Raw genomic sequence first — 55,885 nt, forward strand, 5'->3', positions numbered from 1 at the left:
GCTTCGATCACGCGTGCGTCCTTCTCGCAGTTCGCCGCGAAGCGCGAAAAGTCGTGGTCGAATGCGAGATGGATGACGGCGTCCGCGTTCGTGACGCCGCCGCGCACGCTGTCGACGTCTTCAAGCGTACCGCGATGAACGTCGGCGCCCGCGGCGCGCAGCGCCTGCGCGCCCGCATCGGAGCGCGTCATGCCGATCACCTGATGACCGGCCTCGATAAGTTCGGGCACCAACGCCGAGCCGATGAAGCCCGTTGCGCCCGTCACAAAGATTCGCATGGCAATGCCTCCTTAGGTAGTCATCCCTGTACTATGCGTTCATCCGCTATCCTGTTTAAGTAGTGACGTTATCCCGGTAAAAGGACTAACAGGCTCAGCATGTCAGTGAACGACGCTCAAACCCTCGGTGACTTTTTGCGCAGCCGCCGCACGCGTCTGGACCCGGCGAGCTTCGGCTTTTCGGGCCGTAGGCGCACGCCTGGACTGCGCCGTGAGGAAGTCGCCCAGCTTGCCCACATCAGTTCCACCTGGTACACCTGGCTCGAACAGGGCCGCGGCGGCGCGCCGTCCGCGCATGTGCTCGAGCGCATCTGCGCGGCGCTGATGCTCACCGATACCGAGCGCGAACACGTTTTCATGCTGGGTCTCGGGAGGCCGCCCGAGGTGCGCTATCGCGGCGTCGACGGTGTGAACCCGCGGTTGCAGCGCGTGCTCGATTCGCTCGACGCGAGCCCCTCGATCATCAAGACGGCGACATGGGACGTGGTCGCGTGGAATGCGGCCGCCGCGGTCGTGCTGACCGACTACGGCAGGCTGCCGGCCGGCCAGCGCAACATCCTGCGTTTCCTGTTCGGCGACCCGGCCGTTCGCGCGAAACAGCACGACTGGGAAAGCGTCGCGCGCTTCGTGGTCGGAACATTCCGCGCCGACGTGGCGCGCGCAGGGCTCGCTTCCGAAGTGGGCGAACTCGTCGACGATCTGCGCCGCGCCAACGCGGACTTCGACCGCATGTGGCGCGAAAACCAGGTGCTGGGTCACGGTGACGGCGAGAACGTAAAGCGCCTGCTGCATCCCACGCTCGGGCAGGTCGAAATGGAATATTCGCTATTCGCCGTCGATGGCCGGCCGGATCTCGGCATGGTCGTGTACACGCCATTGGATGCGCTCATGGCCGAGCGCATCCGCGCTGCCGCTCTTCAACATCGATCGATCGCCGCCAGCCGCCGACATGAAACTGCATCGTCGCCGAACGGCTCGCCTTTAGAGTGCGAACAGGACATCACGCGCGTCGGTGCCGGTGCAAACTGAACGCATCAAGGAGGATTCGTTATGGTTCGTCTGGTCATGATTCTGCTCGGCGTCGATTACCTGCGCACGCGTTGGCGCTCGCTCAGGATGATGGGCGCGGCTAGCCTGCTGCTCGGCATCGTCGTGTTCATCGACGCGCTCGACGGCGCGCTCTATTTTCCGATCACGCCGTTTGCGGTTTTGTTGCTGCTCGAAGGGCTCGCCACACTCGCGGTCGCGTGGACCGGCATGGGCGGCCAGCGCACGCTGCGCTATGCGAAGGGCATCGCGTTCTCGCTGGCGGCCGCGCTGATTCTCGCGGGTCATCATCATGGACACTTCGCGCTGTCGATGATTTTCGGCACGCTGTTTCTCGCCGATGGCCTGTTGCAGATCGTCTCGGCACATGTCGTGCGCTACCGTACGTGGCGGCTCGCAACGATTGGCGGCGGCGTGGAAATCGCGTTGGCCCTCTTCTTCTATCAGCCGTACCCCACGCATTATGTCGGCACCGTACCGTATTGCCTCGGCCTCGGTTTGATATTCGGCGGCTGGAATCTTTTGTTGCTAAGTACGCGCGTGCGGCGCCTCGTGTCGAATCCCGCAGTCGATTCGGATGCCGAACGACCGGACAACAGCGATGCAGCGACTCGGGCCGCGATGACGAACATCGAATGGGACGGCCCGCCCGCCGCCGACGAAGCCGCGCTCACCGTGCATGTGTGGACCCCCGTCGGATCGGCCAAAGGCGAGGCGCGGCGACAGCCGATTGTCGATCGATATATCGCGGCGGTGGATCGCAACGGCGTGATCTCGACCGGACACGCGGCGCTGGAAGCACCTGACGGCATTTACGTGAGCCTCTATCCCGCGGTGGAATTCGATCGTTCGCCGGATGACTTCGCGCGGCTTTTGCGTGCCACGCGCGAGAACGATGTGCCCGGCGTGTTCCAGCCTGACTATGCGACGGAATCGAAGGCGTGGTGTCCGTCGACGGTTCAGGTGCGCATACGCAATTACGATCCGGCCCGCTTGCGCCGCTTCTGGGACGCGTATCGGCAGGACACCACGTATAACCTGACGTCCCGCAACTGTTCGAGCAGTGTCTCGCGCGCGCTCGAGGCGGCGATCGAAGGGGCTTCGACACGCGTATGGGGCGGCCTCGGTGGCGTCGGCGGCCTCGGCGGGTGGCGGCCTTTTCTTCGCGTGATCACGACGCCGGAGCTATGGGTTGCGGCGCAAATACGCAAACGCGCGGCGACGATGGCGTGGACGCCCGGCCTCACGCTCGACTATGCGCGCGCGCTCAGCATGCTTGCCGATCCGCGTCCTTCCGGCTGGGTCAGGATGGCGCGTCTGGCCATGCGCAAGATGGTTCGATCGCGGCGTCTGGATCGTGAACCTGCCGATGATCCGTCGATGCTGCGGACGCTCGTATCCGATCATCGAGCAACCGCAGCAAAGACGAACGAAGAACAACGCTAACGCTAACTGCTGTACTTCAGGCTCCAGCCGAACGTGCGGGTACTGCCGGCGTTGATCGTGAACGGCTGCGTCATGCACGCGAAGTTCGAGTGCAGCTGGCCGATCGGCGTCGTCGACAAGGGGTTCGTGGCGCCGCCCGCCGTCGTATCGAAGTTCGACAACGCGCAACTGTCGAAACCCGTGGTGCCGTAGCCGGTCGCATTGCTATTGGCGTTATTGGCGTAATTGACCGAGAAGCCGTCGCCGTTGGCGGTCGTGCTCAGGTAATCGGCGAATGAAGTGAAGTCGGTTTCCACCGTCACATTGCCGGTCAGCGTCGCCGAACTCAGCGTATCGGTGCGCGTCAGCGTGCCCCGGCCGAATGTGAGCACCGTATGCGCCTGCAAATCGAGGTCGGTCGAGAACGCCGCGTTCTTCGCGGCTTGTCTGAACTTCGCCGTGTCGAACGACACGATCACCTGACCATTACTCTCCGTGACGTTGAGATTTTTATAGTAGGTGACGGGTATGTAGGTCTTGCCGTTATACGACACCTGCGGAATCAGCAATGCATAGCCGAGATCGGTCGTACCATAGATAAGTTTGTCGGAGAAAGGAACCGGGTAATACGGCGTGAATGAATTGTAGTCGGGCGCCTGGCTCAGATTCAGATTGATAACCCGATTGCCGTCACGCACGGTCAGAAGCGCCGCACTGTACGGGTGCGCGGTATCGGTGGGCTGGTTGTACCAGGTCAGCGTATAGCGCGGTCTTGCATCGAGCCACGCCTGATAGTCGGAATCGGCCATCGGCGCCTTGCCGCCGAAACCCAGTTTGCTCCACCACGCATCGACATACATGTACTGATGCAGCAGGCTGAAGTTCTCACCCATCACGCGCGGCTTGCCGCGGTAAGTATCGGTGCCGCGGCCTTTCACCCACATATTCACCGACGGAGTCGGCAACGTCGGGTCATACCAGAACGTTTCATAGCGGCGAGCCGCCTTATAGATGAACGTATAGGCGATCTGCATTTCCTGCGGCGTCAATACGCCGGCATTGGCTGCGGCAGTGAGAACTTCCATGAATGCCGAATCGCCATAAGGACCAATGGACCGTCCATAGTTGAAGCCCTCGCCGTCCGCGTTCAATTGAGGAAGAATAAGATCGACCGATTTCCTCAAATAGCCCTTCAATTCCGGCGTGAGATTGGCTTCGTTGCCCATTTCGAGTGTGCGCTCGACTACTTCGCCGATCAGCAACGTGCTGTATCTGTCGAAGCGCGCCTGGTCGTAATAGGTCGTGTGCGTGTTCGATGCTTCGTCGGAGAAGCCGCCCGACGAATCGTTGCGGATATGGTTCGTCAGCGTGTATAGCAACGCGTCGCGCGCGTTCATCGTGGCAACGGCCGGGTCGGTGGCGGACGAAAACGTCGGATTGCTCCAGCCGAGCTTCTGCCGTAGTCCAGCAATGCCGTACGACACAGCATAGTAATTCTGCGCGGTATTCAGCGATGCAACGTCGATCGGCACGCCGGCCGCAGGACATGTATTCGTCTTTCCGCTCGAATCCGCGCCGAACATGTCGCAGAAGGTTAGACGGTTTTGCAGCGTCGCCAGCATTGTGTCGCTGAATACTTCATTGAGCATGCCGTGCGCCTTGAAGTTGTTCAGCGCCACCAGGTAATAGTATTCGCCCCACGAGGTATTGGCGTAGGTGTAATTGCCGCCGCTCGGCTGCGCCATCATCGCGGTGGTGATCTTCTGGTAGGTCGCCAGATAGTCCGCGTATTTCGGATCGCCCTTCGCCTTCATATCGATCAGGATGTACGAAAGGCCGAGCGCGAGTTTGCCGGGCAGGAATTTGTCGCCCGTGTTGGTGTCGAGCACGTGTACCGGAGTGCCGTCGCCGAGATCCATCACGACCTGCGTGAAGTCCGGCGATTTCCTGATCAGATCGAAGAGCGCCCGCATCTGGCCCATCATCGTAATGGGCACATCGGTTCCTCGCGGAACACTGGTATCGCTCGCGCCATAAACGATTGCATGCAGCGACGGCGCGGCTGTCGGCGTGGGCGTAGGCGCGGGCGGCTGGTTCGCATCGTCGGTGCCGCTGCCGCAGGCCGACATGAGAAGAAGCGTCAACGTACTCACAGCACACCTGCCGATGGACTTTCGTGGGGAACGCATGTCTGTCTCCTGATTAGTGTTGGATAGAGCTCGGCGGCTCCTGGCAACCTTCGAGAAAACGATTAACCTATTGCACGGCGCTATCGTCGCACCATTTCGCCGTCGCGCACAACCCTAGGTAAACTCAGCACTAGCATTGCGGCCGCAAAGCTTCTATTCTAGAAAAACGTTTTCCTAATTGGGTCCAAATCGCTGACCGCGCGCGACTGCGCCGGGTGCTGCGCCGCGGGCCCGGGCGCTCGTCGCCCGGCACAGAAAAGCGCGGCGCGACGAGCGAAGCCGTGCGACGGAGACATCCATGCAAACTGCCGTACTCGGTCTTGCCCGTACAGCCAGCCGCTACCGCTGGACGGTCTGCGCACTGCTGTTCTTCGCGACCGTCATCAACTACATGGACCGCCAGATTCTCGGGCTGCTCGCGCCGCTGCTGCAGCACGACATCGGCTGGACACAGGTGCAGTACGGCCGCATCGTGATCGCGTTTTCCGCGTTCTATGCAGTGGGGCTTTTGTGCTTCGGCCGTATCGTCGACTGGCTCGGCACGCGCATTTCGTATGCGCTCGCCATGCTGGTGTGGAGCGTGGCCGCAATGCTGCATGCGGCGGTGGGTTCGGTCACCGGCTTCGCGATGGTCCGCGCGCTGCTCGGCATAGGCGAAGGCGGCAATTTCCCGGCCGCCATCAAGACCACCGCCGAATGGTTTCCGCGACGCGAGCGCGCGCTTGCAACCGGCATCTTCAACTCCGGCGCGAATATCGGCGCCGTGTTCGCGCCCGCGATCATTCCGCCGCTTGCGCTCGCGTTCGGCTGGCGCGCGGCGTTCGTGATCATCGGCGCGCTGGGCTTGCTGTGGCTCGTCGTATGGTTCGCGTTCTACCGCTCGGCCGAACCGCGCTCACACGACGACGATCTCGACGAGGCACGCGACGAAGTCGAAGCACTCGACGCCGCCAACGTGAACGCGCGTGCGCCTGGTTGGGGCGTATTGATCCGCAAGCGCCAGACATGGGCGTTCCTGATCGGCAAGTTCCTGACCGACCCGGTATGGTGGTTCTATCTGTTCTGGCTGCCGAAGTGGCTCAACGAATCGCGCGGCATGGACATGCAGCATATCGGCCTGCCCCTCGTGTGCATCTACGCGATGACGACCGTGGGCAGCATCGGCGGCGGCTGGCTTTCGTCGGCACTATTGCGCGCAGGGTGGACGGTGAACGCCGCGCGCAAGACCGCGATGTTGATCTGCGCGTGCTGCGTGCTGCCGATTGCGTTCGTCTCGCAGGTCGACAATCTGTGGGGCGCGGTTGCGATCGTCGGCCTAGCGGCGGCAGCGCATCAGGGCTGGTCCGCGAATCTGTTCACCACGGCGTCGGACCTGTTTCCGAAGCGCGCGCTCGGCGCGGTGGTGGGCATCGGCGGAATGGCCGGTTCGATTGGCGGCGTGCTGTTCTCCGAAGTGATCGGCCAGGTACTGCAACGCACGGGGCACTACTGGGTACTGTTCGCTATCGGCGCGCTCGCCTATCTCGTCGCGTTTGGCGTGATGCACTTGCTGACGCCGCGTATGGCGCCGGCGAAACTCGAAGCGTAACAACAACGCGAGAAGCGCGAGAAGTACGGGTTGAAAGCGCGATATGTGTCAGCCGCAGGCCGCCGTGGATTCACGCACGATGAGCCTCGGCTCGCACATCGAATGCCCTGTTTGCGCGTGGCCCGCGAGTTGATCGATCAGCTTTTGCATCGCGAGTTCGCCCATCTTCTCGCTTTGAATATCGACGGTGGTCAACGCGGGGGCCGCATATTCGCCGTACGGAACGTTGTCGACGCCGGTCACCGACAACTCTTGCGGCAATTTGATGCCGAGCGACGCCGCCTCTTTCATGAAGCCGAGCGCGATAAGGTCGTTGTAGCAGATCACCGCTTGCGGCCTGTGCGGTCCAAGCATCACGCGCGAGCACGCGTGTTCGCCGGCATGCGCAGTGGGCGCATGCGCGTCGTACACGTCGAGCGTGAGACCCGCTTCCTCGAGACAATCGCGCGCGCCGCGAATGCGCTCGTCGTTGATGCGTGCCTGCCCAAAGCCGAGATAAGCGATCTGACGATGCCCGAGATTGAGCAGGTGCCGCGCGAGCATGTAGGTTGCGAGCCGGTTGTCGATGCCCACGCTCGGGATTGGCAGGGTCTCGCTGTGCCGCAACAGCACGAGCGGCTTGTCGAGATCGAGCAGCCATTGCGACTCGCTGTCGGACATGCGCGAGCTGATGATCAACCCGTCGACGCGCTGCGCGAGTGCTTCGATCAACGGCTTTTCGCGCGCCTGGTTTTCGTCGGTATCCACGAGCAGCAGCGTGTAATCGTGGCGCAGCGCAATGCGGTTCGCGCCCTTCACGACGTTAGTGAAGTGCGGATTGCTGATGTCGAGAATCGTCAATCCGATCGCGCGTGTGCGGCCCGTAATCATGGATCGCGCAAGCGGATTCGAACGGTAGCCGAGATCTTCGATCGCCGCTTTGAGGCGCGCCTCCACGGGTGGCGAGAAGCGCTGCGCGCCGTTCATGAACTTGGACACGGTTGCGACCGATACGCCCGCGGCAGCCGCGACGTCGCGAATAGTTGGAGGAAGTTTTTTCATCGCGCAGTTAACGGGTTCTCCTGTTAACGGATTGTCGCAGAAATGGGCTGGCGCGCGTTTGTTTTGATTCGGTTGCAGGCTTCGGCGTGCCGCCGGTCGCGCGCCGCATAAAAACATTTTTGCAATTTAACCACGCAATATGCAGGAGTTTTATCGATGAGCCAAACCATCAGCGAATCGTCCACAGTAGATCGAAAGCCGTTCCGGCGCCTGCTGCTGACCGGCGGCGCCGGCAACCTGGGCCGGCAGTTGCGCGGCGCACTCGCGGAATGGGCCGAGGTCGTGCGCGTGACCGACATTGCGAGTCTCGGCGAGCCCGCGGCGCATGAAGAAACGAGTGTGGTCGATCTCGCCGACCGCGCAGCGGTGATGCAACTCGTCGAAGGTGTCGACGCAATCGTGCACCTCGGCGGCATTTCCATCGACGCGCCATTCAACGATCTGCTCGGCGCGAACATCGCCGGCACTTACAACCTGTATGAAGCCGCGCGCAAACACGGTGTCAAACGGATCGTGTTCGCGAGTTCGAATCATGTGATCGGCTTTCATCCGGTGACCGAGGTAATCGACGCCGATTCGCCGCAGCGTCCCGATAGTCTGTATGGCGTGAGCAAGTGCTTCGGCGAAGCGCTTTCGCGCTACTACTACGATCGCTTCGGAATAGAAACGGTGTGCATGCGCATTGGTTCGTCGTTTGAAGAACCTAAAAATCCGCGGATGCTCGTCACCTATCTGAGCTATCGCGACTTCATCGAACTCGTGCGCTGCTCGCTGTTCACCAATCGCGTGGGGCATGTTGTCGTGTACGGCGCGTCGGACAATCCGGTCAAGTGGTGGGATAACACCAAGGCCGCGTTCCTCGGCTTCAATCCGCGCGACAGTTCCGCGCCGTTCGCGTCGCGCTTTCCGGCAACGGCGCCTGACGACTCGCGCGACGATCCCGCGCAGCGCTTTCAAGGTGGGCCGTTCGTGTTAGGCGAGCCGATGGAGAGTGAGAAGCCGCGCTAACTTCGCGAGGTGGGCTAATTCGTCATAGCAGCGAGCCCGCCATTCGGCTCGCCGCCTTGCGCGGTTTCGAGCGACGGGCAAGAGATCGCGGAAAAGGTTTGTCCGCAACCGGCATCAGCATCTGAGCCGAAGGCGCATATATCGCTCAGATGCTATGCGCAAAACCTTAAGGAAACCTGAAGAACAGTTGCGCTTTAGCCAGTGTGACAGTTTTTTTAACGACGCCGCGACAAGTGTGTTCTGACGCACAGTGCAGAGCAAATCGAGCACTATTCTTGAAGAGGAAAGTGTATGCAATGCGCGTTGCCTGACGAATCAGGCATGCAGCCCAGACTCACACGAGGTGATGATGTCCCAGGCGAGCGTACCCCTTTGCGTCGATCTCGATGGCACGCTGACCAGCACCGACCTTCTGGTCGAATCTTTCCTCGTGCTGATAAAGCGAAATCCACTGTATGCGTTTTTTTGTATTGGCTGGCTGTTTCGCGGCAAAGCGCATCTGAAAGCGCAGATTGCCCAGCGGGCGGCAATCGATGTGACATTGCTTCCCTATAACGCGCGCCTCGTGGCGTTCCTGCGTGCAGAGCGATCCAGTGGCAGGGATCTGTATTTATGCACGGCTGCGAACCGCAAGTTCGCGGAACAGATAGCCTCATACTTCGGTTTCTTCGCGGGTATTCTCGCGAGCAACGACGCTCTGAATCTGTCCGGCGTCCAGAAGGCGTGCGCTTTGTCCGAGGAATTCGGTCCGCATGGCTTCGACTATTGCGGCAACGCGCTGTGCGACGTACCCGTTTGGAAACAGTGCAGACGGGCAATCGTTGTGGGAACGCGCCCGATCGCCGAGGCGGCCGAGATGGTGAATCAGAAGGTTCTCTTCTTCGAGGAGCGGCGATCGCTCATCGGCCTGACCGTCAGGGAAATGCGTGTTTATCAGTGGGTCAAGAATCTCCTGATTTTTGTACCGCTGCTCGCATCGCACCGTTTTACCGAAGGGGACACGCTTCGAGCCGAAGCCATCGCATTTTTTTCCTTCTGCTTCTGTGCTTCATCGGTATATCTGCTCAATGACATGCTGGACCTCGATGCGGACCGGCGCCACATAAGCAAGCGCAATCGGCCATTTGCTTCGGGACAGTTATCGCTCGCTTTCGGCATGCTTATCGGGTGTGCGCTGCTCGTCGCCTCTGCGGGTCTTGCCCTGCTTTTGCCTTCCACATTTCAGCTCGTATTGGCCGGCTACTTCGCAACTACGCTTGCTTATTCGCTCAGGCTCAAACGGTTCGTGCTTATCGATGTCTTTGTGCTCGCGGCTCTTTACACCGCCCGGGTCGCGGCGGGCGGCGCCGCGGGGGACATTCCCCTGTCGGACTGGTTGATCATGTTTTCTATTCTGATCTTTCTCAGTCTCGCGATGGTGAAGCGCTACGCAGAGCTCGACGCGCTATTGCGTGAAGCAAAAGTTTGCGCAGTCGGGCGCGGTTATGTTACGCAGGATCTCGGCATTCTGCGTTCATTCGGCACGGCTTCTGGCTACGTCGCGGTACTGGTGCTCGCGCTCTACATGAATTCATCCGATGTACGGATGCTCTATCGGCACCCGCACGCACTCTGGTTGTTATTCGGGCTGCTGCTCTTCTGGATTAGCCGTGTGTGGATGTTGGCCTTTCGCGGCGAGATGCAAGACGATCCGATTGTGTTCACCTTCAAGAACCGCCTTAGCCTGCTGGTAGTCTGCCTCTGCGTAGCGACGGTGATAGCGGCAAGCTGACCCTCGACCATTCAATCGATGCAATTCTTTTTTCTGTTTCTGAGCGGCACGTGCAGTGCCTCGGCGAGCATTCTTTTGCGCATTGCGGCGCGGGTTGATAACGACCCCTCGTTGTTCGCGACCGGTGGCCGGCCGTTACTTTATCGACTCGCCGCGATAGCGGCTTATGGTGCCGGGTTCGGCCTTTATGCGCTGGCACTCAAGCGCGTCGAGCTGAGCGTGGCTTATCCGCTGATGGTTGCAGTCACGATCCTCGAGATTCTTGTGTTTGGCGTCGTGTCAGGCGAAGCGGTTTCGCCGCGGATCGTCGCAGGCGCAGGCTTCCTTCTCATAAGCGTGCTGTTGCTATACCTGCCGTCGAGCGCACGGCCGTAAGCGTGATCCTGACCTGAACTTCGCTGCTCATACCAGTACTTCGCGAGGCTGCTTGCGCGTGACCCGATGTTCCGTGACGGCGATGTTCCGTGACGGCGATCTGAAAGCATTCTTCATTTCAGGCCACAACGGGAAATTTTTTGGAACGTAGCGTGCGCAAGCGCGCATTCGGGAGCCGATGTCGATCCTCCGACGGTGGCAAATATCATAATCTGGGTGTACCGCAGGTAGGAAAGCGACTCGTTGGGCGAACCCCTCCGCAAGACGGAGGGTTGCCGTCCGGTCCCAGTACGAACCTTACTGTCTACGCGAAAAATGAACAGCTTCGATACGAGCATCGAGACGTTCCTTAGCGGATTCAATTCGTGTGCGCTCTGCAATCATGCGGTGCAAGCCATTGCCAACATGTACACCTTCAAAGGTCTGGTTCTGATCCCGGCTTTGTGGTGGATATGGTTTCAATCGGCGGAGCGTCGGCAATGGAGGCGTGAAGTCGTCATTGCAACGGCCGTGAGTGGCCTGTTGGCCCTTCTTGCAGGAAGGCTTCTCGCGCATTTTTTACCCTTCCGTATGCGCCCCGCCTTTTCACCCGAGCTAAACCTTCATTTCCCGTTTGTCCCGCAAAGCGAAAGCATGTTGTCAACGTGGAGTTCCTTTCCTAGCGATCACGCAATGCTGTGGATGTCGGTCGCAGTAGGGCTCTTTGTCGTCTCGCGCCGCATCGGCATTCTCGCGCTTCTCTACGTCGCCATTTTCATTTGCATTCCCCGCGCCTACCTCGGCTTCCACTATCCGACGGACCTGTTGGCGGGCGCTGCGATCGGCATCGTCATTACCTATGTCATGACGCGCGATTCCGTGAGACCGCTTTACGCAACTCCTATATTGCGTTGGATCGAGCGCTACCCCGGACTATCGGCGATGCTTGGATTCGTGTTGTGCCTGGAACTTGTTACCCAGTTCGATGAGATTAGAACTTTCGCGACTTCGATCCTCAAGGTTGTTTGATTCGTTCGTTACCCGCACGACGCAAAGCGCTTTAACAACCTGAAAGGGGATTTGATGACTGCACAAAGAGGACCCGTGCAGGGCGGCAGGCCGTTGACTCTGTGGGCCGTCTGGCTAATCGCCACTCTCGTGGCCTCATTGCCGCTCTTCGTTTCGTCGATACCTCCGTTGGGGCAGCACTTTTATAATATCGTCAGGATAGACATTCTTGCGCATCCGGTTTCCTACGCCGGCGACTTTGTAGTTCGGTGGGACCCTTTACCCGATCTTGCGATGGACCTGACGGTCCCGTGGATCGCGAAGCTCATGCCGGTGGAATGGGCTGCGTGGCTCTTTATCGTTGTGGAACTCGCGTTGATCAGCTCGGGATGCCTGATCCTCAGCCGTGCGCTGAACGGCCGCTGGTCATGGTTCCCATTGACCAGTTTCCTGCTGCTCTACAACTGGATTCTGATTCGCGGCTACGACAACTTTCTGTTCGGAATCGGCCTTTGTTTATGGGCCATAGCGTTGCATGTCACGCTACGCCGGTCCACGGTCGCTCGAATCGCAGTCTCGTCTTGCAGCGCGCTTCTCATCTATTTTTGCCATCTGTTTCCTTTGGCCGTCTTTGCACTGGTCACGGGAACATGGGAGCTTGGCTGTCTGCTACAGGAAGACAAATTCCGCATCCGGTCGATGTTCAGGCATGCGAGCGCAACCCTGGTTCCGTTGATACTTCCCGTGGTATTGCTGGCGCACAGCAGTACCGGCGGGCTTCGCGGTTCCGTCGACTTCGGTTTCATTCATCTATTCGCCAAAGTGAGCCGCTGGCTCGATGTGTTCGCAATCGGTAATCCTCCCGCCGACATTGCAATTCTGGCAAGCCTGGGCCTGACGTTAGCCGTGGGCTTTCTGCTGAGGTGGTGGACGTGTCAGCCTGAGTGCCGGATAACCGTCATCGCGCTTCCGCTGGTCGCCCTATTCGCGCCATTCTCCGCATTTGCTTCTTATGGCGTTGTCGAGCGATGTGCGCTGAGCTTCGCGTTCCTGCTGACTGCACTGGTGGATGTGCGGGCTTCGAGACCGCGTCTGCAACGTGCCGGCGCGGTGGCGCTCACTATCGTCTTCCTGTTCCGCATTGCGACGGTAACTGCCGACTGGCGTGCGGCGAAGCCTGCCATTCAGGCATACAGGGCTACGTTTGCGTCCTTGAAATCAGGCTCTGTTCTGTTCCAGTACAAACAGGATACGACGTACCCGTCGCCAAGAACGGCGCCCGACCGGTGGAATCCGTATCTGGATAAAGTCGTCGCGCTCGCCACGCTTGATCGTGTTCTCGTACCGGATCTCTATTTGAAGGCGGGTCAACAGCCGGTGCTTTACCGCACCAAAAACGCCGCGTTGAGGAAGTTCCAGGACGACATTGAAAACGGCGATAAGGCATTCCGCGCAAACGACGATATGCTGCGCGCGTGGGCAGCAAACTTGCAAAAAACATTTCCGGACTTGCCAACCCGATTCACTGAGGTGTACCTGGCAGTGTTCGATCCGCAACGGCGCCTGTCTGAAACACTCGCTGGCTGGCAACTCGTTGCGACTTTACCGGAACATCGGCTTTACCGGATGCTTCCTCGATAACCCCCGTTTTGATGAATGCCCCGCCCCTTCCTTACACGCGACGCACGATCGAGTAAGCTACTGCCTGACGCAACGTAGGGCTGTCAGCGCTCGAATCGACACCGGGGCGCCGCGAGGCAAACCAGAACAACGAGGAACCGCATATGGCAACGCGCACGAAACCGCGAATCCGGGTGGGCATTGGTGGCTGGACCTATGCCCCATGGCGCGGGGTGTTTTATCCCGAAGATCTAACGCAAAAGCGCGAGCTTGAATACGCGAGCCGCCAGTTGTCGACCATCGAAATCAATGGGACGTTCTACGGCTTGCAAAAGCCGGAGAGCTATGAAAAGTGGTATCAGGAAACGCCGGATGATTTCGTCTTTTCGCTGAAGGCGCCGCGCTACGCGACGAATCGAAAAGTACTCGCGGATGCCGGCGAGACCATCGAGCGTTTTTTCGCGAGCGGCGTGCTGCTGCTCAAACAGAAGCTCGGGCCCGTCAACTGGCAGTTTGCGCCGACCAAGAAATTCGACGGCGAAGATTTCGAGGCTTTCCTCAAGCTGCTGCCCGCGAGCATCGAAGGAATCAAGCTCAGGCATGCAATCGAAGTGCGCAACGAGAGCTTCAGGACACCCGAATTCATCGCGCTGGCACGCAAATACAAGGTCGCGGTGGTGCTGGCCGGCGACAGTGAATATCCGCAGATCGCCGACATCACCGCGCCGTTCGTGTACGCGCGCATCATGGGCACAACCGACAAAGAGGCCAACGGTTATCCGGCGAAAGCGCTCGACGCATGGGCCGAACGCGCGCGCCAACTGGCGGCGGGCACCACGCCCGGCGATCTGGAAACCTGTGGCGCGCCGCTCGCGAAAGCAGCCGCACACGATGTGTATCTTTACGTGATCAGCGGTTTCAAGGAACGCAATCCGGCCGCTGCAAAGGCGCTGATCGAGCGGCTTTAAGCAACGCTTTCGAGCGGCTTTTGCTCAGTTCTCACTCAGTTCTCGCTCACTTCGCGCGCACCCTCGAGCCGCGCGGTGTGCGCGGTGGCGCGCGAATGTCATAATCCCGGCAGCGAATTGCGCGCGACCCACCGCGCAACGACACCCACATTCAAGGCCGCAAGGCCAGCTCACATCGACAAGTCCGGGAGAATACCTTGAGCGCCATCGACAATCCTCTGCACGACCAGGAAGTCGGCTCGGCCGACGCCACCCAGGACACTACCCGCATCGACGACGTTCGCATCGGCGCGGTACGTCCGCTCATTTCGCCCGCGCTGCTGCAGGACGAACTTCCCGTGCCGCCCACGGTGCAATCGCTGGTGGAAAAAACCCGCGTGGAAATCGCCGACATTTTGCACGGGCGCGACGACCGCCTCGTGATGATCGTCGGGCCCTGCTCGATTCACGACCACGACCAGGCAATCGACTACGCGCAGAAGCTAAAAGCCGCTGCGGATGCGTACAAAGACGACCTGCTGATCATCATGCGCGTGTACTTCGAGAAGCCGCGCACTACCGTCGGCTGGAAAGGCTATATCAACGATCCGCGTTTGGACGGCAGTTTCCGCATCAATGAGGGCCTGCGTCTCGCGCGGCAATTGCTGCTCGACATCAACGGACTCGGCTTGCCGACTGCAACGGAATTTCTCGACCTGCTGAGCCCGCAGTACATTGCCGATCTGATCGCCTGGGGCGCAATTGGTGCGCGCACAACGGAAAGTCAGAGTCATCGGCAACTGGCTTCGGGCCTGAGTTGTCCGATCGGTTTCAAGAACGGCACCGACGGCGGTGTGCAGATTGCCGCCGACGCAATCGTCGCCGCGCGCGCAAGCCACGCGTTCATGGGCATGACGAAGATGGGCATGGCCGCGATCTTCGAAACGCGCGGCAACGACGACGCTCACGTGATTCTGCGCGGTGGCAAGAAAGGGCCGAACTATGACAGCGCGTCGGTGGCGGCAACCTGTGCAGCGCTTAAATCAGCGGGGCTGCGTGAACAGGTGATGATCGACTGCTCGCACGCAAATTCGGGCAAGTCGCATTTGCGTCAACTCGATGTGGTTCAGGATCTCGCGCAACAACTGTCCGCACACGAGCGCCGCATTATCGGCGTCATGCTTGAAAGTCATCTGGAAGAAGGCCGTCAGGATCTGAAGGCCGGCGAGCCGCTGCGTTACGGCGTGTCCATTACCGATGCATGCGTGAGCTGGACGCAAACGGAACCGGTGCTGGAGACGCTCGCCGAAGCGACGCGCAAGCGCCGCGCGAGCTGATTGCAGACGCAGCCTCGCTGCGTCGAGCGCGCTCGACGAAAGCCGGCGCACACGCGCCGCGCCATCCGCCGACGCGTTCGTCTATCGGGGCTGCGCAGCGCGCGATTCTTCACACTCGAGGCGTCGCTCGCAGCGCCATGACGGCGCATGGCGGACGCTCCAGTGTGAAGCGCGTTGCATTACGACGCGTTGACTGCTTCCTTGAACGCCTTGCCTGCGGTGAACTTCACCGTCTTGGCTGCGGCGATCTGGATCTCGGCGCCCGTCGACGGATTGCGGCCCACGCGTGCTGCACGCGCGCCAGTCGAGAAAGAACCGAAACCGACCAGTTGCACCGTATCGCCACCGACCACGGCTTTGGTCACCGCTTCAACGATAGCGTCGATGGTTTGGCCCGTGGCCGCTTTGCTTTCGCCCGTCGCTGCGGCGACTGCATCAATCAGTTCCTGTTTGTTCATAGCACTTCCCGTATGGTAATCATGGAAACGGCGCTACATCTGTCGCGCCGGGACCGACACACTAACGCATAGGCGCGCATTCGCGCAAACCCCGCGTGTAAGCCTTGTTTCACCCGCCCACTGGGGATTTGACGATTTTCTTCGGCAAAGTGCCATAAGAATCGCGCGCTTACGCGTTTCTCGCGCCGTACCGGCGCACGCGTCGAATCACAATCCGTTGCAATTTCAGTGCTTTAGCGCAGCCCCTCGCAATCGCCCAGCGATTTTTTACTATGTTATGGTGCCGCCCGCGAGCAGAGGCATTCGCCTTGCGACGCGCCGACAAGCCAGCAATCGGGAGAAAGAAAAAGATGAAATTTCGCCATATTGCAACATGTGCACTGCTCGGCGCGCTCGTCGGCGGCACTGCTTCAGCCGATGAAAACGGCTGCGCAACGCTCGCAAGCGCCACTCATTCGGCCACGCCGCAAGCTTTTCAGGTGCGCGACGGCGAGCCCGTGGATCTCATCAGCGGAATGAAAACGGTGCATGGCAAGCTGCTCGTATTCGGCGAAAACGGCATGTTTCGCGCTTACTGGCAGCCCGAAAACAGCGCCGAAAAGTATGTTCTGGCGAATGCCGGTGAGGACGCCGTGCGCCTCGTTTCGACGCCGCCGCAAGGCAGCCCCGCCACGCACGGCGAACCCGGTACGACGCTTGGACCCTTGCGCGTGCTGTCCTGTCCCACGCTTTGAGCCGCAATCCCAAGGTCAAAGTTACTCGAACGACGCGCGAATAAACGCCCCTTTCGCAACACGCAGGTCGTTCTTACCGTCTCACGAACTGAAGCTCGCATCGACTGCGCTCAAGGTCTGACCGGCCCCTGCCGATATACCAAGCTGCGTATGCGGCGCAAATGTTAAAGGACAGGAATGGTTGCAATAACCAGATTGCGAGAAGCGTTGTCGGTTGCGGAAGGAGACCCCGAGCTCGTGCGTTCGCAGGTCCAGGCGTTCGGCCGTCAGATTCCCCTTCTCTACTTCATCCTGATCGTCAATACGATGGCTGTCACGTTCACGCATTTGCATAGCGCGCCGGCGTGGATGTCCATCTACATTCCCGGCGCGCTTTGCACGCTGTGTGTCGTACGCTGCATGCGATGGTGGCGTGGCCGCAACCTGGTACTGACTCACGAGAAAGCCGTACCCGAATTGCGCCGGCTCATCTGGGTAGCGGGCATCTTCGGCATTGCATTCACTACCTGGTCGCTGATGCTGCTGCCCTACGGCACGCCGTATGAACAGGCGCACGTCGCGTTTTATATGGCGACGACGGTAGTGGGCTGCGTGTTCTGCCTGATGCATTTGCGCGTGGCCGCGTTGCTGCTGCTATCGATCGTTATCCTGAGTTTTGCGACGTTCCTCGTCTTCACCGGCTCGCCGGTTTTCATCGCGATGGCGGTCGACATGACGCTTATCGGACTCGCACTCGCGTTCATCATCGAACTGTATTACCGCTCGTTTGCGGGAGTCGTGCACACGCAGCGCGATTTGCAGGCGAGTCAGGAGAAGACTCAACGACTCAGCGACGAGAACTTTCGACTCGCAAGCATCGACAGCCTGACCGACCTGCCCAATCGCCGCAGCTTTTTCGCCTCGCTGCGCGCGCTGTCCGAGCAGGCGCTCGCCACTGGCGGCGGCTTTAATGTGGGCCTTATCGATCTCGACGGCTTCAAGCAGGTCAACGATATCTACGGTCACGCGAGCGGCGATCTCGTGCTGCAGGAAGTCGGCGTGCGTCTGCTTGCGCTCGCTGAGCCCGGCATATTCTTCGCGCGGCTCGGGGGCGACGAATTCGGAGTACTCGCGCAAAACCGGCAATCGAACGATGCGCTGCTCGAATTGGGCCAGCGCATTTGCGACGCGCTCAGTCAGCCGTATCGCGTCGCGGGCAATATCGCGGAATTGTCGGGCACGATCGGCTGGGCCGCATTTCCCGACGCGGGCAACACCGTTACTCAAGTGTTCGAGCGTGCGGATGCGGCGCTTTACGTCGGCAAGGAAGGCCGCCGCGGTACAGCGGTGATCTTCTCCACCGAGCACGAAACGCGCATTCGGCGTTCGAGTCTCGTCACGCAGGAATTGCGTCATGCGGAACTCGAGTCCGAACTCTTTCTGGAGTTTCAGCCGATCTCCGACGTCGTGACGAGACGGACAATCGGACTCGAAGCACTCGGCCGATGGCACAATCCGCGGCTCGGCGCAGTCAAGCCGGAAGAGTTCATCCGCATCGCGGAGCGCACCGAAATCATTCTGCGGATTACGGAAGTACTGCTGCATAAAGCACTCGCCGAAGTCCCGCATTGGCCAGCGGAACTCTATCTGTCGTTCAATCTTTCCGCGATCGATATTTCGACGTCGGCACGCGCGCGCCGTCTTATCGACATTGTCTCGGCAAGCGGCGTGCCGCCGCATCGCGTGTCGTTTGAGATCACGGAAACGGCGGTCACGCGCGACTTCGAGCAGGCCCGCTCCGCGCTCACGATGATCAAGCAGGCAGGCTGCCGCGTTTCGCTCGACGATTTCGGCACCGGCTATTCGAGCCTCAGTTACGTGCACCGTCTTCCGTTCGATTCGATCAAGATCGACCGCAGTTTCATGACCGACGTCGATTCGAATAGCGCATCGAAGAAGATCGTCAAATCGGTACTGGATCTGTGCAAGAACCTCGGGCTCGAATGTGTGGTCGAGGGGCTCGAGACTTCGTCGCAAGCGGAAGTGGTCAAGGCATTGGGCGCTCGCGCGGTGCAAGGCTACCTGTTCAGTCCGCCCATGCGTTCGGGCGCCGTGTCAGGCTATCTGCAATCCGCGTTCGCGCAAAGTCAGGCAAACGACGCAGCCAGCTAATCGCCCTTGCCGCGCGCCGCGCTAACGCGGTGCATTGTCGTATTGCAGCTTCGGATACCAGTCGCTGCCCCTGCCGCCTGGCGTCATATCGAGCACGGTCCAGATCGGCATTACGTCGGGCGCGCCTCGCGGGTCCTGGCCAGGATCCGCGGTCCACGGACCCATTTCCGCGGCCCAGAAGTGACGCACCGTCCCATTGGTTCTCGTGAACACGTTGAATGCGGGCACGTCGTCGCCGTCCGGATCTTCTCCCGCATAGTCGCGATTGAATGTATTGCCCGCCGACGAATACAGCCGCAAATGGCGCCAGCCGCGCTCTTTCTTGAAGGCGGCGAGTTTCTCTATCGGCGAACGCGCGATCACCGCAAATGCGACGCGCTGCAGAATGTCGGGCATTTCGCCGTCATACGCACTCAGCAGCGAAGTGCACATTGGGCAAGGCCGCTCGCGCTGTGGACCGAACATCCAGTTATAGGTGACGAGTGTGTCGTGAGTGCCGAACATTTGGGACAACGTGACGGGTCCGGACTCTCCTTCGAAACGATAATCCTCCGGCACCGCGCCGCCGAGCGGCAACGCGCGGCGCTGCGCGGCGACGCGTTCGATATGGCGGCGCAGTTCGATTTCTTCAGCGAGCAAGTCATTGCGTGCACGCCGATATTCGGCGCTTTCGCCGGGAAAACGGCGCGGCGAGTCGGCCAGTTCGCGGGCCGGCTTGAGCGTCGATGAAGCCTGGTTCAGTTCAGTCATCTGGCATCTCCTGTCGATGAGAAAGGACAAGTGAGCGGCTAAAGGGCTAAAGGGCTAAAGGCGCGCCGCCCATATGCAGACGACGATCGAATCCACCGAGTATCGACAACGCGTGCAAACAATTTATCGCACAGTGCGCAAGAACTTCTTTCCGCACTGCAATGAAAACCGCTGCAAAACAATCGCCACGTCGCGGTATGCTGTCGCGAAACGGCACGCACGCGGCCTCGCGGGCGTTGCGCCGTCATATGGGGATGCAACATGCCGCTACGTCTGCCGCCTTTGCCCGCGCTCCGTTTTTTCGAAGCGGCGGGCAGGCATCAAAGCTTCAAGCTCGCCGCCGCGGAATTGAATGTGACGCCGAGTGCCGTCAGTCACGGCATTGTCGGTCTCGAAGAAACGCTCGGCGTCGAACTGTTCGTGCGCGAGCCGCGCGGCATATCACTGACCGCGACCGGCGCCGACTATCTGTCATATGTTTCAGAGGCGTTTTCGCTGATTGCGATCGGCACGCAGCGTCTGCCGAATCATCGCGCGAATCGGCCGATTGCGTTGAGTTGCGCGCCGACGTTTGCATCGCGCTGGCTATTGCCGCGCTTGCAGCATTTCAAGGCGCGTTGGCCGAATGCCAATGTGACGGTCGACACATCGCATCGTCAGGTCGGCTTTCCAGTAGATGGATTCGATTTCGCAATCCGCTTGAGCCGCGCACCGGTTGCGGGCGCTGCGTGGACGCGGCTCTTTGGAGAACAACTCGTCCCCGTTTGCAGCCCCGCTTATCTCGAGTCGCTGCGCGACGAGCATGGCGCGCCGTCATGGAAGAAAGCCACGCTGATTCACGTAAACGCCGAGAGCGAAGACTGGCAGACGTGGCTCGAAGCGACCGGCACAGAGAAGCTCGATCCCGACGACGGCTTGCGTGTCGATACCATCCAGCTCGCGTTCGAAGCGGCAAGCATGGGGCTCGGCGTTGCACTCGGCCGCAAGCCGTTGGTAGATCGTGACCTCGAGAGCGGCGCGCTCGTCGAAGCGGCTTTCGACACGATTGACTCGGCGGGCGCGTATTGGCTCGTCAGTGCGGAGAATGGCGAACGTCGGCCGGAACTACTCGGCTTCAGGCAATGGATACTCGCGGAGGCCGAGCAGTTTTCGTGCGACGACGCCAGCGCCGATATCCACACGCCGCAATAGACGCTATGGATAATCGCTGAAGCGCGACACCGGTTCTTCCACCGTGGACGCGGGCGTATAGCCGGGCACGTTGGCGCGAAACTGATTGAGCAAACCGTTATCGACCTGCGAAAAGCCCTTCAACTGAAGCTGCATCAGCATGCGGGTTCCAGTACTCGGCGATGTGGCCGAACTCGTCGCATTGGTGTACTTTTCGAATGCGACACCGAGGGACCAGCAGTTAGCGTCGTATTGAATCCCAAGCAAGCCGGCAATCAGCCGATGCGCACTCATGTCGTAATTGACACGCGCAACGCTGACGACATTGCGCGCAAGCGGCCATTGCCCGGAGACAATGAACTGATTGACCGGCTGATAGTCGAGCGTACTATTGGCTCGCGTGTAGCGGTACGCCATATTCAACACCTCGTGCGCGCCAGGCGCCCAGCCAAATCCGGCCTCCGCATGCGTGAGGTAATGATTGGCCTGACTGTACTCGACAGCCTGCTCCGCGCTGAGATTGGACCCCACCTTGTATGAGGCGCCGAGAATAATGCCGGTCCGCGCCACCGTGCTGATATTGTCGGTGGACTGCAACGTCACGCGCGGCGTGCGAAAGTCATATTGCTGCGCGAGAACAAAGCGCGCGCGCTCATCTCCGCTTGAGGGGTCGATGAAGCGCGTGGTTAATGCCGCCGTCGCGCGATTCGCATCGGACACCCTGTCATTACCGACAAAGCTGTTCTCCATGAACAATTCGGCGAGTCCGAAATCCGCGGCGGCCGTGTCGAATAGCGGCACATACGACTGATTGCGATAAGGCGTGTACACATAGAAGAGGCGCGGTTCGAGCGTCTGTATGTACGATTGCCCGAACAGCCGCACGCTTCGCTCGAAACGCATGCCGGAATCGAGGCTGAACGTCGGCACGTTTACGCTGAACGATTTGGGCTCGCCCGCGGGCACGTCGGAGCCGATCGACGTCAGATCGTACGCAGCGAAATGCCACGCCAGCTTCGGTGTAATGAACCAGCCCGGACGCTCGATTGGATAGCTCACATACGGATTGAAAACGAAGCGATTGCCTTGCGTCATATCCGACGACGAGATGGTGAAGCGCGTCGCATCTGCCTCGGCGCCAAAATCGAAACCGCCCACGTTGTAGCGCGCGTAGCGAACATTGACTTGCGGCTCGCGGTTGTAAGTGGAATCGCTGGAAAAAGATTGCCAGCGCTGCTCGCGCGCCAATACGGTCCACGGTCCATTCGAATAGGTGAGCCCGGCTTCCTGCTGATACAGCGTGGTCGAGCCGGTCGGAAAGGCAATGCCCGACGCGAGATCGGTTACGACCGTGGAGTCGGAGACGCGGTTGTAATTGACGTATGCGCCGAATCCCGAGCCGAAATCCCAGTTCTCTTTCAACGCAATCGAATAGCGCTCTGTGTTGGTTATTGCATCGTGCGGCAGCCAGGCAACTGAAATCGAACCGGAATCGTTGGGCCGCAAATAACGGTAATCGGCTGTCAGCATTGCGCCTCTGCGCGTCATGATACGTGGCGTCAGCGTGAGATCGTAGTTCGGTGCGAGGTTGAAGTAATACGGCAGCGCCACGTCGATGCCATTAGTGGAACTCATCGAGAAAGTCGGCGGCAACAGGCCGCTGCGCCGGGCGCCCGACAATGGAAATGAGAGCCACGGACTCGCAAGCAGCGGCACGCCCTGAAAGAACAGCACGCCGTTATGCGCGATGCCCTCGTCAATGCCGGTATCCATGTCGAACTCCGATGCCTTCACGTACCAGGCCGGGTCCGACTCGCATTGACACGCGCTGTACGTGCCGTGATGCACGACCGAGCGTTCCTTATCCAGAAGATCGACGCGTCGCGCACTGCCCCAACCTCCAGTGAGATGGAACCGGTATTTGGGCACGCTGATATAGCCTTCATTCGCTGTCAGGTAAACATGCGCGTCCGGGCCGTCGAACACGTTGCCATTCTGAACGAGTTGTACGTTGCCATAGGCATCGGCCTTATCGGTATCCACGTCGTAATGCAATGCGTCGCCCTTCACGATGGACACGCCGCGCCGCAACTGCGCGTGTCCCTTGAGCGACATGTCCGTGTCGGCTGTGGCCGTGACGGAATCGGCAATCGCCGATACGGATGGCTGCTCTCCCGCGCGCATCGGCTGCTCCGTCAATTGCGGCGCGAGCCGCAGACCCCATACACCGTCGACCGATTCGGCTTGCGCAGCCGCGCCGCTCAATTGCGCGTGACCGGCAAGCGGTGCATAGCCGGCGGTACACAGCATCACGGAAACGAGCGGCCTTAAGCGAATGCGCCGAAATACACTGCGTAGTTTCAAAAGAGGTAACGAAAGGAAAGAATGAAGGACGCAGCAATGCGAAAAGAAAGCACGCCGACGCCGGCAGCGTATTCACGAATGGAATGCGGCTATTGCAGCGTCACATCGCTCGCGCGAGCCTCGTTTGCAGCCACCACGCCGCCGAGCGCATGCAGCAGATGAGGAATCTGCTCGGCGGGCAACGAAAACGACAGGCCCGCATTCGCCGATAGGCGAAAGCGGATCACCACCATGCCCATGCCTTCCAGCCGGCCAACTTCCCAACCCTGACAATGCAGTGCGAAACCTCTCTCCTGACCGTCGTGAGCCACGCGATCCGCATGCTCTATGGCATTGGGCAGCGCCACCAGAAGATCGTTGAGTACCGAACGATGCAGCGCGGCCGTGGGCTGATTGCCGTGAATCAGCAGGTACTGGCCGTCCGCCGTCAATTGCATGCCGGTGATCGAATCCAGCATGAAAGTCGAAATGTCAGCCACGAATCGCATCCTCTCGCGCGGGGTTGCCGCGCTCGCGCACATCGACCGGATCGACCATAGCGACCGCATCGACCGCAGAGCGCGGCACGTCGCGGCGCACGAGCAGCGACGCTGTAGCAAGGCGCAACGAAAAGATCGGCGTCGAACTGACGCGCAAGATCGCTGCAAGAACCGCCGGTGAAAAGAACTCCATCATGACCCGCCCTCCAAATCGCGTTACGCCGGTAGCGCAATCGCCGATTTCACAATAGCAGCGCCCATGCGCCATTGGGTTACACGCGCCCTACGCTTTCTTCGCCTCTGTAACGCATTATTTCCACGCACAACGCTGACAGCCCCCGCGCACCGCCTCGTCGATAGATTGGACACCGCACGACCATAAGGCGCGGAAAGTTTCCGGTAACGATAGCCGCCGCACACGTCCCTATACTTCGCGCTTTCCAGAGCCCAATACCGCCGTTTCGAATGCGCCGTTTGCCTTCGAGCGTTCTCATCTGCGCTCGCGCGCGCTGCATCAGGATCGATAACCCAAGATGAACTTTCAAGCTTTAACGAGCCGGCTGGCAGGCGCGCTTTCATTCGCCGGCATCACGCTGGCAAGCAGCCCCGCGCATTCCGCCGAACCGTTCGTCGTGCAGGACATCAGGATAGAAGGTCTGCAACGGATCGAAGTGGGCACCCTCTTCGCCTATCTGCCGATCAAGCAGGGAGAGCCCTTTACGGACGATAAGGCTTCCGAATCGATTCGCGCGCTCTATGCCACCGGCTTTTTCAACGACGTGCGTATTTCCACCGAAGGCAATGTCGTCACCGTGCACGTTCAGGAACGCCCCGCCGTCGGCACAATCGACTTCGCGGGCATTCACGAGTTCGACAAGGAAAACCTGACGAAGGCGCTGCGCGCCGTCGGTTTGTCGCAAGGCCGCTCTTACGACAAGGCGCTCGTCGACAAGGCGGAGCAGGAATTGAAACGCCAGTACCTGACGCGCGGCTATTACGCCGCGGAAGTGACGACGACGATCACGCCGATCGACCGTAACCGTGTGGCGATTCTCTTCTCCGTGGCCGAGGGTCCGAGTGCAAAGATCAGGCAGATCAATTTCATCGGCAATAGTGTATTCAGCACGGACACGTTGCGCGACGAAATGCAGTTGTCCACGCCGAACTGGTTCTCGTGGTACACGAAAAACGATCTGTATGCGAAAGACAAGCTCACCGGCGACCTGGAACATGTGCGCTCGTACTACCTGAATCGCGGCTATCTGGAGTTCAACATCGAATCGACGCAGGTATCGCTTTCGCCGGACAAGAAGGATATGTACCTGACGGTCACGCTTCACGAAGGCGAGCCGTACACCATTTCTTCTATCAAGCTGGCGGGCAACCTGCTCGACCGCGAGAGTGAATTGACGAAACTCGTGAATATCAAGGCCGGCGAGCGCTTTTCCGCGGAAAAGCTGCAGGCCGCGACGAAGGCCGTGGTCGACAAGCTCGGCGAATACGGCTACGCGTTCGCCACCGTGAATGCGTTGCCGAAGATCGATCAGCAACACCGTACGGTCGACCTGACGCTGCAAGTGGACCCGAGCCGCCGCGTCTATGTGCGCCATATCAACGTGACCGGCAACACTCGCACCCGCGACGAAGTAGTGCGCCGCGAAATGCGTCAGCTCGAAAGTTCGTGGTTCGACTCGAACCGCCTGATGTTGTCGAAAGGACCGAGTGAATCGTCTCGGCTATTTCACCGATGTCGACGTGACCACCGTGCCGGTGGAGGGATCGCCGGATCAGGTCGACGTGGATGTCAAAGTCAACGAGAAGCCGACCGGCGCGATCACGCTGGGTGCGGGCTTTTCGTCCACTGACAAGGTGGTACTCTCAGCCGGCATTTCGCAGGACAATGTGTTCGGTTCCGGCACGAGCCTCGCCGTGAACGTGAATACGGCGAAGACGTACCGCACGCTTTCGCTTACACAAACGGACCCGTACTTCACCGTGGACGGCATCAAGCGTATTACCGACGTCTACTACCGCACCACCTATCCGCTCTATTACTACACCGATACGAGTTTTCGCATCATCACCGTGGGCGCGGATCTGAAGTTCGGCATTCCGTTCTCCGAGGCGGATACCGTCTATTTCGGCCTCGGACTCGAGCAGAACCGGCTGAGCACGGATTCATCGACGCCGCAAAGCTATAAAGACTATGTGGCCGAGTTCGGCAATGTGGTCAACAACGTGCCCATTACAGCAGGCTGGGCGCGCGACAATCGCGACAGCGCACTGGTGCCGAGCCGCGGTTACTTCGTGCAGGCCAACAGCGAAATCGGCACACCGGCGGGCGGCACCGAGTACTACAAGACCGACCTTCAGGCGCAGTACTACTACTCGTTCTCGCGCGGCTTCATTCTCGGCCTCAATCTTCAAGGGGGCTACGGTAATGGGTTTGCCGGCAAGGCCTATCCGATCTTCAAGAACTACTACGCAGGCGGCATTGGCTCGGTGCGCGGCTACGAATCCGGCTCGCTCGGGCCGACCGACAAAACCACGGGCGACCCGATTGGCGGCTCGCGAATGGTCGTGGCCAACGTCGAAATGACGTTCCCGCTGCCCGGCACCGGATGGGACAGAACACTGCGCGTTTTCACCTTCGTCGACGCCGGCAATGTGTGGGGCAGCGAAGGCAATAGTACCGGCGCAAACGGCTTGCGCTACAGCTATGGCGCGGGACTCGAATGGATTTCGCCAATTGGCCCGCTGAAATTGTCGCTCGGCTTTCCGGTCGTCAAACACGCGACCGACAAGTATCAGAAGTTCCAGTTTCAGATCGGCACGTCGTTCTGATTCCGTCGACGCTTATTGCAAGCATTGCAAGCGCAAGCTGCATTGCACAGGTGAGCGGCATTCATCTGTCATCAAAAATTTTTCTTTTGCCGCTTCTGATACTCGCTGCGACCATTGTGTCAAAGGAGATCAGGACATGTCGACCACCAGTAGCAAACGCTTCACGCCCGCGTTCAATCACACGACGCTCGTCATTCTCGCCGCCGCGCTTGTTCTCAGCGCGGCAATGGGCATCCGGCAAACGTTCGGGCTCTTCATCGGGCCTTTTTCGTTCGATCGAGGCTTGCCCGTCACGCTGATCGCATTCGCGATCGCACTGCACAATCTCGTGTGGGGCTTCGCGCAACCGTTCGCGGGCGCGGCCGCAGATCGCTATGGTTCCGCGCCGGTGGTCGCATTCGGCGCGACGACTTTTGCAGCGGGCCTGGGACTCGCGGCCGCTACGCCGAGCGGCCCGTTGCTGATCGTCGGCATGGGTCTGCTGGTCGGCATTGGCGTGAGTTGCACCACGTTCGGCGTGGTGCTGCCGGCGGTCGGCCGCGTTGCGTCGCCCGAAAAACGCAGCATGGCGATGGGTCTTGTCAGCGCAGGCGGCTCTGTCGGGCAAGTATTGATGGTGCCGCTGGTGCAAGGTATCCGGCTTCATGCCGGCATCGCGACGTCGCTCTTCGTGCTCGCTTTCGTGATGCTGATGGTCGCCCCGCTCGGCATCGTATTGGACCGTCGCGCGCCTATAGGAGCACCGCGGCATGAACCTCCCGCTGCGCCGTTACGCGATACGCTCGCACAAGCCGCGCGACATCGCGGCTACCGGCTGCTCACGCTCGGCTTCTTTACCTGCGGATTCCAGCTCGCATTTATCGCCACACACTTGCCTGGCTATCTGTCGCTGTGCCATATGCCGATCGGACTCGGCGCAACCGCACTCGCGCTGATCGGTCTGTTCAATATGGTCGGCAGTTGGGGTTGTGGCTGGCTTGGTGGCCGCTTCCGGCAGCATCACGTGCTTGGCTGGCTCTATCTGATTCGCAGCGCGACGATCGGCGCATTCTTCCTGCTGCCGAAAAGTGCCGTCAGCGTGGTGCTATTCGCAGCGGTAATGGGCCTCACATGGCTCGGTACGGTTCCGCTGACGAGCGGACTCGTCGCGAAAGTATTCGGCACGCGGCATCTTGGCAGCCTGTTCGGCGTGTGCTTTCTGAGCCATCAGATCGGTTCGTTTCTCGGCGCGTGGCTAGGCGGCGTCGTATTCGATCTGACGGGCTCGTATTCGCTGCTGTGGCAAGCGACGGTGGCGAGCGGACTTATCGCCGCGTTGCTGCACTTTCCCATTGACGATACCGCACTGCCCACGCCCGCCCTCCGTTCCGAACCGGCGAGCGCATAAACGGCATAGCGCAGAATAAGCCTATTTTGAAGCAGTATTCGATGCGGCTTTCGGCACGCGGCCCATCAAATAGAACTCGTCGTTGGGACGCATCGAAATGACATTGGCCATGCGATTCGACAAGCCGAAAAATGCCGTGATCGCAGCAATGTCCCAGATGTCTTCGTCGGAGAAGCCGTGTTCGCGCAGAAGCTCGAAGTCGGCTTCATCGACGCTGCCCGATTCGCGGCACACCTTCAATGCAAAGTCGAGCATGGCGTTTTGCCGCGCGGTAATGTCCGCCTTGCGATGATTGACGGCAAGCTGGTCCGCGAGCAAGGGCGCCTTTTCGTAGATGCGCACGATCGCGCCATGCGCGACCACGCAATACAGGCAATTGTTCACCGCGCTCGTGGCCACCACGATCATTTCGCGCTCGCCTTTGGTGAGGCCGCCTTCCTTCAGCATTAACGCGTCGTGGTACGCAAAGAACGCGCGAAACTCATCCGGCCGATGCGCGAGCGTCAGAAATACATTCGGCACGAAACCGGCTTTCTGCTGCACTTCGAGAATGCGCGCACGGATGTCGTCGGGCCATTCGCCGGGATCGGGCACGGGGTAGCGGCTGATCGGCTGAAGCGTTGTCATGCTGTGTCTCCTTTATCGCGCTATATGTAATGACGATTGTAGCGCTCGCGTCCATTTGCCGGGCACGGTGCACTTATGCTCGGCACAATCGTATTGCCGCTCTTCCAGAACTCGCGGCAATCCGGTATTTTGCATCGATTCAACTCGATGAGCATGCGCGTTCATGGACCGTCTTGAAGCAATGTCGATTCTGGTGGCCGCGGCGGAAAGCGGCAGCTTCTCCGCTGCCAGCCGCAAGCTGCGCATGCCGCTGCCCACGGTAAGCCGCAAAGTCGCGGAGCTGGAGGCGCATCTCAACGCGCGTCTTCTCGTTCGATCGACACGCAAGCTCACGCTCACCGACGCGGGCGTCGCCTATCTCGCGGCCTGCAAGCAGATTCTCGAGCAGGTGAGCGAGGCCGAGAGTGCCGCTGCGGGCGAGTACAGCGCGCCGCGCGGAGAACTCGTGGTGACAGCGCCTGTCGTCTTCGGACGGTTGCATATGCTGCCCGTCGTCAGCGACTTTCTCGCGGCGTTTGCGGAGATAACCGTGCGGCTCGTGCTCGCGGATCGCAACCTGCATCTGCTGGACGAGCATATCGACGTCGCGCTGCGCATCGGCAAGCTGCCCGATAGCAGCATGGTCGCGACGCAGGTGGGCACCGTGGGCCGCGTCGTGTGCGCAAGTCCGCAGTACCTTGCGCAAGCCGGCGAGCCGCAAACGCCTGCCGATCTGGCGCGCTTCTCATGCATCGTTTCGGACGCGTTGCCTTCGAGTTACGTGTGGGAGTTTGGCGGACACCAGGCCCCGCAGCAGACCGTGCCGATTCGTGCACGGCTGTCGGTCAATACGGTTGAAGCGGCGATCGATGCGGCCATCGCCGGCGTCGGTCTGACAAACGTGCTGTCGTATCAGGCAGCAAGCGCGGTCAGTGAAGGAAAACTGAAACTGGTGCTGCGCGAGTTCGAACCCGAGCCGATACCGGTGAGCGTCATGCATGCGGGACAAGGGAAATTGCCGCTGAAAACGCGTAGTTTTATCGATTTCATCGTGCCGCGTCTGCGCGCGGCGTTGGCTCGCGATAAGGAAATGCTGGGTGCAAAAGATCCCGCGCGCGGCAAGCATCGACGCGCGTCGCCGGGTCGATAACGCGTTCGCGCAATCAGCGCATGCGCAACACCGCCGCGCCGCTTAGTCTGCCGTCGCGCAGATCGTTGAGTGCCCGGTTTGCATCCGCGAGCGCATAAGGCGTGGTTTCGATTTGCAACGGCATTCGCGCCGCGAGTTGCATGAAGGCATGACCGTCGGCGCGCGTGAGGTTGGCAACCGAACACACGCGCCGTTCGCCCCACAACAGATCGTATGGGAACGACGGAATGTCGCTCATATGAATGCCGCCGCACACGACAACGCCGCCCTTCGTCACGGCCCTCAATGCAGCGGGCACGAGCGGCCCGGCCGACGCGAAGATGAGCGCCGCGTCGAGTCGTTCGGGCGGCGTCTCGTCGCTGCCGCCGGCCCAGTGCACCCCGAGCCGCAACGCGAACTGCTGCGCGGCGGTATCGCCCGGACGCGTCAGCGCGAACACCGTGCGGCCCTGGTGCAGCGCCACCTGCGCGACGATATGCGCGGCCGCGCCGAACCCGTAGATGCCGATTGCGCGCGCATCGCCTGCCATGCTCAGTGTGCGATAGCCGATCAGGCCGGCGCATAGCAGCGGTGCTGCTTCGAGATCGGAATAGCGCTCGGGTAGATGCAGGCAATAGCGGGCATCGGCGACCGTGCGCTCCGCGTAACCGCCGTCGATCGTATAGCCGGTGAAGCCCGGCGCGTCGCACAGATTTTCGCGGCCGCTCGTGCAATAGCGGCAGTGGCCACAGGTGTGGCCGATCCACGGCACGCCGACGCGATCGCCCACCTGGAACCCGGCGACGTCGTTGCCCAATGCCGCCACCGTTCCCACGATCTCATGTCCGGGAATGATGGGCCGCTTCGGATGCGCGAGTTCTCCGTCGACGACATGCAAATCCGTTCGGCACACGCCGCACGCGTGAATGTCGATCAGCAACTGGCCAGCCGCCGGTTGCGGATCGGACATGTCGCGCTCATGCAGCACCGCAGCGCTTCCGTCGAACACCATTGCGCGCATGTCATTCCTTCGTGCGTGGCGATGGCGTGGAGCCGCTCCATGTACTCGCCGTTTGCCGCGCGATGACGCCAACCAAACGCCGGCTTTGCAAGCTTACTGGCTCGCCGCGGATGCGCCTCCCATCGGCGGCGCGACGCTATTGCTCGTGGCAGCCGGCCCGCTCATGCCGGCCGTTCCCGCCGTATCGTTCGAGCCGGAGCGTTTGCATCCGAACGTGCCGCCTGCCAGCGCCGCGATCAATACCGCGACCATTGCCTTGCCTAGAACTCGTTCCATCATCCTCTCCTCACGGGTCGTGAGCGTCGGGCATCGCGCTTCTCGCCGTCGGCGACGCGCGATCGCTTCGACAAATCGTGCGGACGCCGGCGATTGATTGCCTCACAGAGCGCCTTGAAACAGGACGCATGATCGACATGCCGACGCGACACGGCTTCGCAATATGCGACCGCCTTCTGTCCCTGTACAAGTTGCAATCCTGTGTAAAAAGCGCAACCCGTATGCGGCGTGCGCTCGCGTCGGTTATTGCGTCCGCGAACGCGCAGTCCACTGCATCCTCGCGTACATGGTTCGATGTTTGCGAGTTCGCATTGCAGAGTAAGGACGGCAACGCATAATCGGAACCCATGCATGAGTTGCGCCCGCTTTGACGACGCCGCCCTACGAACCCACACTATGCGAGGTCAGTCATGCGCGAAACGGACCGACAGCAGCGGATCGAGGAAATAGAACTGGCGCTCGCGAGCGCCTTTGAATCGCCGAAATCGCCGAGTGTCATTACCTACGATGAAGGCGCCACGTTTTACATGCAGTTGGCGTGGGTTCTGCAATCGCACGGCGATACATCGCTCGATACGCGTTGCGCCGCGACGCTCCGGTTTTCTCAGGCGCAGATAAACCGGTATGCAGCGATGGACACCATCAAGCGCAGGACGATTCAGGAGCGGCTCAAAGCGACTGTACAGACGCGTTTTGCGGAATTGAAAAGCTCGTCCCCGAACCAGAACGAGTGTGCGCTTGAAGTGAATGTGGATGACAGTCTGTTCGACGTGCCGGAAGAACCTGTTTAATCGCGCGGCAGTTGAATGCGTTGTTGCGCGATAAAACGCTCGCCGCTTACGCGTAGCGCGCGAGAAACATATCCGCCGCGGATTCGGCGATTGTCTGCTGCTCGGTCTCGCTGAGCGGCGGCTGTCCCATCGTCACTTGCGGCCAGAACGCAAACGCCTTGACGAGCCCTTGCAACTGATGCGAGGCAAACACAGGGTCTGCAATTCGCAGACGCTGGTCGGCTGCGGCCGCGCGTATCCACACGGTCAGATCTTCCTCGCGTTCGCCGAGACGCGCGACCATATCGCGCGCGCGTTCGGGCGAATGAATGCCCGCGGCGATCGCAACGCGCGCGAGCGCGAGGAACGCTTCGTCGTTGATAAGCCGCAGTTTGCGCACTAAAAGTTCGATTAGTTGCTCGCGCAACGGGACGCTCGCCCGATACGCGAGTGTCTCGCCGGCGTGACTCGCGTCCCACAACTGCCGCAGTATTTCGGCGAAGAGCGCTTCCTTGCTGGGGAAATGGTTGTACACCGTGCGCTTCGATACATTCGCGCGCGCGGCGATGCGGTCCATGCTGGTGGCGTCGAAACCGGCTGCCAGAAATTCCTCGATTGCCGCGTTAATGACGGCGACACGCTTGCGGTCGGTGAGGCGTTGGTGAGTGACTGTGGGGTCCATCCGGAAATTTTACACTGTGCAGTTTACTTTTCGAGATTATAAAGTACACTGCTCAGTCTACTTTCCAACTCGGGACGCCACACATGACATCGCTCCTCGACTCCATCAGCCGGACTTTGGGTTTCGCTGCCGCGAGGCGCGGACGCGAGTTGTCCGCGCTGTCGGCGCAGCATGACGGCGAGCGCTTTCGCAACGTGAAGCCGCGTCCTGTCGAAGGATTCGGCAAGACCTTGCGCATTGCGTGGAATGTGCTGCTCAACAAGCCGTCGGGCACGGTGCCGCTGGCCACCTTGCCGGTCGACAGATTGACGCGCGAGGATCTCGATGCGGCGCCGGATAGAAGCCTTTACCGGCTCGGACATTCGACCGTGCTGCTCAAGTTGCGCGGCGAGTTCTGGTTGACCGATCCGGTGTTCGCAGAACGCGCTTCACCATTTCGGCGCTTCGGTCCCAAACGTTTTCATGCGCCGCCTATTGCGCTCGAAGATCTGCCGCCGCTTGCCGGCGTGATTCTTTCGCACGACCACTACGATCATCTGGACCACGAAACAGTGCTCGCGCTTGCCGCTACGACAAAGCTCTTTGTCACGCCGCTCGGCGTCGGCGACCGGCTTATCGAATGGGGTATCGACGCGGGCAAGGTGCGTCAACTGGACTGGTGGCAAAGCGTGGAGATCGACGGGATCGCATTCACCGCAACGCCTGGCCAGCATTTCTCGGGGCGCAGCCTGTTCGACGGCAACAGCACGCTGTGGGCGTCGTGGGTTATCGTCGATAACGATTTGCGCGTGTTCTTTAGCGGCGACACGGGCTACTTCGACGGCTTCAGGACTATCGGCGAACGCCTCGGTCCGTTCGACATCGCGCTCGTCGAAACCGGCGCGTACGACGCGCAATGGCCGTACGTCCACATGCAGCCGGAAGAGACGGTACAGGCACACGTCGATTTGCGTGGCCGCTGGCTTGTGCCCATTCACAACGGCACGTTCGATCTCGCGATGCACCGGTGGTACGACCCGTTCGAGCGCGTGCTGGGTCTCGCCGCTGCGCGCGGCGTCGCGCTTTCCACACCTCGCATGGGCGAGCGGCTCGACCTCACAGCGCCGCATCGTGGCGAGCGTTGGTGGCGTAACGCAATGGAAGTCGCCGAAGCGCCGCAAACGTCGCGGGGCCTGTTCGCGCGTCTGTTCTCGTGCAACAACGCACGGCGCGCGGAACCAGGCAGCAGCGCATAAGGCGGACTGTTTCATCGCACCTAGAAGGTGTGCTGCATTCCAACGCCATATGTGCTGCCTGACGGATTCGCCGTGAGTTTGTCGTATGAATAGACGGTATAGACGAACGTGCGTTTCGACAGAATGTACTCGTAAGCAAGGCTCGCCGTGTTGCGCACGTTGCTGTGATTCAGCGGCGCACTGTGTTTGGTGCGCGCCCACTCGGCGAGTATCACGTTCGACGGCGTGAGCGGCACCGAAACGCCCAGTTCATAAGTGTGCGAGCCGGTCTCCACATTGTTATTGCTGGTCATTTGCGCGGCGCCGTAGACCTTCATGAACCTCGCGTCATACGCGGCTCCCGCGAGATAAAGGTACTGACCGCTTGACGGCGCAACCGCCGCAGTGCGTACGCGTTGCGCGGAAAATACCGCCGTGAGCGGTCCTTTTGCGTAGGTCAAATGCAGGCCGATATTGTCGCGCCCCTGGTGCCCCGTCGTGCTGCTTACGCTATAAATCGCGGTGCCCGTGAGCCCACCATAATTTGGCGAAACGTACTCGATTGCGTTTTGCCAGACCGTATCGCCAATCACCGTGTTGCTATAGCTCGCCGTGTACGACTGCACGATCAACGGCGAAAAAACAACGGAAGAACCGAACGGATTGACGAGTTGCTGGTTGATATACGTCGGGTTGGTTTGCTCGCCAAACTTGAACGTGCCGTATGCGCCGGTAAGTCCCACATAGGCGTTGCGTGAAAATAGCCCGTCAGTCGTATTGCGTCCCATCTGCCCGGTATTCGGCCGGAAGAAACTTTCGAGGCTGAAGATCACCGCGTTGCCGCCGCCAATGTCCTCGCGGCCGCGAATGCCCCAAAACGATGTCGTCATTCCGCCGCCGCCCATCTGCACCGTACTCGAGCGTGTCGTGCTGAGTTTGGAACTGTCGACGTACATGCCGATCAGGCCGTAAATCTGCACCGACGATGAAGACACGGACGCCGTGGCTTGTGAAGAATCGGCGTGCGCGGTGCCGCTCGCCGCCATCGAAAGAGCCGTCGCAATGCACGCAGCGTTCACGTGCAGCATGCGGCGCATGGCATTTGTTTTTGTCCACATGAATCATGTCTCCAGACCAGTTTCTATTTTTTGAATGCAAGCGTCCCCTGCTGCGTGCGCGGATGCACTCGCAGTCATCAGGACACTGCAATGTATTCGGCGGCTAGACCGTCAATTCCTGCGCTTAATCCGTGCGTCGGCGCGACATGCCTGCATTGAGCTTCGATCGATCGAGCTCGTGTTCCCACGCGGAGACGACGAGCGTCGCGACACCGTTGCCGATCGTGTTCACAATCGCGAGACCTGTACCCATGAAACGGTGAATGCCGAGAATCAGCACCATGCCGGACACTGGAATGAGCGGGAAAACCAGTAACGTCGAAGTCAGCATCACGAATGCGGCGCCGGCCACGCCGCTCGCTCCTTTCGACGTCAGCATCGCCACGCCGACCAGCGTCAATTGCTGCATGAGGCTGAGCTCGATGTTGAATGCCTGCGCGATAAAAAGCACGGCCATCGTCAGATAGATGTTAGTGCCGTCGAGATTGAATGAATAGCCGGCCGGAATGACGAGTCCGACAACCGATTTGGAGCAGCCAAGACGCTCGAGTTTTTCGAGCATCTGCGGCAGCGCGGCCTCGGAAGAACTCGTGCCCAGCACAATCAGGATCTCTTCGCGGATATAACTCATGAAGCGCAGAATGCTGAAACCGAGTAGCCGCGAAATCGCGCCGAGCACCACGATCACGAATACGAACAGCGTCGCATAGAAGGCGCCGATCAGTTTCAGCAAAGGCACGACCGCGCCGATCCCGTACGTGCCGATCGTGAACGCAATCGAGCCAAAAGCGCCGATCGCGGCCACTTTCATGATGATGTGCACGATGCCGAAAAAGGTATGCGCGAAATAGTCGATCATTGCGATGAGCGGGCGCCCGCGCTCTCCCGTGGCGGCAAGCGCAGCACCGAACAGCACGGAAATCAGCAGGATTTGCAGTACATTTCCCGACGCAAAAGCGCCTGTGACGGTGTCGGGAATAATGTGCATCAGGAACTCGACTGTATTCTGCTGATGCGCCGCAGTCGTATAACCGGCGAGAGCTTTCGTGTCGATGGTGGCCGGATTCAGGTTAAAACCGCTGCCAGGATGAAAGACATGTCCTGCCACGAGCCCGACCACGAGCGAGAGCGTCGACACGATTTCGAAGTAGAGCAGCGCCTTGCCGCCTACTCGCCCGACCTTCTTCATGTCGCCCATTCCGGCAATGCCGGTCACGACGGTGCAGAAGATAATCGGCCCGATCACCATCTTGATCAGCTTGATGAACGCGTCGCCAAGCGGCTTCATCTTCACCGCAAGCGACGGCGCGAAATGCCCAAGCAGCACGCCAATAACGATCGCGACGAACACATGAAAGTAAAGCGTACGATAGAACGGCTTCCTTGCGCCGGACGCGGACGAGGTCATGACGGCGCTCTCGCTCATGAAGCCGCTCCGGGTCGAATAACGCGGGCATTAGTGCTGATCATCTTTGTCTCCATCGGGAATAGTGAGCGGAAAGCCGATATATATACAGGTCGCTTTCCACAGAGCTGCCATCTGATGCGGCAGTTCTCGATACCGGTACAGCGTCAACTGTTATGAGCGAAAGCCGTAAAGCCGCGCGGGATTCGTCACCAGCAGCTTTTCGCGCAATGCCTCGTCGGGGCAGAAACGGAACAGCAGGTCGACCAGTTCGCCGTCGTTCGGCATGTCCTTGCTGATATTCGGATGCGGCCAATCGGTGCCCCACAGTACCCGGTCCGGCGCGGCGTCGATGAGTGCTTGCGCGAATGGAATCGCATCGTCGAACGGCCGGTAGCCTGCCGAAACGCGCTCGGAACCGCATACCTTGACCCATGCGAGCGGATTGCGCATGAGATCGAGCAGTTGGCGAAAGGGCTGCTGATCGAGTCCCGCTTCGGCACGCACACGGCCCATGTGATCGATCACGAACGGCACCTTGATGCGCGCGATCCGCTCCGCGTATTGCAGAATGTCCTGCGCGTCCAGATGTAACACGACATGCCAGCCAAGTTGCTCGATGCGTTCGAGTACACGGTCGAACACATCGAGATCCGGCGCGCCGCCAAGATGAGCGACGAAGTTAAAACGCACGCCTCGCACACCGCGCGCGTCGAGGTCGGCGAGTTGCGCATCGGTCACATCGCCGTCGACGATCGCGACGCCGCGATAACGGCCGTCACTTCGGGCAATCGCGTCGAGCATCGCGGTGTTGTCGGTGCCATGACAGCTCGCCTGCACGATCACGCCGCGGCTCACGCCGAGAAAATCGTGCAGCGCGACGAGTTGCTCGAAAGGCGCGTCGGGCGGCGTGTAGCTGCGATCGGGCGCATACGGGAAAACGTCGGCGGGACCAAAGACATGACAATGCGCGTCGCAGGCGCCGGCGGGCAGTCGCTGCGCGGGACGGACAGGATGGGGATCGGGCGGCAAGCAGGATTTCATATGTGCTTCGTCTCTATCTGGTTCTGGTGGCCGCGGCGCGGCTGCTTGCGGCGGCTGCGGCGCGGCTGAGTGCGGCTGCGTATGTAAGCTGGAGTAAGCGGATTGTGGCGGCACGCGCGGCTCGATACAATCGCTATACCAAACTAGCTGATATGTGTTTTTCACATAGCTCTCATCATGGACCTCAAGCAGTTGGAAGCGTTTGTGCACGTCGCCGAACTTGGCAGCTTTACGCGCGCTGCGATTACGCTCGACACCAATCAGCCGGCACTCAGCCGGCTCGTGCGGCAACTCGAAGTCGAATTGCGTCACACGCTGCTCGAACGCAATGGCCGCGGCGTCACGCTCACGCCGGCGGGTCAGCGAATGCTCGCTCATTCCAAAGGAATTCTTTCGCAGGTGCAGCGCGCGTCACAGGATCTCGACGAATTGCGCGGCACCGTCGGCGGGCACTTTTGCATCGGCATTACGCCGAGCTTCGCGAAAGTCGCCACCCATGAACTCGTGCGCAGTTTTCGTACGTCGTTTCCGGGCGCGACTATTTCCGTTGCCGAGGGACTGTCGACCTACCTGATCGAATGGTTGATGATGGGCCGAGTGGACGCCGCGGTTCTCTACGACACGTTCGACACACCGCTAATCGACAAGCGCACTGTCTTTACCGAGGAACTCTTTCTGATCGGCGCGGATGACGGCAAACCCGCTGCAAAGTCCGCGCGCGAGATGGTGAAAACAATTGCACTGCGCGACATTCCACGCTATCCGCTCGTCATTCCGGGCCGCATGCATGCAATCCGGCGCATGCTCGAATCGGTTGCGGCCGAACAAGGCGTGAGACTCAATATCGAACTCGAAGTAGACGCCGTGTCGTCGATTCTCGATCTGGTCAGCGAAGGCATCGGCTATGCGGTGCTGCCGCTCAACGCAACCGTGAGCGACGCGCTCAAGCGGCGCTTTCGCGTGATCCGCATTACCGAGCCGACTCTGTTCAGCCGGCTCGCCATCGCAACGAGCAGCAAGCACACGCTGTCGCAACTCGCGGTTCAGGCGATTGCAATGCTCGAGGAGCGGGTATTGCCTCTTTATAGCGCAGTGCGCAGCCAGTAAGAAAAGAGAAGGCAATAGAGGCGGAGAACTCCGGCTATCGCTTCTAACGCCGCCAACAAGCCGAAGCCTCAATCCGTGACGATCACTGCAACGGCTTTCGCCTGTTTCAATTCGAATGTACTGAGCCGCCCCGCGCGAACGTCGAGTACCAGACGCTCGATCAATTCGGCTTCGCGCTGCTGATCCAGGTCAACGTCCGTTGCGGACGCAATCTTGTCGAGGCACAGGCGTCGGCGCGCCAGCAGGAAATTGACGGCGCTGGCACGCCGCATAAAGAACTGCTCCATCTTCGTGTTTCTTCGTGTCGTCAGTGCAAAGACGCATTGCTTGTAGCGGAGCGCGACGTTAGCACGCGCATAAAGGCGGCCATAACGGTGTAAAGAACTGGAAAGAAAAGCGGCTTGGACGCCGTGTCCGCTTGCGCTCACCTCCAGGCATCTTCAAAACCCATCGCCGCAGCTTTAGCTGCAGTTGCGCGTCGTTTGCAGCCGCAAACGCTAACATCGCGGCATTCCCGATACTGCGACTAGAATATCCAGCATGCATCCGGCAGAGAACCACGCTCGCCGCTTTGCTATTGTCGGCCGCGAATACGATACTAATGGCCTGTTCTTATTCCGCCTCGAGGAACCGCCGATGACCGCCCTGCTCACTCGCGAATCCGCGTCGAAATTCGCCAATCTCGCGCTCGCTCATCTCACACGCGAATACCCGAACAAACTCACGCATTCGCTGGCCGGTCCGCAAGACGTGCAGAGCCCCCGCGCATTGCATCCGATTTTTTATGGCAGCTACGACTGGCATTCGTGCGTGCATGGCTACTGGCTGGTTCTTCATCTTATCGAGCGCTTCCCGGATTTGCCGGAAGCAGAACGTATCGTCGCCGTGGTGGACGAGCATTTGACGGCGGCGAACGTAGCCGGGGAACGCGCTTATCTCGAGTTGCCGCATAACCTGGGCTTCGAGCGGCCTTATGGCTGGGCTTGGTTGCTCGCGCTCAGCGCGCAATTGCATTCGTCAAAGCTCTCGCATGCCGCGCGCTGGTCGAAGACTTTCGCGCCGCTTACCGAGATCTTCGTCGAACGTTTCGAGACGTTTCTGCCGAAAGCCACTTATCCGCTGCGCGTCGGCACGCATTTCAACATGGCGTTCGCGCTTGCGCTCACGCTGGATTTCGCGCGGCAAACTTCGCGCGGCTCGCTGGAGGCGTTGATTGTCAACACCGCGGAGCGCTGGTTTTTGCACGACGTAGGGTGCCAGGCATGGGAGCCCGCCGGCGACGAATTCCTCTCGCCCTCGCTGATGGAAGCGGAGTTGATGCGGCGTGTGTTGCCGTCCGCGCAATTCGTCGACTGGTTCGGGCGCTTTCTGCCCGACCTCGGCGCAAAAAAGCCGGCTACGTTATTCGAACCGGTTACGGTAACGGACCGCACCGACGGCAAGATCGCGCATCTCGACGGTCTCAATCTGAGCCGCGCCTGGTGCCAGCGCTCGCTGGCTCGCGCGCTGCCGGCAGGCGACATACGACGCACGGCATTGCTCGATGCAGCCGAGCGTCACTTGCAAAGTGCGCTGCCTCATGTGGCCGGAGACTACATGGGCGAGCATTGGCTCGGGACGTTCGCCACGCTCGCCCTGGAGGCGTAAAGCAGTTGCGGGCCGGCCCTTCTAATCGGCCTGCCCGCACGCCGCTTTTACATCACTGCGTCGACAGCTTCTTCGGCTTCGGCGGCGCCTGCACCTTGCTGTACTGAAACTCGGGCGTCGCCTTCAACGCTGCCTTCGTCGCACCCGGAAGATAGAAGTTGCCCGAGCGAACGTCGAGTGCCGCAATAGGCACCGCTACATCATGCGACGCAACGCCGAGAAAGCCGCCCGCGGCGACAATCGCTGCGGAAAGAGAACCATCCGGCGCCACCACCAGATCGCGGATCGAACCGATCTTCTCATTCTGATCGTTGTACACGGCCTTGCCGAGAATGCTCTTCTTCACGCTCCAGCCGCTCAGCAGCGCATTCGATTGTTCGATAGTCACGCCGAGCGGTTGCGTGCCGGCAACTTGCGCCTGCGCGCCGAAACTCGCTGCGGCAACCGCAGCGGCTACCAGAAGTTTGCCCAAAGTCATTTCATTTACTCCGTTTTTTTAGAAGACTGACCGGCGCAGGATCGCGCCGAGAGAAGCGCTGCCAACTCATCATACCGGCTACGTCGCGCGGCTGCAGACACGGTGCCATTGGCATCACGCGCTGCGGCTTGCGCGCGACGGTAGAATTGCATCAGGCGACAACACGCCTTTCGCAAGATCCAGGGTGGTGAGTTTGACAAAGCTCGAGCAGGGTTTCATTTTGACGCGGCATTGGCGGGACACGCCCGCCGGCACCGAAGTCGATTTCTGGCTGGCAACCGACGGCGGGCCCCGTCACGTGCGTTTGCGCCATCAAACGTCCGTGGCATTCGTGCCTGCGGAACAACGCGAGCGCGTCGAATCCATCTTGCGCCGCGAGGCGCCTCTCGATCTGCGTCCGCTGGAACTGCGCGACTTCCATCACCGGCCGGTAATGGGACTTTACTGCCCGCAATATCGTCAGTTGACCGGCCAGGAAAGACGCTTGAAGCAAGGCGGCGTGGATGTCTATGAAGCCGACATCTTTCCGCCCGAGCGCTACATGATGGAGCGTTTCATCACTGCGCCAGTGTGGTTCGGCGGCGAACCGCAAAGCGACGGTACGCTCGTCAATGGCGAATTGAAACCGGCCGCGGACTATCGTCCTTCATTGAAACTCGTGTCGCTCGATATTGAAACGAGCGTGCATGCCGAACTCTATTCGATTGCATTGGAAGGCTGCGGTCAGCGCCAGGTGTACATGCTCGGGCCGCCGAATGGCGATGCGAGCCAACTCGACTTCGACCTCGAATACTGCGAAACGCGCGCCCAGTTGCTTGAAAAGCTCAACACATGGATAGAGCGGCATGATCCCGATGCGATCATCGGATGGAATCTCGTGCAATTCGATTTGCGTGTGCTGCAGCAGCATGCCGAGCAATACCGCGTGCCTTTGAAACTCGGCCGCGGCGGCGCGGTGATGGAGTGGCGCGAACACGGCCTGAAGCAGAATCACTACTTTGCGGGCGCTGCGGGGCGCCTGATTATCGACGGCATCGAGGCGCTGCGTTCGGCCACCTGGAGCTTTCCCTCGTTCAGCCTCGAGCATGTGTCGCAAACGGTACTGGGCGAAGGCAAATCCATCGACAATCCGTATCAGCGCATGGACGAAATCCAGCGCCGCTTCGACGAGGACAAGCCCGCACTCGCCCGGTATAACCTGAAGGATTGCGAGCTCGTCACGCGTATCTTCGCGAAGACGGAACTGCTGCCGTTTCTGCTGGAGCGCGCCACTGTGACCGGGCTGCCCGCGGATCGCAGCGGCGGCTCCGTCGCTGCGTTCACGCATTTGTATATGCCGCGAATGCATCGGCAAGGCTACGTCGCGCCCAATATCGGCGACGTGGCGGGCGCCGCGAGTCCCGGCGGTTTCGTGATGGACTCGCGCCCGGGCTTATACGATTCGGTGCTGGTGCTCGACTACAAGAGCCTGTATCCGTCGATCATTCGCACATTTCTGATCGACCCTGTCGGGCTCGTCGAAGGCATGCTGAATCCCGGTGACGATCAGTCCGTACCCGGCTTTCTCGGCGCGCGTTTTTCACGCACGCGTCATTGTCTGCCGTCGATTGTCAGTCAGGTATGGCAAGGCCGAGAAACCGCGAAACGCGAGCAGAACAAGCCGCTTTCGCAGGCGCTGAAGATCATCATGAATGCGTTTTACGGCGTGCTCGGCTCGACCGGCTGCCGCTTCTTCGACCCGCGTCTTGCGTCGTCGATAACGATGCGCGGCCACGAAATCATGCACCGCACGCGCGAACTGATTCAGGCCGAAGGTTATGAAGTCATTTACGGCGACACGGATTCGACCTTCGTCTGGCTGCGGCACGCGCACAACGAAGAAGAAGCGGGCCGCATCGGACGCGCGCTCGTCGAGCATATCAACGCGTGGTGGCGGCAGGATTTACAACAGCGCTTCGGACTCGACAGCGCACTCGAATTGCAATTCGAGCGGCATTACCGGCGCTTCTTCATGCCGACCATTCGCGGCGCGGAAGAAGGCAGCAAGAAACGTTATGCCGGTCTCACCGTATCGGCGGATGGCAGCGAAGAGATCGTCTATAAAGGACTCGAAACGGTTCGCACCGACTGGACTCCGCTCGCGCAGCAGTTCCAGCAGGAACTCTATAGACGCATCTTCACGCAGCAGCCGTATCAGGATTACGTGCGCGACTATGTGCGCGATACGCTCGCCGGCAAGCTGGACGATCAGCTCGTCTATCGCAAGCGTCTGCGCAGACCGCTCGGCGACTACGAACGCAACGTGCCGCCGCACGTGCGCGCCGCGCGCGTGGCCGACGAATTCAATCGCCGGCAAGGGCGTCCGCTGCAATATCAGAACGGCGGCTGGATCAGCTATGTGATGACGATTGCCGGCCCCGAGCCGCTCGAAACGCTGCGTTCCGCGATCGACTACGAACACTATCTCACGCGTCAATTGCAACCCGTTGCGGATGCAATCTTGCCGCTGTTGCGCGACGACTTTACACGGCTCACGTCCGGTCAAAAGCAGTTGTTCTGACGCCGCGCGACTCAGGGCTAACAGATCTTCTCAATCGCAACCATTACCTCGAAGCAGGGAAGCCGAGGGCGTCCGCCTTCGTGCGCAACTCGGCGAAACGGCCGCCTGGCGCACTCATGGCCGTATCCGGCACGAGCTGGCTCTTGTCCAGTTGCGCAATGCCGCTCGCGCCCGCGCCCGCCGTCGACAGATTCGAGCATGCCGAGCCGAAGGTGCCTTGTGTCACCGCGATGGCCGGCGCGTCCGTGCGCGCGGGATCGGTAAAGTCGAGCGCGTAGGCCATATTGAATGTCGCCGAATCGCTTGCGCGCACACCGAGTGGATCGAGACCGAAACGCCATGCGAGCAACTGGTGAATCGAACTCGGATCGAACGGATAGCGCGACACATAATTGGCACGCACTCGCGGCCCGAACAGCATGCAGGGCACGCGAAAGCCGAGCCTTCCGTCGTTGCCGAGCGAAGCCTCTGCACTCGACACCGGCTTCACGGGCGGCGCCACATGCTCCATGAAACCGCCCCACTCGTCGTACACGAGGATCATCAGCGTTCTGCTCCAGTTCGGGCTCGTGCGTAACGCGTCGTAGATCTGGCCGAGCAGCACCTGGCCGTTGCGCACGTCGGCATGCGGATGATCGTCGTTCGACGTACCCTGCGCTTCACCGCCAAAGCTCGGATCGACCATGCAAAACGAGGGCAAAGTACCTGCGGCTGCGTCGGAGAGAAAGTCGGAGAAGAGCTTTGAGCGGCCCACGTACCGCGTTCCGTAAAGCGCGGTGAACGGCACGTCGTGGAAGTAGTACGTCGACGAAATGTTCTTTGCGTCGAGACGGTCCCAGATGGTCGGCAACGACGAGGTGTCGAGCGTGTCGGACAAGCGGTCCGTTTGTCCGCTATGCAGATACACGCGGTTTGGATAAGTGTCCGCGAGAATGCCGCTCATGTAGTAGTCGCACACGGTGTACTGCGTGACTGCGCCGCGATAGAAGTCGAGATCCGCGGACTGGAAATAGCCGATGGGAAGCAGGTCGCCGCGCGTGAGGCTTGTACCGGCCGTGAGCAGGAAGCCGTTCATTGCGCCATTGGCGAGATGAACGCGTCCAGCATCGTATGAATGATTCGGGTCCGCGAACGAGCACGCCTGGAAGCCATACGCGGGGTTCGTGGCAAGCGCGAACGGCGTGTGTGTTTCGCCGAACACGTCCTTGAAGTTCCGACCGGTCTGCGCGGTTTCCGCATTCGGGACCCAGCCCAGCAGATGATCGAATGAACGGTTTTCCATCGTCACCAGCACGACATGGTCGATGCCCGAGGTAGCGGGATCGGGTAGCGCGGGACGCGGGAGATTCGCACGGGCGGGCGGAATCGTGCCGACGGGCTGCGATCCGCCTGAGCCGGAGCCGCCATTGCTGTCGCCTCCACCGCCTCCTCCACAAGCCGACAATGCGATGGACCCTGCAAGCGCCGCGAGCACCTTGCGACGGCTCGGATCGGCGGGATCAGCCGGGGCGGCCAGGGTGGCCGGAGTGGCGAGTGTCGTGGGCTTGCTCGTCATGATCGTCTCCCTTATTAACTGCTTGCTGTTTTCGCGGAAGAATTCGCGACGCGGCTCCTGAAATACCGCGAGGCGATTTCGTGCAACAAGGGAGCAATTACTGTTCCGCGACAACAAAAAAGCCGGGCTGACGCATGCAATACATACATGCAGCCCGGCTTTTCAAACGACCGCAAACTCAATCCATTCGTCAGAAGCGGTGAATGATGCCCACGCCGAAAGCGAACTGATTGCCGGTCGTCGACGGCGCGGTGTTGTAGCCGTCGCCAAGCGTCGCCGTGGCGTCGATGATCTGCCCAGCCCCATTCGTGCCGAGCGTCTTCCCCTTCGCATGTTGATACGCTTCCAGCGCGTAAAGGCCAGTGCGTTTTGAAAGCGAGTAGTACTGGGACAGGTTGAACTGGTGATACTGCGCGCTGTCTTCAATGCCGTTCGCTCGTGTCGCGCGCGTGTAGCTGTAGCCCGCGCCGAAATCCCACGCGACCATCGGCTTCCAGTGCAACACGAGACCGCCTGTATTGAAGATGGCCGTGTCGTGGAATTTCGAGCCTGTGCCCGGAATGTACTGCACGTTCGTATAGGTCGCCGTGACGTCCCACGCGCTGTTAAACGTATAACCGCCACCCACTGCGAAACGCTGCTGCGCCTGCGCGGTCTGATAGCCGTTCGTCACCGCGGATACGCCGATCTGCGAGCCGCCGTTCGTGGTCGTGGAATCCGCGCCCCATGTGCCGCCGCCGAGCGTCGAGTTGTTGATCCGCGAGAAGCCGACCGCGAGGCCGATCGGACCCAACGCATATTGCGCCGCAGTGGACCATGTCGAGCCGCGGTTCGTGCTGCCGGCCACGCCGCCGAGCGAATACGAACCGCTCACAGTCAGACCGTATAGTTTCGGCGACGTATATTCGAGCGTGTTGTTCGCGCGGTAAATTGTATCGAGACCGTCGACGTCGCCAGGATGCGCGCCATAGTAGCCGGTGAGCCAGGTCGTCGGACTATACGGCGACAGCATCTGGTAGTACGACGCATATTGGCGACCCGCCGTGAAAGTACCGTACGCGGGATTGGTAACGCCGACCCAGGCCTGGCGGCCGAACATCGCATTGCTGTATTGCTGCGCGCCCGTCCCCGAGTTAAAGCCTGATTCAAGCTGGAAAATGACCTTCGTGCCGCCGCCGAGATCTTCCCCGCCTTTAAGGCCGAAGCGGCTGCCGGCCCATACACCCGGCGTGAACTTGACAGCGGATTTCCCGCCGCTCGTCGAGCCCAGCGTGGACGTCTGATTGCTGGTGTAAGAAAGGCCGTTATCGACAATACCGTACAACGTCACGCTGCTTTGCGCGAAGGCCGGCACTGAGGCCGCCAGTGCCGCGCCGAATAGCGCGACGTCAATTCCCCTGAGACTTCTTTTCATTCTCCAGATCTCCAATTGCTACGTCTTTGTTGAAATACTTTTTTGCGCTTCTCTTTCGAACCGGCGCTTCACCGTCAATGCAAGCGGCACGGTGAAGAAGATGTGAGACATAAAGCCGCCGATAATCACCGCGGGGTCGTAGTAGTTCGGGTGATTATCTGAAGCGATCATGATGGCCACGTGCATGACGATCCACGCGAGCACCGCATAGAAGAGTGCGACGAGCGTCGCTTCAATGCCGCGTCGGCGAAAGTATGGCCAGACGGCGGAGAACAGCACGCCCCATGCAATCGCGAACACGAAATGAATACCCGTGCCCACTACGTAGGCCCATATACCGATCGACTCCTGCACGCCTTTGCCGAATACGAGACCCGTTGCGTTGCGCGGAATGCCGGCGAGCGGCATCAGATGCTGCGCGCCGACCCAGATCAACGCCTCGTAAATCCAGATGATCACCGCGCCGAGCAATCCGCCCGCCACGCCCGCGCGAATCATTGCCTGACGATTGGGCCACGTCCACCGGGACGAAAGTTCTCTTCTTTTAAACTCGCTCGCGCTTGCACTCAACTTGCCGTCCATGTCTGCTCCCGGATAAACGCGCTGTAGATGTAGTAAGCGCGCTGTGTTCGCGTTCGATACAAGAACGGAGGCGCAAGCTGAACGCCGCAAGTTCTCGCCACTCACCGCAAAACAGATCTATGCGTCGGCAACCGGACTGGTAATGAAACGCAAGGCAAGCCGGTTCATCCCGATTGCCACGGCCGCGATAATGGCGGGAACCGCAAGCACGGAAAACACGACCTGGAAGCTGAATCCGAGCGACAGCAACGCGCCGCCCACGAGCGAACCGAGAATGCCGCCGAGCCGCCCAAAGCCGAGCATCCAGCTCACGCCGGTTGCGCGAGCGCGGGTCGGATAGCAGCTTGGCGCGAGTGCATTGAGCCCCGTCTGCGCACCGCTCATGAAGAAGCCCGCACACGTGACGAGAACCGGCAACAGGCTCGACTTCAGCGTGCCCATGCCGAGCGCGAAAATGAAAACGCCGCCAAGCAGATACGCTGCGCCAATCACGCCGTTGCGATCCAGACGGTCCATCGCGAAGCCCACCGCGACGGCGCCAATCGTGCCGCCCAACTGGAACATGCCGGTGATCGCAGCCGCGCGTTCGACGGGCAAGCCGGCGTCCTTGATCAGCGTCGGCAGCCAGCCGGTCAACAGATAAATGATGAGAAGGCCCATGAAATACGTGAGCCACAGCATCAGCGTGCTGAGCGCGTAACCATCGGCGAATAACATGCGCACCGGCGCCTTTGCCGCAACCACGGGTTCGGGCGACGTGAAACGCACGTCCTTGTCGAACAGGTGGCCGCAGACGCGTCCGAGCGTCGCCGCGATACGTTCGTTCGGCATCTTGCGCACCAGCATCAGGCGAGCGGACTCGGGCAAGAGCCACAACAAAAGCGGCACGCTCACGATCGGCAGGATGCCGCCGAACATGAACACCGAGCGCCAGCCGTAGTGCGGAATCAGCGAGGCCGCGACGAAGCCGCCCGCTCCCGAGCCGAAATTGAAGCCCGTAAACATGATGGTGAGCAGCAGCGAACGGCTGCGCGACGGCACGTATTCGGAAAGCAGCGTCGTCGAATTCGGCATGGCCGCGCCGAGTCCGAGGCCAGTGAGAAAACGCAATACGACGAGTTGTACAGGCGTTTCGGCGAACGCGCAGATCAGGCTGAAAAAGCCGAAGCAGAATACAGAAGCGATCAATACCTTCTTGCGTCCGATGCGATCGGCAATCGGACCCGCCGCCAATGCGCCGACCGCGAGGCCGACCATCGCAGCGCTCATCACCGGACCAAACGCGGTACGGCTCACGCTCCAGTCATGCATGATGACGGGCGCGACGAAACCCATCACGGCCGTATCGAGGCCGTCCATCATGACGATCACAAAGCACAGAACGAGGACGAGCCATTGATAGGGCGACACCTTGCGCGCGTCGATAAACGCCTTGATGTCGACTGAATCTGCAGATTTCATGCTTGTCTCCGAAGAAAATAGTTTCCCGTCCCGGCTTTCGATGGAAGCCGGGTTTTGTTCTCGTATCCGAATTAAATGCACCGGCAGGCGGCACGGTGTCCGGCCTTCTACACGGCTTCCGGCACCTTGCGCGTCTTCAGAAACGCTTCGAGCGTTTCGCCTCGCATGCTTGCGTACATGCCCAGGTTGGTGATCTTCACGACGCGCGCGAATTTCTCCAGCACGAAGAAACACACGCCATAGCGGATCAGGCCGATCCAGTCGGCGTTATCGACGAGCGTGCGCTCCTCGGGTGTCAGACCTGCCGCGTCATAAGCCGCCTCGCGGTTCGCGAGCCACAGCGTGCGCGCCGCGGCTTCGCGCATTTGCCAGAAGAAGCGGTTCAGCCGCATGGCCTTCATGCTCTGGCGAATGTCGAACGGATAGGTGCCCGTCAGTTCTTCGACGCCGATCAATTGCGGATTCATTGCGCCACCTCGTCTTCGTAAATCGTGACGGCCATTGCCGTGCTGGTCGCCAGGTAATAGTTGCGATGTAGCTCGCGCACCGTTGGCCCGAGCGCGCCGCGCATCGCGAGCCACATGATCGTTTCGACGCTTTCCGCGCCGCCCAGGCGCACATAGTCGACATGCTTCATCGCGGCCAGACGCTCTGGTTCGTGAACGATCAAGTCCAGAAATTCCATGTCCCATTCGGTGTTGTTAAAGCCGCTGCGCTCGCCGTGAACCTGATGCGACAGGCCGCCGGTGCCGACCACCACGACATCGAGGTCCGCTTCATACGATTCGATTGCGCGGCGCAGTGCCTGTCCGAGCCGATAGCAGCGGTTCGCGGTCGGCAGCGGATACTGCAGCACGTTGACCTCGATTGGCACGAGCGCAAGCGGCCAGCCGCCCGCATGCGGCAACATCAATGAAAGCGGCGAATTGCAGCCATGATCGAGCGGACGATCCTGGAATATCGTGAGATCGAACTCGTCGTTGACCAGTTGCTCGGCAATGTGAATCGCGAGGTCGGGGTGGCCCGCTACATCCGGAAGCGGACGTTTTCCCGCGCCCTCGTCCGCGAATTCATGAGTGGCCGATACGCCCAGTGCGAAGGTCGGATAGCAGTCGAAGAAAAAGCTGTTCGCGTGGTCGTTGTAGAACATCACCATCGCGTCCGGCTTGCGCTCGGCGAGCCAGCTCGCCACCGGTTCATAGCCCTTGAAAAGCGGCGCCCATGCCGGATCGTTCTGCTTGCCCTTGTCGTACGCCATGCCGATAGTCGGCACATGCGAAGTGCCGATGCCGCCAATGATCCTTGCCATTTCGTTTGTCTTCCGTTACTTCGTGCTGCGCTATTGCTGTGTGCGAATCGGATAGGTTGCCGGGAACACGAAAGAAGCGTTGGCAACCGTCTTGGGATACGAAGATAGGAATTGTGGGGGCTCTCGGGAAGTACGGGTAAACGCGCGAGATGAGCAGAATTGTGGCTACCAGTGGAGTGCGAGAGCCCTTCCGTCTTCATGCAATGACCCGCGAGCCGCATGATGCCGGGCCGCTTTGGTATCCCGAACGGATCTAAGCTGACTTCGCAACCGCATTTCTGGAATGGCCGCCAATAAACAAATTAGATGGCCATAAAACCAACTCGCAAGACGCTTTCGAAGCGTGGTGCAACCCGGCTCGCGTGGCTATACTGGACGACGTCCAACGAGTAGACGACGATGAACGAAACCACTCAGCAGGCCATTGTTCAGACCTTACGCGAGAAAATCCTGGCAGGCGAACTGTCGCCCGGACAACGGCTCGTCGAAGCGCAACTCGCGCAATGGCTCGGCGTGTCGCGAACGCCGCTGCGTTATGCGCTCAGCGTCTTGTCATCCGAAGGACTGCTCGATCGCTCCGGCGCGCGCGGTTATGTGGTGCGCCGTTTCAGCGTGCGCGACGTGTTGAATGCGATCGACGTGCGCGGCGTGCTTGAGGGTCTCGCCGCGCGTTCGGTTGCCGAGGGCGGCGTGGGCGCGGCGCTCGCCGCCGCACTCGACGACTGCCTGCGCGATGGCGACGAGATTTTCCGCAACGGCCAGCTAAAACCCGGCGACGACGTGCGTTATGCCGACATGAACGGGCGCTTTCACTCGCTCATCATCGAAGCCGCGCAAAACGCAGCGGTGAGCGCCGCGCTGAGCCTGAACGACAAGATTCCGTTCGTCTCGCCGTTCACCATCGCATTCGACGAAGCCGCGCGCGAGCGCCAGTTCATGATGCTGATGTACGCGCACCGCCAGCATCATGCGATCACGGACGCGTTGAAGAATGGCGAAGGCGCGCGCGTAGAGGCGTTGATGAAGGAACATACGCACATCTCGAAGGAAAGCCTCAATCTGTCGCTGCCGGCGTTGCACCTCATCGCGGGCGCGGCATGACGCAGAACGCAGCGCCGCGTCGCGTGAGGAACCAGGGCACCGCGCAAGGAACCACGCCTACGTCCGCAAGCGCCGCCATGCGCACTACGCCCGCGAATACGAAAGACCTCCTCAACCTCGCGCAACTACGCGCGTTTCGCCTCGTCGCCGATAGGGGCAGCGCGACGCGCGCGGCGGCTGCGCTGTTTCGCGCGCAATCGGCGGTCACGCGATCGGTACAGGAACTCGAATCGGCGCTCGGCGAACCGCTCTTCGATCGTGGTCCTTCGGGCATGTTGCCCACGCCGGTTGGGCGCGCGGTCCTGCTTCGCTGCGAGCGGATTTTTGCGGAGCTCGAAGAACTCGCGCAATGGTGCGCCGCGCGCCAGACGCGTCGCCGGCCCGCTGCTGAGGGCGCGTTGCCCGCGTATTTGCTGAACACGCGGCGGCTGCAAATCTTCGTCGCGCTGGCACGGCATCGTCATATGCCGAGCGCCGCGAAGACGTTCGGCATCAGCCAGCCTGCCGTGAGTACCGCGATTCGCGTACTGGAAAGCGGCTCGAGTTTGAGCCTCTTTCATAGAAGCCCGCGCGGTATTCTGCTCACGACGGAAGGCGAAACTTTTCTGCTGCACGTGCGCCGCGCATTGAACGAACTGCGCCACGTACCCGACGATATTGCCGCATTGCGCGGCAACATCCAGGGCGCGGTGACCGTCGGCGCATTGCCGCTCGGGCGCACGCTGATCCTGCCGAAAGCCATCGCGAAGATGAGCGCGGAAAATCCAGGCGTGCGCGTCGTCACCGACGAAAGCGCCTATGAAGCGTTAGTGGCGGGTCTGCGAGCGGGCGACATCGACTTCATTCTCGGCGCACTGCGCGAAAACGACGCGACCAGTGGCCTGCGGAACGAGCGCCTGATGTCGGAAGACATGGTGCTTCTCGTGCGCCGCGATCACCCGCTCACGCGCGCGCATGAGCCGCGTATCTCCGATTTGCGCGACGTTCAATGGATTCTGCCGCGCAGCCACGCGCCGGCTCGCGCGCTATTCGAAGCGCAATTCAAGCGGATGAAAATCAGGCCGCCGCTGCCTACCGTCGAAACCGCCGATCTCGCGGTGATTCGCGGCCTGCTGCTGGGCACCGACATGGTTGCGGCGCTGTCGGCGCAGCAGTTGCACTACGAAGTGCAAACGGGCCAGCTCGCGGTGCTCGACGTGCCGCTTCACAATACGCGCCGCGACATAGGGCTGACGCTGCGCGCGGCGGGTACACCGTCGCCGGCGGCTCGCGCGCTGATCGACGCGATTCGTTTGTCGGTGGTGGACGTTACGCGTACCGTCAGCACCGCCACGACGAACTAGCGGCCGTTTAGTTTATAAAGAACCTCTTTGTTCCCACACCGAAGCAGGAATGCCGACCACGCCGTCGAACAACCAGCGCGCGGTGCGCAGCAGCGCCGCGCTCAACACCACGGGACGATCGCGCTCGCCGCCGAGTGTCAGTTCGACAGTGAACTCGCCAGTCGGATGCTCGACGGACACCTGCTTGCGCGCGCCTTCTGCATCGACGTTTGCAAGGCCGTCGCAGACAGTTCCCGGCAACACTGCGGCGGTTGCCACGCTGACCGCGCCGAGCACGCCGATGGATGCATGGCAGCGGTGCGGAATAAAGCTGCGCGTGGAGATGGTGCCGCCATCGCGCGGTTCGGCGACGAGACACATCTTCGGCACAGTGCGCGTGCTGACATCGCCGAGGTTCATCATCGGGCCTACGGCCAGGCGGATTTTTTCGATGCGCGCCTTCAGTTCCTCGTCGGCATCCAGTTCCTCGCGCGTTTCGTAACCGCTGCGTTGCAGGTCGCGCGCGCGCATCAGCACAAGCGGCATGCCGTTATCGATGCACGTCACCTCCACGCCTTCAACGGTGTCCTTCAATTGACCCGTCGGCAAAAGCGCGCCGCATGTCGAACCGGCCGTGTCCCTGAATTCGAGTGGAATCGGCGCGGCGCCGCCAGGCACGCCGTCGATGCGCGCGTCGCCTTCATACGTCACGCGAAAATCCGGCGTGCTGACTGTGGCCACTGCAATCTGACGGGTGTTCACCATGTGAATGGCCACACGCGTGCTGCCTTCTTCCGCTTTGACGAGTCCGCGCTCGATCGCATACGGCCCGACGCCCGCGAGAATGTTGCCGCAATTCTGGCCGAAATCGACGCGCGCCTCGTTGACGACAACCTGCGCAAACAGATAATCGACGTCGGCGTCCTCGCGCGACGAGCGGGAAACGATCGCGACCTTGCTCGTCAGCGGATCGGCGCCGCCGATACCGTCGATCTGCCGCGGGTCGGGCGAACCCATCACGGCGAGCAGAACACGGTCGCGCTCGACTGGATCGGCGGGCAGATCGGACGCCATGAAAAACGCGCCCTTCGACGTGCCGCCGCGAATCAACATGCAGGGAATGCGGGTCTGTGTGCGACCGGACATCGCGGGTCTCCAACGCTAATGTGGCTGTCATTGTAGATTTGGCGCGCGTCGATCAAGCACCTAAAGGGGCCTGCAAAGCCATCTAATCTGCTTATCGGTAACGTTGGCATCACGCGTTTTTGCAGATCACAAAGCGCGTGTAAACGCGCTTTGTCTACGTAGCTGCAATGCGTTGGTGCAGCGCACTTGAAAGCCATGCTTTCTACAGACGAAAACCCTCACCCCGCCCATGCCCGCGATTGCCCTTAAAAACGCCTTCTATTCGACCAATTGAAGTTCGCTCGCCCGGCGCACACTGTTTTCGTGCCAATCGCGCCAGGAGCGTCAGATGTCTTCCCGCCATCGCCCGAATCGCCCGAATCGCCCGGACTGCCCGGATCGCCCGTTCGACGAAAATCTGCCCGAGTTGACGGCAACCGAAGCGAGCTCCGCGTCCGCTGGCGACACGGGCACCATGCACGACCTGCACCTCGCTTCGCAAAATGTGTTGCGCCTCGCGACGCAGACGTACAATGCAGCGGCGCGGGGAGATGAAAGAGCGGCGCACGCAGCGCGTGCTTCGCTGGAAAAGCAGCTTGGAGTGGCCACGCATTTGATCGACGAGATTCTTTCCGCCGGCGACGACCAACCCACGATGCACTGACCGGCTGGCAACACAGTACAGCCAACGATAACGACAGCACTTCTATAACGTTCGAGACACGAAATGAGCGCTTTGACGGTAATTCTCTGCATTTGGGCGATGGTTGCGGTGTGCGCGGTGCTGTTCATCCGAGGCGCGACGGCGCGCATCGAGCGCCCCACGAAATCGACGCAAAGCCGTCCGGCGCGCTTTTCAATCGCGGAATAGGTGTTCTGGCGCGGGTCGCATCAACCGATGACGCGATTGCGTCGGACCTGCGCAAACGACACTGCAACCGCGCCTTTGGCCGACACGCGTTGCGCGTCGAAGTCCGCGGCGTTTAGCGCAGAGCGGCTCAATGCGCCATAAAGATTCGATCGGCGGGCGCCGAGCCATTCGCGCCCAGGGCTAACCCCTATCAGCCTCGTGTCGAGTTCGGCATAGACGAGGCCACCTGTCGTTTCGCCGCTCGACATGTCCGCTAATGTGCGGCCGAACGGATCGACGATCATCGCGGCGCCGGCCCGTTTCGGCTGCCCGGCGATATCGGCGCCATCGATGAACACGACAAACATTCCGTTATCGACGGCTCGCGCAGGCAGCCAGCGACACAGCCATTTTTCGGCACTGCATGCGGCTTCGCAACGCGCCACATTCGCTATCGACGCGCGGTTAAGCGCCTGCTCCATCGACATCGGCTGAATCCACTCGCTCCCCTCCCCGCTCACACCATACGTTCGATGCGGCGCGATCAGCAGCGTCGCGCCCATCAGCGCCGTCATGCGCACGTTCTCGACCACATAGTTATCGGCGCCGATCAGGATACCGATGCGAATACCCGCTGACGCAGCGAACACGGTGAAGCGATCGCCGCTGCCAATGCGCGGATGCTCGAACGCATGCAGCTTTCTGTGGCAATAGCGCACGCCGCCCGGCAGACACACCAGATAGCTGTTGAACAACTGCCCATCCGTCGCGCGCTCGATAAGTCCCACACCAGCCGCGACGCCAGTGCGCTCGACGGCATCCATGACCGCGCGCACGGAAGGACCATCCAGTGGTTCAGCAAGCGCATTCAGTTCGGCACGGTTCAGCTTCGCCATGCTCGCGTATCCGCTGATACAAGCCTCGGGAAAGACCACGAGGTCGATGTTGCGCGACGCGGCAAGCGTCAACCAGTCCGCGATACGCGCGACGTTTTGCGCGGCTTGCCCGCGGCACGACACAAGCGGCACCGATGCAACCCGAAACGACGAAGCGAACGAAGACAGCATTTTCACGGCCCGGTGAAATAAGAGCAGCACCATTGGACCGCGCTACCATCCATACGTAAAATGAAAGTTTCGGTGCATTCGATTACTTTCAAGAATGGAACTCAAACTACTGCGGGCATTTCTCACGGTCACCGAGCTGCGTCATTTCGGCCAGGCAGCGGACGTTTTATGCGTGAGTCAACCCGCTCTTAGCAAGCAGATCGCGGCACTCGAAGCGAGCCTCGGCGCGCGTCTTTTCGAGCGTGGCCGGCATGGCGCGGAACTCACTACTTTTGGCGCTGGCTTTCTCGCCGATGCGGAAGCGCTAGTTCGCGATGCCGACGAAATCCTCGCGCGGGCACGCGAGGCGAGCAGCGGCGCGCGCGGTTTTCTGCGCGTGGGTCTCGGGCTCTCCACGCTGACCGAAGTCCCGCAACTGGTCGCCGACTTTCGCAAGCGCTATCCCAACGTCAGTGTGACGCTCAACGACCTGTCGTCGGCGGAGCAAACGCGACGGCTTCTTTCCGGCAAGCTCGAAGTGGGCTTTCTGCGCTTGCCGGCCGACACCGGCCTCTCCGCATTCGCGATGCTCGACGAGGCACTCGGGCTGGCTATTCCGCAGCACGCACGCTGGAAACGCCTTCCTTCGGACCTGAACGAACTGAACGAGCCGGGCTTCATTGCACTCGCGCGCGGACGGGGTCCGGGCCTCGCCGCGCAGATCGACCAGTGGTGTGCTGCGCATCGTTTCGTGCCCAATGTGATCCAGCAGACCGACGACATTCAGACCGTGCTCGCCGGCGTGGCCGCAGGCGTCGGCGCCGCGTTTCTGCCGTCCCGCGTGCAGTATTTGTTGCGCGACGCGAGAGTGCTGCCGTTGCGCGGACCCGGCGCCAGTTGGCGCATCGGTCTCGCATGGCAAACCGCGCGCGACGATGCGGTCGTGAAATGCTTCGTCGAGTTCGTGAAGGCGGCGCGGAAAGCGAAGCGAAACCGGAGCCAACCAAACGAATCGTGAGGCTTTCGCATCCACAGCCGCGGCTTGACACGTATATGCCTCACGGAGTATATAAACGACATGGACTCAACTTTCGCCATCATCGCCGAGCCGAG

At 60.5% G+C, this 55,885-nt stretch carries 50 protein-coding genes and 1 pseudogene (2 of these 51 cut by a window edge); 26 read left to right on the forward strand and 25 right to left on the reverse strand.

The genetic code is table 11. The annotated features are described in order from the left end of the window. Positions 1-278: the 5' portion of an SDR family oxidoreductase gene (locus BGRAMDRAFT_RS15970; RefSeq protein WP_006049819.1), read on the reverse strand. It extends 625 nt beyond the left edge of the window; only the first 278 of its 903 coding nucleotides appear in the window; the start codon lies at positions 276-278; the stop codon falls past the left edge of the window. Between the two features lie 99 nt (positions 279-377). On the opposite strand from BGRAMDRAFT_RS15970, the gene BGRAMDRAFT_RS15975 reads away from it, so the two are divergent. After that, positions 378-1,307 (forward strand): helix-turn-helix transcriptional regulator, encoded by a 930-nt coding sequence (locus BGRAMDRAFT_RS15975; protein ID WP_006049820.1) that lies wholly within the window; start codon positions 378-380, stop codon positions 1,305-1,307. A gap of 21 nt (positions 1,308-1,328) precedes the next feature. Further along, on the forward strand, positions 1,329-2,771 hold the full coding sequence (locus BGRAMDRAFT_RS15980) for an HdeD family acid-resistance protein (protein WP_006049821.1): 1,443 nt from the start codon (positions 1,329-1,331) through the stop codon (positions 2,769-2,771). A gap of 2 nt (positions 2,772-2,773) precedes the next feature. On the opposite strand, the gene BGRAMDRAFT_RS15985 is transcribed toward BGRAMDRAFT_RS15980, so the two are convergent. Continuing rightward, on the reverse strand, positions 2,774-4,939 hold the full coding sequence (locus tag BGRAMDRAFT_RS15985; RefSeq protein WP_006049822.1) for a hypothetical protein: 2,166 nt from the start codon (positions 4,937-4,939) through the stop codon (positions 2,774-2,776). Between the two features lie 298 nt (positions 4,940-5,237). Between BGRAMDRAFT_RS15985 and BGRAMDRAFT_RS15990 the strand changes: the two genes are divergently transcribed. Then, positions 5,238-6,527 carry an MFS transporter gene (locus tag BGRAMDRAFT_RS15990; protein ID WP_006049823.1) on the forward strand — a complete coding sequence of 430 codons (1,290 nt, stop codon included), beginning with the start codon at positions 5,238-5,240 and terminating at the stop codon, positions 6,525-6,527. Between the two features lie 48 nt (positions 6,528-6,575). On the opposite strand, the gene BGRAMDRAFT_RS15995 is transcribed toward BGRAMDRAFT_RS15990, so the two are convergent. Next, complete coding sequence (locus BGRAMDRAFT_RS15995; protein WP_006049824.1) at positions 6,576-7,568, reverse strand: LacI family DNA-binding transcriptional regulator; 993 nt, start codon at positions 7,566-7,568, stop codon at positions 6,576-6,578. Between the two features lie 156 nt (positions 7,569-7,724). Here BGRAMDRAFT_RS15995 and BGRAMDRAFT_RS16000 point away from each other — a divergent pair, with 156 nt between their 5' ends. The 7 genes from BGRAMDRAFT_RS16000 (at position 7,725) to BGRAMDRAFT_RS16030 (ending at position 15,613) form a co-directional block, all read left to right on the forward strand. Continuing rightward, a complete protein-coding gene (locus BGRAMDRAFT_RS16000; RefSeq protein WP_006049825.1) occupies positions 7,725-8,576 on the forward strand; it encodes an NAD-dependent epimerase/dehydratase family protein in 852 nt (283 codons plus the stop codon). 349 nt (positions 8,577-8,925) lie between these two features. After that, on the forward strand, positions 8,926-10,347 hold the full coding sequence (locus BGRAMDRAFT_RS16005; RefSeq protein WP_006049826.1) for a UbiA family prenyltransferase: 1,422 nt from the start codon (positions 8,926-8,928) through the stop codon (positions 10,345-10,347). A gap of 75 nt (positions 10,348-10,422) precedes the next feature. Further along, positions 10,423-10,722: a DMT family transporter gene (locus BGRAMDRAFT_RS16010; RefSeq protein ID WP_232292279.1), complete on the forward strand. Its 300-nt coding sequence runs from the start codon at positions 10,423-10,425 to the stop codon at positions 10,720-10,722. A gap of 315 nt (positions 10,723-11,037) precedes the next feature. Next, the gene (locus tag BGRAMDRAFT_RS16015) at positions 11,038-11,730 is read left to right on the forward strand and encodes a phosphatase PAP2 family protein (RefSeq protein ID WP_006049828.1); all 693 of its coding nucleotides are present in this window, start codon (positions 11,038-11,040) and stop codon (positions 11,728-11,730) included. Between the two features lie 273 nt (positions 11,731-12,003). Next, a complete protein-coding gene (locus BGRAMDRAFT_RS16020; protein WP_232292280.1) occupies positions 12,004-13,350 on the forward strand; it encodes a hypothetical protein in 1,347 nt (448 codons plus the stop codon). Between the two features lie 143 nt (positions 13,351-13,493). After that, positions 13,494-14,297 carry a DUF72 domain-containing protein gene (locus tag BGRAMDRAFT_RS16025; RefSeq protein WP_006049830.1) on the forward strand — a complete coding sequence of 268 codons (804 nt, stop codon included), beginning with the start codon at positions 13,494-13,496 and terminating at the stop codon, positions 14,295-14,297. A gap of 197 nt (positions 14,298-14,494) precedes the next feature. Beyond that, positions 14,495-15,613, forward strand: a complete 1,119-nt coding sequence (locus BGRAMDRAFT_RS16030; RefSeq protein ID WP_006049831.1) for a 3-deoxy-7-phosphoheptulonate synthase — start codon at positions 14,495-14,497, stop codon at positions 15,611-15,613. Positions 15,614-15,792: 179 nt separating this feature from the next. On the opposite strand, the gene BGRAMDRAFT_RS16035 is transcribed toward BGRAMDRAFT_RS16030, so the two are convergent. Then, positions 15,793-16,071, reverse strand: coding sequence for an HU family DNA-binding protein (locus BGRAMDRAFT_RS16035; protein WP_006049832.1), 279 nt, complete (start codon positions 16,069-16,071; stop codon positions 15,793-15,795). 350 nt (positions 16,072-16,421) lie between these two features. Between BGRAMDRAFT_RS16035 and BGRAMDRAFT_RS16040 the strand changes: the two genes are divergently transcribed. Together BGRAMDRAFT_RS16040 and BGRAMDRAFT_RS16045 are read left to right on the forward strand one after the other, a co-directional pair. Beyond that, positions 16,422-16,805 (forward strand): hypothetical protein, encoded by a 384-nt coding sequence (locus tag BGRAMDRAFT_RS16040; protein ID WP_006049833.1) that lies wholly within the window; start codon positions 16,422-16,424, stop codon positions 16,803-16,805. 177 nt (positions 16,806-16,982) lie between these two features. Beyond that, on the forward strand, positions 16,983-18,956 hold the full coding sequence (locus BGRAMDRAFT_RS16045) for a putative bifunctional diguanylate cyclase/phosphodiesterase (RefSeq protein ID WP_006049834.1): 1,974 nt from the start codon (positions 16,983-16,985) through the stop codon (positions 18,954-18,956). Between the two features lie 21 nt (positions 18,957-18,977). On the opposite strand, the gene BGRAMDRAFT_RS16050 is transcribed toward BGRAMDRAFT_RS16045, so the two are convergent. Next, positions 18,978-19,706, reverse strand: coding sequence for a DUF899 family protein (locus BGRAMDRAFT_RS16050; RefSeq protein WP_006049835.1), 729 nt, complete (start codon positions 19,704-19,706; stop codon positions 18,978-18,980). 261 nt (positions 19,707-19,967) lie between these two features. Here BGRAMDRAFT_RS16050 and BGRAMDRAFT_RS16055 point away from each other — a divergent pair, with 261 nt between their 5' ends. Continuing rightward, positions 19,968-20,897, forward strand: a complete 930-nt coding sequence (locus BGRAMDRAFT_RS16055) for a LysR substrate-binding domain-containing protein (RefSeq protein ID WP_006049836.1) — start codon at positions 19,968-19,970, stop codon at positions 20,895-20,897. Between the two features lie 3 nt (positions 20,898-20,900). On the opposite strand, the gene BGRAMDRAFT_RS16060 is transcribed toward BGRAMDRAFT_RS16055, so the two are convergent. The 3 genes from BGRAMDRAFT_RS16060 to BGRAMDRAFT_RS16070 form a co-directional block, all read right to left on the reverse strand. Then, positions 20,901-23,186 (reverse strand): LPS-assembly protein LptD, encoded by a 2,286-nt coding sequence (locus BGRAMDRAFT_RS16060; protein ID WP_006049837.1) that lies wholly within the window; start codon positions 23,184-23,186, stop codon positions 20,901-20,903. 143 nt (positions 23,187-23,329) lie between these two features. After that, complete coding sequence (locus BGRAMDRAFT_RS16065) at positions 23,330-23,719, reverse strand: hypothetical protein (RefSeq protein WP_006049838.1); 390 nt, start codon at positions 23,717-23,719, stop codon at positions 23,330-23,332. After that, complete coding sequence (locus tag BGRAMDRAFT_RS16070) at positions 23,712-23,915, reverse strand: hypothetical protein (RefSeq protein WP_006049839.1); 204 nt, start codon at positions 23,913-23,915, stop codon at positions 23,712-23,714. The genes BGRAMDRAFT_RS16065 and BGRAMDRAFT_RS16070 overlap by 8 nt, the downstream gene beginning before the upstream one ends. Positions 23,916-24,252: 337 nt before the next feature. Between BGRAMDRAFT_RS16070 and bamA the strand changes: the two are divergent. Next, positions 24,253-26,563: pseudogene (gene bamA / locus BGRAMDRAFT_RS16075) on the forward strand (outer membrane protein assembly factor BamA). Positions 26,564-26,699: 136 nt separating this feature from the next. Beyond that, entirely contained in the window at positions 26,700-27,950 is a 1,251-nt protein-coding gene (locus tag BGRAMDRAFT_RS16080; protein ID WP_006049842.1) for an MFS transporter, read from the forward strand. Between the two features lie 21 nt (positions 27,951-27,971). On the opposite strand, the gene BGRAMDRAFT_RS16085 is transcribed toward BGRAMDRAFT_RS16080, so the two are convergent. Then, on the reverse strand, positions 27,972-28,577 hold the full coding sequence (locus BGRAMDRAFT_RS16085; protein WP_006049843.1) for a peroxidase-related enzyme: 606 nt from the start codon (positions 28,575-28,577) through the stop codon (positions 27,972-27,974). Positions 28,578-28,740: 163 nt separating this feature from the next. Between BGRAMDRAFT_RS16085 and BGRAMDRAFT_RS16090 the strand changes: the two genes are divergently transcribed. Beyond that, a complete protein-coding gene (locus BGRAMDRAFT_RS16090; RefSeq protein ID WP_006049844.1) occupies positions 28,741-29,706 on the forward strand; it encodes a LysR family transcriptional regulator in 966 nt (321 codons plus the stop codon). Between the two features lie 13 nt (positions 29,707-29,719). Here the strand turns inward: BGRAMDRAFT_RS16090 and BGRAMDRAFT_RS16095 are convergent, their stop codons facing one another. Next, positions 29,720-30,706 carry a zinc-dependent alcohol dehydrogenase family protein gene (locus BGRAMDRAFT_RS16095; RefSeq protein ID WP_006049845.1) on the reverse strand — a complete coding sequence of 329 codons (987 nt, stop codon included), beginning with the start codon at positions 30,704-30,706 and terminating at the stop codon, positions 29,720-29,722. 93 nt (positions 30,707-30,799) lie between these two features. Beyond that, the gene (locus tag BGRAMDRAFT_RS16100) at positions 30,800-30,982 is read right to left on the reverse strand and encodes a hypothetical protein (RefSeq protein ID WP_006049846.1); all 183 of its coding nucleotides are present in this window, start codon (positions 30,980-30,982) and stop codon (positions 30,800-30,802) included. Between the two features lie 410 nt (positions 30,983-31,392). Between BGRAMDRAFT_RS16100 and BGRAMDRAFT_RS16105 the strand changes: the two genes are divergently transcribed. Beyond that, on the forward strand, positions 31,393-31,773 hold the full coding sequence (locus BGRAMDRAFT_RS16105; protein WP_006049847.1) for a DUF3022 domain-containing protein: 381 nt from the start codon (positions 31,393-31,395) through the stop codon (positions 31,771-31,773). Positions 31,774-31,819: 46 nt separating this feature from the next. Here the strand turns inward: BGRAMDRAFT_RS16105 and BGRAMDRAFT_RS16110 are convergent, their stop codons facing one another. After that, complete coding sequence (locus tag BGRAMDRAFT_RS16110) at positions 31,820-32,434, reverse strand: TetR/AcrR family transcriptional regulator (protein ID WP_006049848.1); 615 nt, start codon at positions 32,432-32,434, stop codon at positions 31,820-31,822. A gap of 83 nt (positions 32,435-32,517) precedes the next feature. Here BGRAMDRAFT_RS16110 and BGRAMDRAFT_RS16115 point away from each other — a divergent pair, with 83 nt between their 5' ends. After that, positions 32,518-33,669: an MBL fold metallo-hydrolase gene (locus BGRAMDRAFT_RS16115; protein ID WP_006049849.1), complete on the forward strand. Its 1,152-nt coding sequence runs from the start codon at positions 32,518-32,520 to the stop codon at positions 33,667-33,669. A gap of 20 nt (positions 33,670-33,689) precedes the next feature. On the opposite strand, the gene BGRAMDRAFT_RS16120 is transcribed toward BGRAMDRAFT_RS16115, so the two are convergent. The 3 genes from BGRAMDRAFT_RS16120 to BGRAMDRAFT_RS16130 form a co-directional block, all read right to left on the reverse strand. Beyond that, positions 33,690-34,766, reverse strand: coding sequence for a porin (locus BGRAMDRAFT_RS16120; protein WP_006049850.1), 1,077 nt, complete (start codon positions 34,764-34,766; stop codon positions 33,690-33,692). 124 nt (positions 34,767-34,890) lie between these two features. Beyond that, the gene (locus BGRAMDRAFT_RS16125; protein WP_006049851.1) at positions 34,891-36,192 is read right to left on the reverse strand and encodes a dicarboxylate/amino acid:cation symporter; all 1,302 of its coding nucleotides are present in this window, start codon (positions 36,190-36,192) and stop codon (positions 34,891-34,893) included. A 153-nt stretch (positions 36,193-36,345) separates the two neighbouring features. Beyond that, positions 36,346-37,215, reverse strand: coding sequence for an amidohydrolase family protein (locus BGRAMDRAFT_RS16130; RefSeq protein WP_006049852.1), 870 nt, complete (start codon positions 37,213-37,215; stop codon positions 36,346-36,348). A 177-nt stretch (positions 37,216-37,392) separates the two neighbouring features. Here BGRAMDRAFT_RS16130 and BGRAMDRAFT_RS16135 point away from each other — a divergent pair, with 177 nt between their 5' ends. Further along, positions 37,393-38,322: a LysR family transcriptional regulator gene (locus BGRAMDRAFT_RS16135; protein WP_006049853.1), complete on the forward strand. Its 930-nt coding sequence runs from the start codon at positions 37,393-37,395 to the stop codon at positions 38,320-38,322. 68 nt (positions 38,323-38,390) lie between these two features. Here BGRAMDRAFT_RS16135 and BGRAMDRAFT_RS16140 read toward each other — a convergent pair whose 3' ends face one another. Further along, a complete protein-coding gene (locus BGRAMDRAFT_RS16140; RefSeq protein ID WP_232292281.1) occupies positions 38,391-38,609 on the reverse strand; it encodes a hypothetical protein in 219 nt (72 codons plus the stop codon). Positions 38,610-38,958: 349 nt separating this feature from the next. Here BGRAMDRAFT_RS16140 and BGRAMDRAFT_RS16145 point away from each other — a divergent pair, with 349 nt between their 5' ends. After that, positions 38,959-39,969 (forward strand): DUF2891 domain-containing protein, encoded by a 1,011-nt coding sequence (locus BGRAMDRAFT_RS16145; protein WP_006049855.1) that lies wholly within the window; start codon positions 38,959-38,961, stop codon positions 39,967-39,969. Between the two features lie 52 nt (positions 39,970-40,021). Here BGRAMDRAFT_RS16145 and BGRAMDRAFT_RS16150 read toward each other — a convergent pair whose 3' ends face one another. Then, on the reverse strand, positions 40,022-40,447 hold the full coding sequence (locus BGRAMDRAFT_RS16150; protein WP_006049856.1) for a PRC-barrel domain-containing protein: 426 nt from the start codon (positions 40,445-40,447) through the stop codon (positions 40,022-40,024). Between the two features lie 193 nt (positions 40,448-40,640). On the opposite strand from BGRAMDRAFT_RS16150, the gene BGRAMDRAFT_RS16155 reads away from it, so the two are divergent. Beyond that, a complete protein-coding gene (locus tag BGRAMDRAFT_RS16155) occupies positions 40,641-43,007 on the forward strand; it encodes a DNA polymerase II (protein ID WP_006049857.1) in 2,367 nt (788 codons plus the stop codon). Positions 43,008-43,050: 43 nt separating this feature from the next. Here the strand turns inward: BGRAMDRAFT_RS16155 and BGRAMDRAFT_RS16160 are convergent, their stop codons facing one another. From BGRAMDRAFT_RS16160 to BGRAMDRAFT_RS16185, 6 genes are all read right to left on the reverse strand, one after another. Beyond that, on the reverse strand, positions 43,051-44,562 hold the full coding sequence (locus BGRAMDRAFT_RS16160; protein WP_006049858.1) for an alkaline phosphatase family protein: 1,512 nt from the start codon (positions 44,560-44,562) through the stop codon (positions 43,051-43,053). Positions 44,563-44,752: 190 nt separating this feature from the next. Next, complete coding sequence (locus BGRAMDRAFT_RS16165) at positions 44,753-45,976, reverse strand: porin (RefSeq protein ID WP_006049859.1); 1,224 nt, start codon at positions 45,974-45,976, stop codon at positions 44,753-44,755. A gap of 18 nt (positions 45,977-45,994) precedes the next feature. Then, the gene (locus BGRAMDRAFT_RS16170) at positions 45,995-46,558 is read right to left on the reverse strand and encodes a hypothetical protein (RefSeq protein ID WP_006049860.1); all 564 of its coding nucleotides are present in this window, start codon (positions 46,556-46,558) and stop codon (positions 45,995-45,997) included. 117 nt (positions 46,559-46,675) lie between these two features. Next, positions 46,676-48,019: an MFS transporter gene (locus BGRAMDRAFT_RS16175; protein ID WP_006049861.1), complete on the reverse strand. Its 1,344-nt coding sequence runs from the start codon at positions 48,017-48,019 to the stop codon at positions 46,676-46,678. A 107-nt stretch (positions 48,020-48,126) separates the two neighbouring features. Then, positions 48,127-48,486 (reverse strand): protocatechuate 3,4-dioxygenase subunit alpha, encoded by a 360-nt coding sequence (locus tag BGRAMDRAFT_RS16180; RefSeq protein ID WP_006049862.1) that lies wholly within the window; start codon positions 48,484-48,486, stop codon positions 48,127-48,129. Continuing rightward, on the reverse strand, positions 48,483-49,328 hold the full coding sequence (locus tag BGRAMDRAFT_RS16185) for a gallate dioxygenase (RefSeq protein ID WP_006049863.1): 846 nt from the start codon (positions 49,326-49,328) through the stop codon (positions 48,483-48,485). The genes BGRAMDRAFT_RS16180 and BGRAMDRAFT_RS16185 overlap by 4 nt, the downstream gene beginning before the upstream one ends. A 399-nt stretch (positions 49,329-49,727) precedes the next feature. On the opposite strand from BGRAMDRAFT_RS16185, the gene BGRAMDRAFT_RS16190 reads away from it, so the two are divergent. Then, the gene (locus tag BGRAMDRAFT_RS16190; protein ID WP_006049864.1) at positions 49,728-50,429 is read left to right on the forward strand and encodes a GntR family transcriptional regulator; all 702 of its coding nucleotides are present in this window, start codon (positions 49,728-49,730) and stop codon (positions 50,427-50,429) included. A gap of 77 nt (positions 50,430-50,506) precedes the next feature. Continuing rightward, positions 50,507-51,772, forward strand: a complete 1,266-nt coding sequence (locus tag BGRAMDRAFT_RS16195) for a LysR family transcriptional regulator (protein ID WP_044021225.1) — start codon at positions 50,507-50,509, stop codon at positions 51,770-51,772. A gap of 12 nt (positions 51,773-51,784) precedes the next feature. Here BGRAMDRAFT_RS16195 and BGRAMDRAFT_RS16200 read toward each other — a convergent pair whose 3' ends face one another. After that, entirely contained in the window at positions 51,785-52,897 is a 1,113-nt protein-coding gene (locus BGRAMDRAFT_RS16200) for a 4-oxalomesaconate tautomerase (RefSeq protein WP_006049866.1), read from the reverse strand. Positions 52,898-53,225: 328 nt separating this feature from the next. Between BGRAMDRAFT_RS16200 and BGRAMDRAFT_RS16205 the strand changes: the two genes are divergently transcribed. Beyond that, the gene (locus tag BGRAMDRAFT_RS16205) at positions 53,226-53,540 is read left to right on the forward strand and encodes a hypothetical protein (RefSeq protein WP_006049867.1); all 315 of its coding nucleotides are present in this window, start codon (positions 53,226-53,228) and stop codon (positions 53,538-53,540) included. 227 nt (positions 53,541-53,767) lie between these two features. Here BGRAMDRAFT_RS16205 and BGRAMDRAFT_RS16210 read toward each other — a convergent pair whose 3' ends face one another. Next, entirely contained in the window at positions 53,768-54,793 is a 1,026-nt protein-coding gene (locus BGRAMDRAFT_RS16210) for a nitrilase-related carbon-nitrogen hydrolase (RefSeq protein WP_063825215.1), read from the reverse strand. Positions 54,794-54,887: 94 nt separating this feature from the next. Here BGRAMDRAFT_RS16210 and BGRAMDRAFT_RS16215 point away from each other — a divergent pair, with 94 nt between their 5' ends. Together BGRAMDRAFT_RS16215 and BGRAMDRAFT_RS16220 are read left to right on the forward strand one after the other, a co-directional pair. Further along, positions 54,888-55,790: a LysR family transcriptional regulator gene (locus BGRAMDRAFT_RS16215; RefSeq protein WP_006049870.1), complete on the forward strand. Its 903-nt coding sequence runs from the start codon at positions 54,888-54,890 to the stop codon at positions 55,788-55,790. Positions 55,791-55,850: 60 nt separating this feature from the next. Beyond that, positions 55,851-55,885, forward strand: partial view of an ArsR/SmtB family transcription factor gene (locus BGRAMDRAFT_RS16220; RefSeq protein WP_006049871.1) — the 5' end (the start) only. It continues 301 nt past the right edge of the window; only the first 35 of its 336 coding nucleotides appear in the window; the start codon lies at positions 55,851-55,853; its stop codon lies off the right edge, out of view.

It is taken from the genome of Paraburkholderia graminis C4D1M (assembly GCF_000172415.1).
Classification (GTDB): Bacteria; Pseudomonadota; Gammaproteobacteria; order Burkholderiales; family Burkholderiaceae; genus Paraburkholderia; species Paraburkholderia graminis.

Bases quoted from the DNA above. Each gene is read 5' to 3' on its own strand.
- BGRAMDRAFT_RS16150 (WP_006049856.1), bottom strand. From the start codon at position 40,447: ATGACTTTGGGCAAACTTCTGGTAGCCGCTGCGGTTGCCGCAGCGAGT.
- BGRAMDRAFT_RS16025 (WP_006049830.1), top strand. From the start codon at position 13,494: ATGGCAACGCGCACGAAACCGCGAATCCGGGTGGGCATTGGTGGCTGG.
- BGRAMDRAFT_RS16040 (WP_006049833.1), top strand. From the start codon at position 16,422: ATGAAATTTCGCCATATTGCAACATGTGCACTGCTCGGCGCGCTCGTC.
- BGRAMDRAFT_RS16060 (WP_006049837.1), bottom strand. From the start codon at position 23,186: ATGCTGTGTACCGCCGGCTATGCACCGCTTGCCGGTCACGCGCAATTG.
- BGRAMDRAFT_RS16115 (WP_006049849.1), top strand. From the start codon at position 32,518: ATGACATCGCTCCTCGACTCCATCAGCCGGACTTTGGGTTTCGCTGCC.
- BGRAMDRAFT_RS16190 (WP_006049864.1), top strand. From the start codon at position 49,728: ATGAACGAAACCACTCAGCAGGCCATTGTTCAGACCTTACGCGAGAAA.
- BGRAMDRAFT_RS16165 (WP_006049859.1), bottom strand. From the start codon at position 45,976: ATGAAAAGAAGTCTCAGGGGAATTGACGTCGCGCTATTCGGCGCGGCA.
- BGRAMDRAFT_RS16080 (WP_006049842.1), top strand. From the start codon at position 26,700: ATGTCGACCACCAGTAGCAAACGCTTCACGCCCGCGTTCAATCACACG.
- BGRAMDRAFT_RS16215 (WP_006049870.1), top strand. From the start codon at position 54,888: ATGGAACTCAAACTACTGCGGGCATTTCTCACGGTCACCGAGCTGCGT.
- BGRAMDRAFT_RS16020 (WP_232292280.1), top strand. From the start codon at position 12,004: ATGGACCTGACGGTCCCGTGGATCGCGAAGCTCATGCCGGTGGAATGG.
- BGRAMDRAFT_RS16140 (WP_232292281.1), bottom strand. From the start codon at position 38,609: ATGGAGCAGTTCTTTATGCGGCGTGCCAGCGCCGTCAATTTCCTGCTG.
- BGRAMDRAFT_RS16000 (WP_006049825.1), top strand. From the start codon at position 7,725: ATGAGCCAAACCATCAGCGAATCGTCCACAGTAGATCGAAAGCCGTTC.
- BGRAMDRAFT_RS16130 (WP_006049852.1), bottom strand. From the start codon at position 37,215: ATGAAATCCTGCTTGCCGCCCGATCCCCATCCTGTCCGTCCCGCGCAG.
- BGRAMDRAFT_RS16145 (WP_006049855.1), top strand. From the start codon at position 38,959: ATGACCGCCCTGCTCACTCGCGAATCCGCGTCGAAATTCGCCAATCTC.
- BGRAMDRAFT_RS16005 (WP_006049826.1), top strand. From the start codon at position 8,926: ATGTCCCAGGCGAGCGTACCCCTTTGCGTCGATCTCGATGGCACGCTG.
- BGRAMDRAFT_RS16095 (WP_006049845.1), bottom strand. From the start codon at position 30,706: ATGCGCGCAATGGTGTTCGACGGAAGCGCTGCGGTGCTGCATGAGCGC.
- BGRAMDRAFT_RS16055 (WP_006049836.1), top strand. From the start codon at position 19,968: ATGCCGCTACGTCTGCCGCCTTTGCCCGCGCTCCGTTTTTTCGAAGCG.
- BGRAMDRAFT_RS16035 (WP_006049832.1), bottom strand. From the start codon at position 16,071: ATGAACAAACAGGAACTGATTGATGCAGTCGCCGCAGCGACGGGCGAA.
- BGRAMDRAFT_RS15980 (WP_006049821.1), top strand. From the start codon at position 1,329: ATGGTTCGTCTGGTCATGATTCTGCTCGGCGTCGATTACCTGCGCACG.
- BGRAMDRAFT_RS16200 (WP_006049866.1), bottom strand. From the start codon at position 52,897: ATGTCCGGTCGCACACAGACCCGCATTCCCTGCATGTTGATTCGCGGC.
- BGRAMDRAFT_RS16125 (WP_006049851.1), bottom strand. From the start codon at position 36,192: ATGAGCGAGAGCGCCGTCATGACCTCGTCCGCGTCCGGCGCAAGGAAG.
- BGRAMDRAFT_RS15985 (WP_006049822.1), bottom strand. From the start codon at position 4,939: ATGCGTTCCCCACGAAAGTCCATCGGCAGGTGTGCTGTGAGTACGTTG.
- BGRAMDRAFT_RS16050 (WP_006049835.1), bottom strand. From the start codon at position 19,706: ATGACTGAACTGAACCAGGCTTCATCGACGCTCAAGCCGGCCCGCGAA.
- BGRAMDRAFT_RS16045 (WP_006049834.1), top strand. From the start codon at position 16,983: ATGGTTGCAATAACCAGATTGCGAGAAGCGTTGTCGGTTGCGGAAGGA.
- BGRAMDRAFT_RS16185 (WP_006049863.1), bottom strand. From the start codon at position 49,328: ATGGCAAGGATCATTGGCGGCATCGGCACTTCGCATGTGCCGACTATC.
- BGRAMDRAFT_RS16120 (WP_006049850.1), bottom strand. From the start codon at position 34,766: ATGTGGACAAAAACAAATGCCATGCGCCGCATGCTGCACGTGAACGCT.
- BGRAMDRAFT_RS15975 (WP_006049820.1), top strand. From the start codon at position 378: ATGTCAGTGAACGACGCTCAAACCCTCGGTGACTTTTTGCGCAGCCGC.
- BGRAMDRAFT_RS16170 (WP_006049860.1), bottom strand. From the start codon at position 46,558: ATGGACGGCAAGTTGAGTGCAAGCGCGAGCGAGTTTAAAAGAAGAGAA.
- BGRAMDRAFT_RS16085 (WP_006049843.1), bottom strand. From the start codon at position 28,577: ATGACAACGCTTCAGCCGATCAGCCGCTACCCCGTGCCCGATCCCGGC.
- BGRAMDRAFT_RS16110 (WP_006049848.1), bottom strand. From the start codon at position 32,434: ATGGACCCCACAGTCACTCACCAACGCCTCACCGACCGCAAGCGTGTC.
- BGRAMDRAFT_RS16100 (WP_006049846.1), bottom strand. From the start codon at position 30,982: ATGGAACGAGTTCTAGGCAAGGCAATGGTCGCGGTATTGATCGCGGCG.
- BGRAMDRAFT_RS16015 (WP_006049828.1), top strand. From the start codon at position 11,038: ATGAACAGCTTCGATACGAGCATCGAGACGTTCCTTAGCGGATTCAAT.
- BGRAMDRAFT_RS16205 (WP_006049867.1), top strand. From the start codon at position 53,226: ATGTCTTCCCGCCATCGCCCGAATCGCCCGAATCGCCCGGACTGCCCG.
- BGRAMDRAFT_RS15995 (WP_006049824.1), bottom strand. From the start codon at position 7,568: ATGAAAAAACTTCCTCCAACTATTCGCGACGTCGCGGCTGCCGCGGGC.
- BGRAMDRAFT_RS16070 (WP_006049839.1), bottom strand. From the start codon at position 23,915: ATGATGGAGTTCTTTTCACCGGCGGTTCTTGCAGCGATCTTGCGCGTC.
- BGRAMDRAFT_RS15990 (WP_006049823.1), top strand. From the start codon at position 5,238: ATGCAAACTGCCGTACTCGGTCTTGCCCGTACAGCCAGCCGCTACCGC.
- BGRAMDRAFT_RS16135 (WP_006049853.1), top strand. From the start codon at position 37,393: ATGGACCTCAAGCAGTTGGAAGCGTTTGTGCACGTCGCCGAACTTGGC.
- BGRAMDRAFT_RS16210 (WP_063825215.1), bottom strand. From the start codon at position 54,793: ATGCTGTCTTCGTTCGCTTCGTCGTTTCGGGTTGCATCGGTGCCGCTT.
- BGRAMDRAFT_RS16090 (WP_006049844.1), top strand. From the start codon at position 28,741: ATGGACCGTCTTGAAGCAATGTCGATTCTGGTGGCCGCGGCGGAAAGC.
- BGRAMDRAFT_RS16180 (WP_006049862.1), bottom strand. From the start codon at position 48,486: ATGAATCCGCAATTGATCGGCGTCGAAGAACTGACGGGCACCTATCCG.
- BGRAMDRAFT_RS16160 (WP_006049858.1), bottom strand. From the start codon at position 44,562: ATGACGAGCAAGCCCACGACACTCGCCACTCCGGCCACCCTGGCCGCC.
- BGRAMDRAFT_RS16195 (WP_044021225.1), top strand. From the start codon at position 50,507: ATGCGCACTACGCCCGCGAATACGAAAGACCTCCTCAACCTCGCGCAA.
- BGRAMDRAFT_RS16175 (WP_006049861.1), bottom strand. From the start codon at position 48,019: ATGAAATCTGCAGATTCAGTCGACATCAAGGCGTTTATCGACGCGCGC.
- BGRAMDRAFT_RS16105 (WP_006049847.1), top strand. From the start codon at position 31,393: ATGCGCGAAACGGACCGACAGCAGCGGATCGAGGAAATAGAACTGGCG.